The 45,116-nt window shown below is 37.2% G+C and carries 23 protein-coding genes and 1 pseudogene; 14 read left to right on the forward strand and 10 right to left on the reverse strand.

Features of this window, described 5'->3' with window-relative positions:
• Together NEOC65_RS01585 and NEOC65_RS01590 are read right to left on the reverse strand one after the other, a co-directional pair.
• The coding region (locus NEOC65_RS01585; RefSeq protein ID WP_213155497.1) for a tetratricopeptide repeat protein at window positions 1-561 on the reverse strand (561 nt) is incomplete at its 3' end.
• Window positions 524-3,709, reverse strand: a complete 3,186-nt coding sequence (locus tag NEOC65_RS01590; protein ID WP_213155498.1) for a tetratricopeptide repeat protein — start codon at window positions 3,707-3,709, stop codon at window positions 524-526. The genes NEOC65_RS01590 and NEOC65_RS01585, both read right to left, overlap by 38 nt.
• A gap of 320 nt (window positions 3,710-4,029) precedes the next feature.
• On the opposite strand from NEOC65_RS01590, the gene NEOC65_RS01595 reads away from it, so the two are divergent.
• Window positions 4,030-4,149, forward strand: a complete 120-nt coding sequence (locus NEOC65_RS01595; RefSeq protein WP_213155499.1) for a hypothetical protein — start codon at window positions 4,030-4,032, stop codon at window positions 4,147-4,149.
• Here the strand turns inward: NEOC65_RS01595 and NEOC65_RS01600 are convergent.
• Complete coding sequence (locus tag NEOC65_RS01600) at window positions 4,102-10,878, reverse strand: tetratricopeptide repeat protein (RefSeq protein ID WP_213155500.1); 6,777 nt, start codon at window positions 10,876-10,878, stop codon at window positions 4,102-4,104. The two genes, NEOC65_RS01595 and NEOC65_RS01600, sit on opposite strands and share 48 nt — an antisense overlap.
• A 72-nt stretch (window positions 10,879-10,950) precedes the next feature.
• On the opposite strand from NEOC65_RS01600, the pseudogene NEOC65_RS01605 reads away from it, so the two are divergent.
• A pseudogene (locus NEOC65_RS01605) lies at window positions 10,951-11,160 on the forward strand (FtsW/RodA/SpoVE family cell cycle protein); the annotation flags it as partial.
• Here NEOC65_RS01605 and NEOC65_RS01610 read toward each other — a convergent pair.
• The 3 genes from NEOC65_RS01610 to NEOC65_RS01620 form a co-directional block, all read right to left on the reverse strand.
• Window positions 11,113-17,061 carry a tetratricopeptide repeat protein gene (locus NEOC65_RS01610; RefSeq protein WP_213155501.1) on the reverse strand — a complete coding sequence of 1,983 codons (5,949 nt, stop codon included), beginning with the start codon at window positions 17,059-17,061 and terminating at the stop codon, window positions 11,113-11,115. The pseudogene NEOC65_RS01605 and the gene NEOC65_RS01610 sit on opposite strands and share 48 nt — an antisense overlap.
• A gap of 512 nt (window positions 17,062-17,573) precedes the next feature.
• Window positions 17,574-22,787 carry a tetratricopeptide repeat protein gene (locus tag NEOC65_RS01615; protein WP_213155502.1) on the reverse strand — a complete coding sequence of 1,738 codons (5,214 nt, stop codon included), beginning with the start codon at window positions 22,785-22,787 and terminating at the stop codon, window positions 17,574-17,576.
• A gap of 585 nt (window positions 22,788-23,372) precedes the next feature.
• Window positions 23,373-27,026, reverse strand: a complete 3,654-nt coding sequence (locus NEOC65_RS01620; RefSeq protein WP_213155503.1) for a tetratricopeptide repeat protein — start codon at window positions 27,024-27,026, stop codon at window positions 23,373-23,375.
• Window positions 27,027-27,500: 474 nt separating this feature from the next.
• On the opposite strand from NEOC65_RS01620, the gene murG reads away from it, so the two are divergent.
• The 11 genes from murG (at window position 27,501) to NEOC65_RS01675 (ending at window position 40,232) form a co-directional block, all read left to right on the forward strand.
• On the forward strand, window positions 27,501-28,604 hold the full coding sequence (gene murG / locus NEOC65_RS01625; protein WP_213155504.1) for an undecaprenyldiphospho-muramoylpentapeptide beta-N-acetylglucosaminyltransferase: 1,104 nt from the start codon (window positions 27,501-27,503) through the stop codon (window positions 28,602-28,604).
• Window positions 28,601-31,027: a UDP-N-acetylmuramate--L-alanine ligase gene (gene murC, locus NEOC65_RS01630; protein WP_213155505.1), complete on the forward strand. Its 2,427-nt coding sequence runs from the start codon at window positions 28,601-28,603 to the stop codon at window positions 31,025-31,027. Before murG ends, murC begins: the two co-directional genes overlap by 4 nt.
• A gap of 204 nt (window positions 31,028-31,231) precedes the next feature.
• Window positions 31,232-32,134, forward strand: coding sequence for a cell division protein FtsQ/DivIB (locus NEOC65_RS01635; protein WP_213155506.1), 903 nt, complete (start codon window positions 31,232-31,234; stop codon window positions 32,132-32,134).
• Between the two features lie 225 nt (window positions 32,135-32,359).
• Complete coding sequence (locus tag NEOC65_RS01640) at window positions 32,360-32,629, forward strand: KH domain-containing protein (RefSeq protein WP_249298976.1); 270 nt, start codon at window positions 32,360-32,362, stop codon at window positions 32,627-32,629.
• Between the two features lie 905 nt (window positions 32,630-33,534).
• Window positions 33,535-34,566 (forward strand): tRNA (adenosine(37)-N6)-dimethylallyltransferase MiaA, encoded by a 1,032-nt coding sequence (miaA, locus tag NEOC65_RS01645; RefSeq protein ID WP_349305280.1) that lies wholly within the window; start codon window positions 33,535-33,537, stop codon window positions 34,564-34,566.
• Between the two features lie 94 nt (window positions 34,567-34,660).
• Window positions 34,661-36,382, forward strand: coding sequence for a coiled-coil domain-containing protein (locus NEOC65_RS01650; protein WP_213155508.1), 1,722 nt, complete (start codon window positions 34,661-34,663; stop codon window positions 36,380-36,382).
• On the forward strand, window positions 36,357-37,019 hold the full coding sequence (locus tag NEOC65_RS01655) for an HAD family hydrolase (protein ID WP_249298978.1): 663 nt from the start codon (window positions 36,357-36,359) through the stop codon (window positions 37,017-37,019). Before NEOC65_RS01650 ends, NEOC65_RS01655 begins: the two co-directional genes overlap by 26 nt.
• Before the next feature lie 510 nt (window positions 37,020-37,529).
• A complete protein-coding gene (nadD, locus tag NEOC65_RS01660; RefSeq protein ID WP_213155510.1) occupies window positions 37,530-38,165 on the forward strand; it encodes a nicotinate (nicotinamide) nucleotide adenylyltransferase in 636 nt (211 codons plus the stop codon).
• A gap of 14 nt (window positions 38,166-38,179) precedes the next feature.
• Window positions 38,180-38,545, forward strand: a complete 366-nt coding sequence (rsfS, locus tag NEOC65_RS01665; RefSeq protein ID WP_213155511.1) for a ribosome silencing factor — start codon at window positions 38,180-38,182, stop codon at window positions 38,543-38,545.
• Window positions 38,546-38,562: 17 nt separating this feature from the next.
• Window positions 38,563-39,810: a beta-ketoacyl-ACP synthase II gene (gene fabF / locus NEOC65_RS01670; RefSeq protein ID WP_213155512.1), complete on the forward strand. Its 1,248-nt coding sequence runs from the start codon at window positions 38,563-38,565 to the stop codon at window positions 39,808-39,810.
• Window positions 39,810-40,232, forward strand: a complete 423-nt coding sequence (locus NEOC65_RS01675) for a bis(5'-nucleosyl)-tetraphosphatase (RefSeq protein ID WP_213155513.1) — start codon at window positions 39,810-39,812, stop codon at window positions 40,230-40,232. The genes fabF and NEOC65_RS01675 overlap by 1 nt, the downstream gene beginning before the upstream one ends.
• Window positions 40,233-40,364: 132 nt before the next feature.
• Here NEOC65_RS01675 and NEOC65_RS01680 read toward each other — a convergent pair whose 3' ends face one another.
• The 3 genes from NEOC65_RS01680 to NEOC65_RS01690 all read right to left on the reverse strand — a co-directional run bounded on the left by NEOC65_RS01680 (window position 40,365) and on the right by NEOC65_RS01690 (window position 42,425).
• The gene (locus NEOC65_RS01680; RefSeq protein WP_502710344.1) at window positions 40,365-40,847 is read right to left on the reverse strand and encodes an IS1634 family transposase; all 483 of its coding nucleotides are present in this window, start codon (window positions 40,845-40,847) and stop codon (window positions 40,365-40,367) included.
• Between the two features lie 132 nt (window positions 40,848-40,979).
• Window positions 40,980-41,693: a DUF4277 domain-containing protein gene (locus NEOC65_RS01685; protein ID WP_283248266.1), complete on the reverse strand. Its 714-nt coding sequence runs from the start codon at window positions 41,691-41,693 to the stop codon at window positions 40,980-40,982.
• Between the two features lie 474 nt (window positions 41,694-42,167).
• Window positions 42,168-42,425, reverse strand: coding sequence for a type II toxin-antitoxin system Phd/YefM family antitoxin (locus NEOC65_RS01690; RefSeq protein ID WP_213155515.1), 258 nt, complete (start codon window positions 42,423-42,425; stop codon window positions 42,168-42,170).
• 1,705 nt (window positions 42,426-44,130) lie between these two features.
• Between NEOC65_RS01690 and NEOC65_RS01695 the strand changes: the two genes are divergently transcribed.
• Window positions 44,131-44,703 (forward strand): trypsin-like serine peptidase, encoded by a 573-nt coding sequence (locus tag NEOC65_RS01695; protein ID WP_213155516.1) that lies wholly within the window; start codon window positions 44,131-44,133, stop codon window positions 44,701-44,703.
• 15 nt (window positions 44,704-44,718) lie between these two features.
• Here NEOC65_RS01695 and NEOC65_RS01700 read toward each other — a convergent pair.
• The coding region (locus NEOC65_RS01700; RefSeq protein WP_213155517.1) for an integrase core domain-containing protein at window positions 44,719-45,116 on the reverse strand (398 nt) is incomplete at its 5' end.

Raw genomic sequence — 45,116 nt, forward strand, 5'->3', positions numbered from 1 at the left:
TTGGTAGATTGTTCCTAGATTGTTGTAATCTCCTGCCACCTTAGGATGATTTTCACCAAAAAGCCTAAGGTGAATGTCAAGAGCTTTCTTAGTATATTCTACCGCCTGTTCTAAATTACCTTGCCCTTGGTAAATTTGGCCTAAATTATTGTAAGAGGTTGCCACAGTAGGATGGTTATCACCAAAAAGCTTAAAGTTAATAGCGAGGGCTTTGTTAGTATATTCTACCGCCTGTTCTAAATTACCTTGCTCTCGGTAAATTTGGCCTAAATTATTGTAAGAGGTTGCCACAGTAGGATGGTTTTCACCAAAAAGCTTAAAGTTAATAGCGAGGGCTTTATTAGTATATTCTACTGCCTGTTCTGAATTACCTTGCTCTTGGTAAATTTGGCCTAAATTATTGTAAGAGGTTGCCACAGTAAGATGGTTTTCACCAAAAAGCTTAAAGTTAATAGCGAGGGCTTTGTTAGTATATTCTACCGCCTGTTCTGAATTACCTTGCTCTTGGTAAATTTGGCCTAAATTATTGTAAGAGGTTGCTACAGTAGGGGTGGTTTTCACTAAAAAGCTTAAAGTTAATAGCGAGGGCTTTGTTAGTATATTCTACCGTCTGTTCTAAATTACCTTGCTCTTGGTAGAGTGTTCCTAGATTGTTGTAATCTCCTGCCACCTTAGGATGATTTTCACCAAAAAGCCTAAGGTGAATGTCAAGAGCTTTCTTAGTATATTCAACCGCCTGTTTTAAATTACCTTGCTCTTGGTAAATTTGGCCCAAATTATTGTAAGAGGTTGCCACCTTAGGATGACTTTCACCAAAAAGCTTAAGGTCAATAGCAAGCGCTTTGTTAATATATTCTGCCGCTTTGCCTAAATTGCTTTGTTCTTGGTAGATTGTTCCTAGATTGTTGTAATCTCCTGCCACCTTAAGATGATTTTCACCAAAAAGCTTAAGGTCAATAGCAAGCGCTTTGTTAATATATTCTGCCGCCTGTCTTAAATTGCCTTGCTTTTGGTAAATCTGGCTTAAATTATTGTATAAGATTGCCACCTTAGGATGGTTTTCACCAAAAAGCTTAAGGTCAACGGCAAGGGCTTTGTTAATATATTTTGCCGCTTGATCTAAATCGCCTTGCTCTTGGTAAATTTGGCCCAAATTGTTATAACCTGCAGATGCCATGGGATGATTTTCACCAAAAAGCTTAAGATTAATAGCAAGGGCTTTCTTAGTATATTCGAGCGCTTGTTCTAAATTACCTTGCTCTTGGTAAATCTGGCCCAAATTATTGTGATCTCTCGCCACATTGGGATGATTTTCACCAAAAAGCTTAATGTCAATGGCAAGCGCTTTGTTGCTATACTCTGCCGCTTTATTTAAATTCCCTTGGTCTACGTAAATTTGTCCCAAATTATTGTAAGAGGCTGCTACATTGGGATGATTTTCACCAAAAAGCCTAAGGTGAATGTCAAGAGCTTTCTTAGCATATTCGAGCGCCTGTTCTGAATTACCTTGCTCCTTGTAAATGGTGCCCAAATTATTGTAAGAAGTTGCTACATTGGGATGATTTTCACCAAAAAGCTTGTAGTTAATGTCAAGGGCTTTCTTAGTATATTCAGCCGCCTGTACTAGCTTGCCCTGATTTTGGTAAATATGGCCTAAATTATTGTAAGAGGTTGCCACAGTATTATCTGAATTTTGATGGATTGTAAGCACTTGTTGGATGTATTTAGCTGCCTTATTTAGACTTCCTTCTTTAGCATAAATGATCCCCAGAGTATTAAATATTTTAGGGTTTTTTAAATCTGCTTTTTTTGCTAAGCGATACCATTTTTTTGCCTCATCTAGTTGATAAAGTCTTAAAGCTATATCTCCTTGAGTTTGATATGAATCATCATTTAATTCTGAAGATTGAAGTGTCTCTTCATTGCCTGCTAAAAAATCTTGAATGGCTTGATAGAAAGGAATAAAGATACGATAAATTTTTTTTATCTTTTCTAGAGCAGTAAGATCTAAAGCAAACTGCTTTTTAATAAAGCTTGGATCATCGAAGCCAAAGGGTTTGATCAGCGGATTCATCATCTCCTGTTGTGCTCGATAGTGGGAGTAGGTCTCAAGACGCATAAATAAAGCTATGCTTATCCAATCTTTTAACTTTTCACCTGCACCTTTTGTTAGAATACCTTGGTTGTTTAACTTATCAATCCTAGAAAATGTATTAGGGGGTGCCCCTTTTTGAAGAAGAGATAGCCGGTCTAAGGCAAGATGAGGAAATCGATAAAGATCGTTCTTTACTTTAAACAACAGACCTTGTTTGTTTGATTCATGTATTTCTGGATTAAAATTTATCATGTCATCTTGAAATAGATGTCTTTTGGCTAAGTATTGACGAAGGATAAAGTTTTCTTCATAAGGGAAATTAAGTGCTTTTTCAATTTTTTGTTGATATTGGCCAATTAACTCCAAATTGCCTAGCAAAGGAGTAAATGTTAGAAGCTCCATGGGAAGATGTGGCTCCTTTTCATGCCACCATTGCCCTTCTTCATCTTTAGCAATATATTGGGCCATCTTCTCAGGCGTCTGAATAAGCTCAAATGTTTGGCGATTGCCAAAAGGAGTTTTACAGCCTTTTCCTTCCGCTCCTTCACCATCAAAGGCAAAGCCTCTTGACGTAACGCTATCGAAAAATTCAATCTCTTTTATGCAGGGAATATTTAAAGCAGGTAGGATTGTCTCGCCTAAGTTGATCACTTTTAAGTGAAGAAGAGCTGTTAGGCGTCTGAAATAATCTCTATTTCCTAAAGTGTCTTCTTGCATAAGAATGCCAAATTCTAAATCTGAGTAAGGTGTCATCTCTTCTCTCGCTAAAGAACCAAAGCCTATCATTGCATATTCGCAAGGCGCGGGTCCTAAAAACTCTTGAGCTTGATCTACAAGACTTTTAAAGAAAGTTTTTATCCACTGGGCAATCTCGCTGTAAAGCTCTCGAACTTCTTCATGGGAAGGATCTGAGCTGAGAGCTTGGATTTTCTCCTCTATTTCATCCCTAAATTTTTTTAATCCTTCGCGATTCTTCTCAAATTGCTTTTTGATTATAGGAATATCTACATGTTTTCCTCTGCAAGCCTTGCTAAGCAAAATTTCGACTTTTGATAGCTTTTCTTTAATACTTGCTTGCTCGTCTGAAGTTGAATTATGTAGGGCATAATTATAAAGCCCTGCGGCTTGAAGGAGCGTTTGCTGTGTTCCTTTTATTAAATAGATATCACCTATTTTTTCTATACATAATCTTAATCTTATCTGAAGAGAATCTTGTTCTTGGATAGCAAGTTCTAAAGCGTGGGTATAATTCTCTTCTACTCTTTCCACAGATAAAAAATTATGACAACCATCAATCGAAAAAGGATTTTTATTTAAATGGCTTGCAAGTTTGTCAAGATAAGGGTGTAGCTTCTGAGGTTGATAGAGCTGTAAAAATTTGACGTTATTAGGCATGTACTGTTTAAACACTCGAGCACAACTTCTCACATCAAGGATTTTTCTTAATTCATGCTCAGTTAAGTTACTAAAAGAATTAAAAATTTGTTTGAAAATTTTTAAAGGTAGGGTTGGCAAAGGATTTGAAGGGTCAAAAATGTTATCTTTTGCTATAAGGAGCGAATTGTTGTTAGTGGGTAATATAGTAAAGCTGTGCGTATTCTCTAAATTATTCATTCGCTTGTCCTTCTTTTTAGGCTGGCTTACATTTCAAGGGGATAGAGAGTTCTTTATAATCTTATTCCACCCTTTTTTATGCATTTTTAAGAAGGGCAAAAAAATTTATTTTCCATTTTTTTATTTAAAAATAAAATTAAAAAGGCAATTCTTATATCTTTAAAATATAAATTATACGTTTTCAAGCTATTTCTTATGTAATCCCCTAATTTATAAAATTGCTCTCATCAAGTAGAGAGGTAATTTTTAGAGGATTAGGTATTCAGACTTAGTTTTTTTAAAGCGTATTACTAAATAAGAGTCCTTGTACAGGCTTAAATTTGCCTTGGTTTAGCCAAGGGGGCAGCTTATTGGTCGCTAATATTCTAGGCTTAGGGATTATTTTAAATATCTCACAGGATGGGAAGCCCCATTTGAGTGATTTGCCTTTTAAGGCTTAAGGATAATAACGAGCGATTGCTTAGCATGTCCAAGGCCTCTAATTCTGGATTTTTTGGGGATTGGTAGATTGCTTGCAGGGTGCTGTAACCCCTAACCCCGATGGGATCATTTTTGCCCAAAGGCTTTGGGTTAATATCAAGAGCTTTTTTGGTGTGGCCAGCAACTTGTTCTAAGCTACCTTTCTTGTAGGAAACTATTTTCAGAAAATTGTAATTTTTTGCTATATCGCAATATTTTTTTCTAAAAAGCCTAAGGTTAATAGCGAGAGCTTTGTTGGCATACCATGCTGCTTTATCTAAATTGCCTTGTTTTTGGTAGATTTGTCCTAAGGTGCCGTAATTTACTGCCGACAAGGGATGATTTTCTCCAAAAAACTTAAGGTTAATGGCAAGCGCTTTATTGCTATACTCTACGGCCTGTTTTAAATTGCCTTGGGCTTTGCAAATCTGTCCTAAGTTATTGTAATTTATTGCCGGTGCAGGATGATTTTCACCAAAAAGCTGGAGATTAATGGTGAGGGCTTTATTGACATACTCTGCTGCTTTATCAAACATGCCTTGTTTTTGGTAGATTTGCCCTAAGTTGTCATAATTTATCGCCGTTAAGGGATAATTTTCACCAAAAAGTTTAAGATTAATGGTGAGAGCTTTGTTGACATACTCCGCTCCCTTGTCTAACTTACCTTGGTCTTTATAGATTGTTCCAAGGTTGTCGCAGTCAATTGCCACTAAAGGATGATTGTCACCAAAAAGCTTAAGATCAATGGTAAGTGCTTTAATGCTATACTTAACAGCTTTTTCTAACCTGTTTTGGGCTTGATATATTTGTCCTAGCTTATTGTAATTTCGTGCTACTCTGCGATGATTTTCGTTGAAAAGCTTAAGATTAATAGCGAGAGCTTTATTGACATACTTAGCCGCCTGTTCTAAATTACCTTGATCCTTGTAAATGTTTCCCAGATTGTTATAATCAAGTGCTATTGAGAAATGGCTCTCACCAAAAAGCCCTAAGTTGATTGCAAGTGCTTTTTTTGTATACTTAATCGCTTTGCCTAAATTGCCTTGATCTTTACAGATTTGTCCTAAATTAGTGTAATCCCTTGCTAACATAGGATGATCTTCAGTATAGAGGTTACGATCAATTGTGAAGGCTTTGCTAAAATACTCAGTCGCTTGCTTTAAATTACCTTGGTCTTCATATAATACCCCTAGATTGCTATAACAAGTGGATGCCATGGAATGATTTTCTCCATAAAGCTTAAGGGTAATATCCAATGCTTTGGCGCCATACCGTGTCGCTTTGCTCAAATTGCCTAGATCTTGGTAGATTGCTAATAGATTATTATATAGATTAGGTATGCTGGCATGGCTTTCTCCACAAAGCTTAAGCGTAATTGCTAGAGCTTTTTTTGCATGCTTTTCTGCTTTATGTAAATTGCCTTGCGCCTGGCAGTTTAATGCTAGATTATTATATAGAATAGCTGTAGTGGGATGACATTCCACATAAAGTTTAAGGGCAATGGCAAGCGCCTTGGTGATATACTCTATTGCTTTGTCTAAATTGCCTTGGTCTTGGCAGATTGTTCCTAGATTGTTGTAATCACCTAGCACCAAGGGATGCTTTTCACCAAAAAGATTAAGGTTAATGTTAAGCGCTTTTTTGCTATATTCTATTGCCTTGTCTAAATTGCCTTGCTCTTTGTAAATTGATCCTATATTACTGTAATTGATGGCCACTGTACGATGATTGAGACCAAAAAAATTGATATTAATGGCTAGACCTTCGCTGCTGTATTCTAATGCTTTGCTTAAATTGCGTTGATCTTGGTAAATTTGCCCTAGATTGTTGTAAATAATTGCCACTGAGGAATGCTTTTCCTCATAAAGCTTAAGACAAATGGAAAGAGCTTTGTTTGTATAATCTGCCGCTTGTTCTAAATTTCCTTTGTCTTTGTAGATTTGTCCCAAATTATTGTAATCTCTTGCCACTATAGAATGATTATTACCATAGAGCTTAAGAGCAATGGCGAGAGCTTTGTAGGCATACTCTACCGCCTGTTCTAAATTTCCTTTGTCTTTGTAGATTTGTCCTAAATTATTGTAATCTCTTTCTACTACGGGGCAATCGTTACTATAGAGCTTAAGGTCAATAACGAGGGCTTTGGTGGTATACTCCACCGCCTGTTCTAAATTGCCTTGGTCTTTATATAATACCCCTCGGTTTCTATACCCTCTTGCTACACTAGGATGATTTTCACCAAAAAGCTTAAGATTAATTGCAAGGGCTTTAGTGGCATACTCTGCCGCTTTGTCTAAATTGCCTTGGGCTTGGTAAATTTCTACTAGATTGTTATATAGGGTAGCTATGGTAGGATGCTCTTCCAAATAAAGTTTAATGTTAATGGCAAGCGCTTTGCAGCTATACTCTGCCGCTTTGTCTAAATTGCCCTGCTCTTTGTAAATTTGTCCTAAGTTGCTATAACAAACTGCCACTCTGGGATAATTTTCATCGAAAAGTGAAATGTTAATGGTAAGCGCTTTATTGCAATATTCTGCTGCCTTTTCTAAATTGCCTTGCTCAAAATACATCATTCCTAAGCTGCTGTAATGAGTTGCCACAGGAGGACAATTTTTGCCAAATACCTTAAGATTAATGGTAAGTGCTTTGGCACTATATTCTATCGCCCTTTCTAAATTACCTTTGTCTTTGTAGATATGTCCCATGTTGCTGTAACGTGTCGCTACGGTAGAATGATTCTCACCATAAAGTTTAAGATCAATAGTAAGCGCTTTTTCGATATGCCTAGCCGCTTTGTCTAAATCTCCTTGTTCTTTGTATATTGTTCCTAAGTTATTGTATAGAGTAGATATGCTGGAATGATTTTCACCATACATCTTAAGAGAGATAGCAAGAGCTTTGTTGCTACATTCAGCCGCTTTGTCCAAATCGCCTTGGTCTTTGTATAATACTCCTAGATTATTGTAATTTCTCAGTGATAGAGGATGATTTTCACCGAAAAGCTTAAGAGCAATCGCGAGGGCTTTGAGGCTATATTCAGTCGCCTTGCCTAAGTTGCCTTGATCTATGCAAATTTGTCCCAGATTGCTATAAGCCACTGCTACCTTTTGGTGATATTCACCATATATCTTAAGAGAGATTGCAAGAGCTTTGCAGCTATGCTCTATTGCTTTGCCTATATTGCCTTGGGCTTTGTAGACTTGTCCTAAACTACTGTAACAAATTGCCACCGTCGGATAATCTTCTCCAAAAAGCTTAAGATTAATTGTAAGCGCTTTAGTACTATATTCTGCTGCCTTCTCGAACTTATCTTGGTAATAGTAAATTTGTCCTAGATTAATGTAATCTTCTGCTACAGTGGAATGGTTATCACTATAAAGTTTTAGGTTGATAGCAAGCGCTTTGGCGCAACATTCTGCCGCCTTTTCTAAATTGCTCTTGTCTGTGTATATCAATCCTAGAATATTGTAAGTTACTGCTGTCTCGAAATGATTTTCCCCATAAAGCTCACAGTTAATGACAAGCGCTTTGGTACTATATTCAATCGCTTTATCTAAATTACCTTGAGCTTTAAAGATTTGCCCTAGATTCCCGTACCCTATTGCCACTGTGCTATGAATTTCTCCAAAATGTTTAAGGTTAATGATGACCGCTTTTTTGCTATATTTTTCGGCTTTATCTAAATTACCTTGAGCATTAAAGATTTGCCCCAGATTATTGTAATTTCTTCCCACCGTTGGATGATTTTCTCTGTACCGGCCAAGATTAATATCAAGCGCTCTAAGGTTATAATCTGCTGCCTTGTCTAACTTGCCTTGCATGAGATAAATGATTCCCAAGGCATTTAAAACCTCTGCGTTGTGGGGATTATTTTTTTCTGCTAGAAGATACCATTCTTCTGCTTTTTTATATTCGAAAAGCCTGCAGGCTATATGACCTTGGGTCTCAGGTGAGTTGTCTTCTAAATTAGAAGATTTAAGTCTGTCCTCATGACCTGCTAAGAATTCTTGCATAGCTTGATAAAAAGGAATAAAGATACAATAAATCTTCCTTACCTTTTTTAAGGCTTTATAATTTAAAGCAAACTGCTTTTTAATAAGGTCCGGATCGTCAAATCCAAATGGCTTAATCAAAGGATTCATCATATGTTGTTGCGCTTGATAATGAGAGTAGGTTTTAAGGCGCATAAATAACGCAATGCTCATCCAATCTTTTAACTTATTAGCCGCACCATCTGCTATTACTCCCCGCATGTTTAGTTTATCAATCCTAGTAAAAGTGTCAGACGCCCTTACATTTTTAAGAAGGGCTAGCCGATCTAAAGCCAAATGAGGAAAACGGTAAAAATCATTTTTAACTTGGAAGAGCATACCATATCTTCCTACATCACTAATTCCTGGATCAAAGGTTTTCATATCATCTAGTACAAGGTGTTTCTTGGCTAAGTACTGTCGAAGTGAGAAGCCTTCCTGGCAAGAAATAGCAAGCTTTTCTTGAAGTTTTTCAGTATATTGCTGAGTCAATTCAAGATTGCCTAGCAGATGAGTAAAGGTTAGCAATTCCATAGGAAGATGAGGCTCTTTTTCATGCCACCACCGGCCTTTTTCATCTTTGCCAATATATTGGACCATCTTTTCAGGCGTCTGAATAAGCTCAAATGTTTGGCGGTTCCCAAAAGGGGTTTTACAGCCTTTACCTTGTACTCCTTCCCCATCGAAGGCAAAGCCTCGGGGTGTAACGCTATCGAAGAAATTAGCCTTTTTTATACAAGGAATATCTAAAGCAGGCAGGATAGTTTCTCCTAAATTGATGACTTTTAAATGAAGAAGGGTTGTAAAACACTTAAAATATTCTCTATTTTCTCGAGTGTCTTCTTGCATAAGAATACCAAACTCTAAATCGGAGTAGGGGGTCATCTCTTCTCTAGCTAGAGAACCAAACCCTATCATCGCATATTCGCAAGGTGGAGTCCTTAAAGTATCAAAAACTTGTATTGCAAGATGTCTAAAGAAATTTTTTATCCAATTGGCAATCTCACTGTAAAGCTTTTTGACTTCCTCTGAGGAAGGATCTGCGCCGAGAGCTTGGATTTTCTCTTCTATTTCATCCCTAAATTTTTTTAATTCTCCACGATTGTCCTCAAATTGCTTTTTAATTATAGAAAGATCTAAAGGTTTTCCTTCGTAGAGCTTGATGAGCGATCCTTCCACTTTTGATAACTTTCCTTTAATATTTTTTTGTTCGTCTAAAGATGAATCATGTAAGGCATAATTGTAAAGCCCTGCAGCTTGAAGGAGCTTTTGAGGCGTTCCTTTAATTAAATAGATATCACCTAATTTTTCTATGCATAATCTTATCTGGGTTGGATCTTCTTTTTGGATAGCAAGTTTTAAAGCGTGAGTATAATCTTCTTCTAGCCTGTCTACAGATAAAAAATTATTACTGCCATCCCTCGAAAAGAAAGTTTTATCTAAATAATTTGAAAGCTTATCAAGATAGGATTGTAGCTTCTCAGGTTGATAAAGCTGCAAGAATTTGACGTTATTAGGCATGTGTTGTTTAAACACGCGGGCACAACTTCTTGCATGAAGTGTTTTTTTTAATTCACCTTCAGTTAAACTGCTAAAAGAATGAAAAATCTGTTGAAAGATTTCTAACGGTAGAGTAACCAGAGGATTAGATGGGTCAAATGTATCATTTTTATCTCTCTTGTTAAAATTTTGTCTGGTTGTTAAAAATCTTTTATTTTCACCTGTTTTAGCTACCTTGCTAGCTTTATCATGAGGATAAAGATAACGGCTTTCGCTAAAACGGTCAGTAGGGGAAGCTGTTTGATTTAAAAAGAGAAGATTATCTTGCCCTACAAGCTTTTGTGCATAAATGAAATGGCCACCTAGATCGACAATAAGGATATATTCTTCAAGTCTTTCTTCCGGAGAAATAGCTTTCCATTCTTGGGAATTATCTTCCGTAGATGAGCTTGCTTTAGGAAAAATTAGCCTATCATGAATACCGCAAGCCAGCTGCTCTTCGTTAATTGTTATTAATCTTATAGGGATAGATAAAGCGGTAGCTAATAGGTCTCCTTCGCCCAATCCACTTATCCAAGTCCTTTTTCCTTTTATTTTTTCAGCTCTTCCATTGTTCGTGTGTTTAACCATGTCTGAGAGCACTTGCCTTAAATAAAAAACTTTATCAGGGCTCCCATCTAGCAAAGGTATTTTCCTAGAAAGGCAGTTATAGCTTCCTAAAAAAGCGCTGAAAAAGCAGTCACCGTCACTTGGCACACCTTTTAATTTAAAGCCTTCTTTACCCAGATAGTCGGCAGCAGCATTTACTTTGGCTACGATTGAATCATCAATAATAGCAGAGGGGTTATGCCACAAGGATTTGGCTATTTGAGGGGGATCCCATTGACTAGAAGAAGCGCTTAAAACAGATGGTTTATCGCATGTGTTTTGACTTTCATTAAGTACGTTATGTTCAATTTTTCTTGAATAAAGCTCTTTCCACTCTTCAGTTTGTTCAATTAGTTGCTTCCATTCTTTACTAACACCTCGTGCGTTAGATAAATCTTGTTGTCCTAGTTTCTTGAAAATCTTTAAGCTAATTTCTGTATAGGGGCCTAACTTTAGTCCAGGCTTTGCTAATACTAATTCCCTAAATGCTGTAAATATGAAAGGGGTAATGAAAGAGCTTTCTACATTCATTTATTTGGCCTCCTTTTAAGGTTACCTGCATCGCTGCAGGGGATTAGCATTTTTTATAACCTTCATATACATTTGAGTTCGAGTAGCACTTTTTTAATTACCATCCAAGCTTTTTTAAATCTGGGCGTCGTATCTGGCTTATTGCCCAACGCAGCCTTAAATTTGCCTTGGTTTAGCCAAGGGGGCAGCTCTTTGGTAGCTAATATTTTAGGGTTAGGAATTATCCTAAATACTTCACAAAAGATGAAGGCCTATTTGAGTGATTTGCTTTTTCAGGCTTAAGGTTAACATAGCACGTTTATTTAACAATTCCAGAGCTGCTAATCTTAAATCTTCTTGTGATTGGTAAATTTCATGTAAGGTATTATAAGCGTTTATTACATTAGGATGGTCTTCCCCAAAAAGGTTAAGATTAATGGCGAGAGCTTTACTGGCATATTCAGCTGCTAGTTCTAAATTGCCTTGAGCTTTGCAAATTGCTCCTAAGTGGTCGTAACAAATTGCCACTGCGGAATGATTTTTACCAGAAAGTTTAAGGTTAAGGACAAGAGCTTTGTTGCTATATTCTACCGCTTTGTCTAAATTGCCTTGAGCTTGGTAGATTGATCCTAGATTATTGTACCACATTGCCACCATGGGATGATTTTCACCAAAAAATTTAAGGCTAAGGGTGAGAGCTTTGTTGCCATACTCAGCCGTTTGACCTAAATTACCTTGAGCTTGATAGATTTGCCCTAAGTTATTATACAGAGTAGCTAACGTGGGATGGTCTTCTCCATAAAGCTTAATGCTAATGGTAATCGCTTTAGCGCTATATTCTTCCGCTTTATCTAAATTACCTTGGGCGTAGTGAAATTGCCCTAGGTTACTATAGCAGATTGCCACTGAGGGATGATTTTCACCAAAAAGCTTAAGGTTAATAGCGAGAGCTTTGTTGACGTACTCAGTTGCTTTTTCTAAATCCCTTTGTATTTGGTAAATCTGTCCGAGGATATAGTATGAGTTAGCTACTGTAGGATGATTTTTACCAAAAAGCTCAAGGTTAATGACGAGAGCTTTGTTGACATATGCAACTGCAAGTTTTAAATCATCCTGCCCTTGCAAGATTTGTCCCAGGTTGTCGTAACAAATTGCCACTGTAGGATGGTTTTCACCAAAAAGCTTAAGATTAATAGCGAGAGCTTTGTTGATATACTCAACAGCAAGTTCTAAATTATCTTGCTCTTGCAAGATTTGTCCCATGTTATGGTAAAGAATTGCCATTAAGGAGGGGTTTTTACCGTAAAAGTCAAGATTAATGGCGAGGGCAGTGTTAGCATAAACAGTGACCTTGTCTAGGTCACATTCATCTATGTTGGTTGCTCCTAGGTTATTATAATCAATTACCGTCTCGGAGTAATTTTTACCAAACAGCTTAAGGTCAATGGCTAGAGCTTTGTTAACGTAATTAATTGCTGTTTCTAAATTACCTTGATTATAGAAAATCAGTCCTAGAAGTCTGTAATCGTTCACTATATGCGGATGATTTTCTCCAAAAAGTTCAAGATTAATATTAAGAGCTTCCTGAGCATAGTTAGCCGCTTTCTTCAAATTCCCTTGCTTATAGAAAACTATTCCCAGAAGATTGTAGTCTTTAGCTACATGAGAATAATCTTTACCAAAAATTTTAAGATTAATTGCAAGTGCTTTATTGGCGTATTCTGCCCCCTGTACTAAATTGTCTTGCTCTTGGTAAATCATTCCTATGTTGTGGTACAGAATTGCCACCGTGGAATGATTTTCACCAAAAAGCTTAAGGTTAATGGCGAGGGCTTTTTTTGCATACTCAGCTGTTTTGTCTAAATTGCCTTGGACTTGGCAGATTAATCCTAGAAGATTGTAATCAATTGCCAGGGCGGGATGATTCTCACCAAAAAGCTTAAAATTAATAGCGAGAGCTTTTTTGACATACTCAGCCGCCTCTTCTAAATTGCCTTGGGCTTGGCAGATTGCCCCTAAGTTGCTATAGCAGCTTGCTACCTCAGGATGATTTTCACCAAAAAGCTTAAAATTAATAGCAAGAGCTGTGCGGACATGCTCAGCCGCTTTTTCTAAATTGCCTTGTTCTCTGTAAATTGCTCCTAGGCTGTTATAATAGCTTGCTACCTTGGGATCATTATTGCCAAAGAGATTGAGTTGAATGGTGAGAGCTTTGTTGGCATACTTAGCGGCTTTGTTCAAATCGTCTTGGGCTTGGTAGATTGCCGCTAACTTGCTGAAACAGCTTGCCACCATGGAATGATTTTTGCCAAAGAGCCTACGACAAATGCCGAGAGCTTTGTTGGTATGCTCAGTCGCTTTCTCTAAATCACCTTGTTCTTGATAGATTTGCCCTAGGTTGCTATAACGAATTGCCGAAGTGGGATGATTTTCACCATATAGCCTAAGGCTAACATTGAGTGCTTTGGTGGCATACTTTGCTGCTTCATCTAGTTTTCCTTGCTTTCTGTAGATTTGTGCTAGATTGGTATAACTCCTTGCTATGGTAGGATAATTTCCACCAAAAAGCTGAAGGTCGATGGTAAGAGCTTTTTTGCCATACTCTGCTGCCTGTTCTAAATTTCCTGGGGCTAGGTAGATTGTTCCTAAGTTGTTATATAGAGTAGATATGGTAGGGTGGTTCTCACCATAAAGCTCAAGGCTAATGCCAAGAGCTATGGTGCTATAATCTTTCGCTTTATCTAAATTGCCTTGCTCTTTATAGATTTGCCCTAAGTTATTGTATAGGTTAGCGGCTGCAGGATGATTTTTACCAAAAAGTTTAAGGCTAATATAGAGAGCTTTAGTGCTATAGTCCAGGGCTTTGTCTAACTTTCCTTGGTCTTGGTAAATTTGCGCTAGATTATTGTAATCTCTCGCTAAGGAGAAATGATTTTCCCCATAAATTTTAAGGTCAATGGCAAGCGCTTTATTGGTATATTTTTCCGCCATGTTTAAACTACCCAGGTCTTGGTAGATTTTCCCTAAGTTGAAGTAACGAATTGCCACTGTAGGATGATTTTCACCAAAAAGCTTAAGATTAATGTTAAGAGCTTTAGTGCTATATTCTGTTGCTTTTTTTATATTGCCTTGATTTTGGTAAATTTGCCCGAGATTGCTATAACAAATTGCCACTATAGGATGATTTTCACCAAAAAGCTTAAGAGTAATAGCAAGTGCTTTGTTGCTATACTCGGCCGTTCTGTCTAAATTGCCTTGGTGGTGATAAATTGCTCCTAGGTTGTTGCAGCTGATTGCAACCTTAGGATGGTCTTCACCAAAAAGCCTGAGATAGATGCTAATCGCTTTATTACTATATTCTGCTGCCCTGTGCAATTTACCTTGCTCGAGATAAATGATCGCAAGGGCATCCAAAACCTCAGCATTATTTGGGTTATTGTTTTCTGCTAGAAGATACCATTCTTCTGCTTTTTTATGCTGAAAAAGCCTGCGGGCTATATTACCCTGCGTCTCAGGTGAGTTTTCTTCTAAATTAGAAGACTTAAGTCTGTCTTCATGACCGGCTAAGAATACTTGAATAGCTTGATGGAAAGGAATGAAGATACAATAAATCTTTTTTATTTTTTTTAGGACTTCCTGATCTAAGGCAAGCTGCTTCTGGATGAGAGCTGGATTATCAAATCCAAATGGCTTAATCAAAGGATTCATCATATGTTGTTGCGCTTGATAATAAGAGTAGGTTTTAAGGCGCATAAATAACGCCATGCTCATCCAATCTTTTAACTTCTTAGCTAAGCCATCTGTTATAACTTCTAACTCTTTTAGCCTGTCAATCCTAGTAAACGTGTCAGATGTCTCTACATTTTTAAGAAGAGCGAGCCGGTCCAAAGCTAAATGAGGAAAACGGTAAAAATCATTTTTAACTTGAAAAAGCATACCCTGCTTTTCTAGATCACCCATTCCTGGATCAAAAGCTTTCATATCATCGGGCACAAGGTGCTTTTTGGCTAAGTACTGTCGAAGGGAGAAGCTTTCTTGGTAATGAATATCAAGTTTTTTCTGAAGTTTTTCACTATACTGCTTCGTTAATTCAAGATTGCCTAGCAGATGAGTAAAGGTTAGCAATTCCATAGGAAGATGAGGCTCTTTCTCATGCCACCACTGGCCTTTTTCATCTTTGCCAATATATTGAGCCATCTTTTCAGGAGTTTGAATAAGTTCAAATGTTTGGCGATTTCCAAAAGGGGTTTTACAGCCTTTACCTTGTACTCCTTCCCCATCAAAAGCAAAACCTCTGGGTGTAACGCTATCGAAAAAATTAGTTTTTCTTATGCAAGGAATATCTAAAGCAGGCAGGATAGTCTCTCCTAAATTGATGACTTTTAAATGAAGAAGGGTTGTAAAATACTTAAAATACTTTCTATTTACTAGAGTATCTTCTTGCATGAGGATGCCAAATTCTAAATCAGAGTAGGGGGTCATTTCTTCTCTAGCTAGAGAGCCAAACCCTATCATGGCATATTCGCAGGGTGGGAGTCCTAAAACGTCAAAAACTTGTATTGCAAGGTGTCCAAAGAAGTTTTTTATCTGTTGAGCAATCTCACCATACAGCTTTCGGACTTCCTCAGGCAAAGGATCCGAGCCGAGAGTTTGAATTTTCTTTTCTATTTCATCCCTAAATTTTTTTAATCCTTCACGATTATTTTCAAATTGCTTTTTGATTATAAGGATATTTACAAGTTCTCCTTGACAAGACTTGCTAAGTAAAATTTCGACTTTTGATAGCTTTTCTTTAATAATTGCTTGCTTGTCTGAAGTTAAATCATGCAGCGCGTAATTATAAAGTCCTGCAGCTTGAAGGAGGGTTTGCGTCGTTCCTTTGATTGAATAAATATCACCTAATTTTTCTATGCATAGTCTTATCTGGAGAGGATCTTCTTTTTGAATAGCAAGTTTTAAAGCTTGTGTGTAATTCTCTTCTAGCTTATCTGCTGATAAAAATGTATTGTTCTCGCCGATAGAAAAGAGAGTTTTATCTAAATAATTTGAAAGCTTATCAAGATAGGATTGTAGCTTCTCAGGTTGATAGAGCTGCAAAAATTTGACGTTATTAGGCATTTGTTGTGCAAATACTCGAGCACACCTTCTTGCATCAAGAATTTTTCTTAGTTCATGCTCAGTTAAACTATTAAAAGAATGAAAAATCTGTTGGAAGATCTCTAACGGTAGAGTAACCAAAGGATTAGATGGGTCAAATGTATCATTTTTATCCACGTTATATTTTGTTGTTAAAAATCTTTTTCTTTTATTCCTTATATCTGACTTATTATCTTCTTTAAGAGGTTTATCTTGTCCTAAAAGTTTTTGTGCATAAATGAAATGACCACCTAGATCGACAATAAGAACATATTCTTTTAACTTTTCTTCCTCAGGAATGGTTTTCCATTCTTGGGAATTATCCTCCATAGATAAACTTGCTCTAGGAAAAATTAGCCTATCATGAATACCGCAAGCCAGCTGCTCTTCGTTAACTGTTATTAATCTTATAGGGATAAATAAAGCGGTAGCTAATAGGTCTCCTTCGCCCAATCCACTTATCCAAGTCCTTTTTTCTTTTATTTTTTCAGCTCTTTCATTGTTCTTGTATTTAACCATGTCTGAGAGTACTTGCCTCAAATAAAAAACTTTGTCAGAACTCTCATCTAGCAAAGGTATTTTCCTAGCAAGTTGTTCGTAACTTGCTAAAAAAGCGCTAAAAAAGCAGTCGCCGTCACTTGGCACCCCTTTTAATTTAAAGCCTTCTTTACCCAGATAGTCGGCAGCCGCATTTACTTTGGCTACGATTGAGTCATCAATGATAGCGGTAGGGTTGTGCCACAAGGATTTGGCTATTTGATGGGGATCCCATTGACTAGGAGAAGCGCTTAAAATAGATGGTTTATCGCATGTGTTTTGACTTTCATTAAGTACGTTATGTTCAATTTTTCTTGAATAAAGCTCTTTCCACTCCTTAGTTTGTTCAATTAGTTGCTTCCATTCTTTACTAACGCCTCGTGCGTTAGATAAATCTTGTTGTCCTAGTTTCTTGAAAATCTTTAAGCTAATTTCTGTATAGGGGCCTAACATTAGTCCCTGCTTTGCTAATACTAATTCCCTAAATGCTGTAAATATGAAAGGGGTAATGGAAGGGCTTTCTACATTCATTTATTTGGCCTCCTTTTAAGGCTACCAACATCTTTACAGGTGATTAGAAGTGCTTATGGCTTTTCTAACGTTTAAATAATATCTTTTCAAGAAAAAAGTAAAAATAATAACTTTATTTTACTATAAAAATAAGTTGCCAAGTTCTTTTTAAAGTTTTCTAATGTAGGGCTCTAAAAATCTAGAAGTGTTTAGTTTAGTTTATACTAATTTTTTAAAATTAATATCTTTATCATTTGTAGAATTTATAAGATTATAGTACGCATTTAGAATACTCCTTATTCAGTCACATACTTTATAAAATCCCTTTTGTTAAGCAGAGGGACATTTTTCAGAGGATTGGGTATGCAGACAAAATTTTTGTAAAGCGTATAATTTAAACTTCTCCTGAGAAATTTAATTCTAGGTAAAGCGCCAGGTCTTCCAACAACAGACTCAAATTTATCTTACTTTAGCTAGAGGAGGGAAGCTTATTAGTGACTAATAATCTCGGGTTAGAGATTATTTTAAATATTTCACAACATGTGAAGCCCCATTTGATTGATTTGTTTTTTCAAGCATGAGGTTAACATAGCACGTTCATTTAACATATCTAGGGCTGCTACTCTTAAATTTTCTTGGGATTGGTAAATTGCTTGCAGAGTGTTATAACCCTTTATCACATCAGGATGGTCTCTACCATAAAGCTTTAGATTGATATCGATAAATTTGCTGATATACTCAGCCGCTAGTTCTAAACTTCCTTGGCCTTTATAGATCATTCCCAGGTTAATATAATCTCTTGCCACCGCAAGATGATTTTCTCCATAAAGCTTAAGATCAAGGGTAAGCGCTTTGTTGCTATACTCCGCCGCTTTATCTAAATTACCGTGCGCTTGGTAAATCATTCCTAGGTTGCTGTAACCGCTTGCTACTATAGGATGATTTTTGCCAAAAAGTTTACAATTAATGGCGAGAGCTTTATTGAGATTCTCCATCGCCTCTTCTAAATTGCCTTGAGCTTGGTAGATTGTTCCTAACTCTCTATAGCAACTTGCAACTGTAGGATGATTTTCACCCAAAAGCCTACGGCTAATGGTAAGAGCTTTGCTGAAATGCTCAGTTGCCTGCCCTAACTTGCCTTGTTCTTGATAGATTTGTCCTAGGTTGCTGAAACAAATTGCTATCATGGAGTGATTTTCGCCATAATGTTTAAGATTAATGGCTAGTGCTTTATTAGCATACTCAGTCGCTTTAGCTAGTTTTCCTTGCTCTCTATAGATTTGTCCTAAGTTACCGTAATCTCTTGCCACTTTGGGATGACTTTCACCAAAAAGCTGAAGATCAATCACGAGGGCTTTGGCAGCATACTCAGCCCCTTTGTCTAACTTGCCTTGGTCTTTATAGATTTGCCCTAGGTTGTTATATAGAGTAGCTAATGTGGGGTGATTTTCCCCAAAAAATTTAAGATTAATGGCAAGCGCTTTTTTGCTATACTCTATCGCTTTGTCAAATTTGCCTTGGGCGTGGTAGATTTCTCCTAAGTTACTATAATCTTTTGCCACCTCTGGATGGTTTCTACCAAAAAGTTCAAGGTTAATGGCAAGCCCGCTATTAGCATAATCTGTCGCTTTGTCTAAATTACCTTGATCTTTGTAAATCATTCCCAAATTGCTGTAAAGAATTGCTACTGTAGGTTGATTTTCACCAGAAAGCTTAATACTAATGATAAGCGCTTTAGTGCTAAACTCTACCGCTTTGTCTAAATTGCGTTGGTCTTGATAGATTATTCCTAGGTTATTGTAATCTCGTGCAATGGTAGAATGATTTTCACCATACAGCTTAAGGTCTATGCTAAGCGCTTTAGCGCCATACTCTGCGGCTTTATCTAAATTGCCTTGCTCCCTGTAGATTTGCCCTAGATTGTTGTAATCTCGTGCAACGGAAGAATGATTTTCATTATATAGCTTAAGATCTATGCTAAGCGCTTTTTTGCTATATTCTGCCGCTTTACTTAAATTGCCTTGAGCTTGGTAGATTATTCCTAGGGCACTGTAATGTTCTGCTATCTTGGGATGATTTTCACCATACAACTTAAGGTCTATGCTAAGCGCTTTGGCGCTATAGTCTATCGCTTTGTCTAAATTGCCTTGAGCTTGGTAGATTAATCCTAGGTTGTAATAATCTTTCGCCACTATGGGATGATTTTCACCATGCAACTTAAGGTTAATGTAAAGGGCCTTGGTGCTATACTCTATCGCTTTATCTAAATTGCCTTGAGTATGGTAGATCACTCCCAGGTTACCGTAATGTTCTGCTATCTTAGGATGATTTTCACCATGCAACTTAAGGTTAATGTAAAGGGCCTTGGCGCTATACTTTATCGCTTTATCTAAATTGCTCTGTTCTTTGTATATTGCTCCTAGGTTGTTATAATCTCTCGCCACGGCGGGATGATTTTCACCATACAGCTTAAGGTCTATGCTAAGCGCTTTGGTGCTATACTCTGTCGCTTTGTCTAAATTACCTTGGTCTTTGTAAATTAGTCCTAAGTTGTTGTAATTTTTTGCTATGTCGGGATGGTTTTCATGATAAAGCTTAAGACTAAGAGAGAGAGCTTTATGAGTATACCCTCCCGCTTTATCTAAGTTGCCCCGTTCTTGATAGATTTGTCCTAGGTTGCTATAATCCCTCATCACTTTGGGATGATTTTCTCCATAAAGTCTAATGTCAATCGCCAAGGATTTATGGCCGTAATCAACCGCCTGTTCTAAATTGCCCTGTTCTTTATATATTACCCCTAGGTTGTTGTATATAGTAGCCACCATAGGATGATTTTCACCATACAGCTTAAGGTTAACGACAAGCGCCTGGTTACTATACTCTGTCGCTTTAGTTAAAATACCTTGAGCGTGATAGATTTGTCCTATGCTATTGTAATCGTTTGCTATTATGAAGTGATTCTTGCCATACAGCTTAAAATCAATGTTGAGCGCTTTTTTGCTATACTCTGCCGCTTTGTCTAAATTGCCTTGATCGAGGCAAATCATTCCTATGTTGTGATAATCTCTTGCTACGGTGGGGTGATTTTCACCATAAAGCTTAAGATTAAAAATGAGAGCTTTGTTGGCATACTCTATCGCCTTAGCTAAATCGCCTTGCTCGTAGTAAATAATTCCAAGAGCATTTAAAACCCTGGCATTTTGCGGATCTTCTTTTTTTGCTCGAAGATACAGTTTTTTTGCTTCCTCATGTCGAAAAAGCCTCTGATATATGTGCCCTTTCGTCTCTAGTGATTTATCCTCCAATTTAGAAGATTTGAGTTGTTCTTCATTGCCGGCTAAGAATTGGTGAATAGATTGATAGAAAGGAATAAAGATGTAGTAGATTTTTTTTATCTCTTTTAAGGCTTGATGATCTAAAGCAAATTGTTTTTCAATAAGAGCTGGATCCTCAAAGCTAAAAGGTTTAAGCAGAGGATTCATTGTCTCTTTTTGGGCCTGATAATGAGAATAAGTCTTAAGACGCATAAATAATGCTATACTCATCCAATCTTTTAACTTGCCAGCTGCATCCTCTGTTATAACCCCTAGCTCGTTTAGTTTATCAATCCTAGTAAAAGTATCAGATGCCCTTACATTTTTAAGAAGGGCTAGCCGATCTAAAGCCAAATGAGGAAAGCGATAAAAATCATTTTTAACTTGGAAGAGCATACCGCGCTTGCTTAAATCACCCATTCCTGGATTAAAAGCTATCATATCAGCTAGCACAAGATGTTGCCTGGCTAAATACTGGCGCAGATCAAGGCTTCCTTGATAAGAAATCTTAAGTCTTTTTTGAACTTTTTCCTCATATTGCTTGGTTAGATCTAAATTGCCTAACAAATGCGTAAAGTTTAGCAACTCCATAGGAAGATGAGGCTCTTTTTCATGCCACCACCGACCTTTTTCATCTTTACCCACATATTGAGCCATCTGTCCAGGAGTTTGAATAAGTTCGAATGTTTTACCGTTGCCCAAAGGAGTTTTACAGCCTTTTCCTTCTACTCCTGCTCCGTCAAAGGCAAAGCCCCGTGGCGTAATGTCATCGAAAAAGCCTATTGCTTTTAAGCAAGGGATATTCAAAGCAGGAAGAATAGTTTCCCCTAAATTGATAACCTGTAAGTGAAGTAAATTTGTCAGATTTCTAAAGTACTTCCTGTTTACAGGAGTATCTTTTTGTATAAGAATGCCAAATTCTAAGTCAGAATAAGGGGTCATTTCTTCCCTAGTTAGAGAGCCAAAGCCTATCATGGCATACTCACAAGGCTCAGTATCTAATTGATGTATGGCTTGTATTACAAGCTGTCCGAAGAACAACTTTATCTCATGAGCTATCTCATGATAAAGCTCTCTTACCTCTTGGGAAGAAGGGTTCTCTGGCAAAGTTTGAATTTTCTTCTCTATTTTTTCTCTAAATTTTTTTAATTTGTTGCGATTGTGTTCAAAGTGTTTCTTCATTATCGTAAAATTAAAAGCTTTACCTTTACATTCTCTAACGAGTAAGTTTTGAACTTGACAGAGCTTATCCTTAAGAATTTTTTGCCGTTGTGGAGGAGCTAGGCGTAAGGCATAATTATAAAGGCCTGCCGCTTGTAGGAGCGTTTCCGGCGTTTGCTTTCTTAGATAAATGTCACCTAATTCTTCTATGCAAAAGTTTTCTTGAATGGGATCTTTCTCTTGGACAGCAATTTGTAAAGCTAAAGTATAGGTTTGTTCTAATTCTTTTATCTTCTCGCCTGGTAGAAGCTCCTGACTTTCCAATGTTTCTACGGGGCTTTTTAATGCATTCATTGCTAGAGAACTAGAAAAAAGAACATTAGAGGCGGATATCGACTTTGAAAGAAAAGATTTATCTTGCTTTAAAGGCTTTTGAGCATAGGCAAAATGGCCACCTAGATCGACAATAAGGATATATTCTTCTAGCTTTTCTTCTTCAGGAATTATTTTCCATTCTTGGGAATTATCTTCAATAGGTGAGCTTGCTTTAGGAAAAATTAGCCTATCATGAATACCGCAAGCCAGCTGCTCTTCGTTAACTATTATTAATCTTATAGGAATAAATAAAGCGGTAGCTAATAGGTCTCCTTCGCCCAATCCATTTATCCAAGTCCTTTTTTCTTTTATTTTTTCAGCTCTTTCATTGTTCTTGTATTTAACCATGTCTGAGAGTACTTGCCTCAAATAAAAAACTTTGTCAGAACTCTCATCTAGCAAAGGTATTTTCCTAGCAAGTTGTCCGTAACTTGCTAAAAAAGCGCTAAAAAAGCAGTCGCCGTCACTTGGCACCCCTTTTAATTTAAAGCCTTCTTTACCCAAATAGTCGGCAGCAGCATTTACTTTGGCTACGATTGAGTCATCAATGATAGCGGTAGGGTTGTGCCACAAGGATTTGGCTATTTGATGGGGATCCCATTGACTAGGAGAAGCGCTTAAAATAGATGGTTTATCGCATGTGTTTTGACTTTCATTAAGTACGTTATGTTCAATTTTTCTTGAATAAAGCTCTTTCCACTCCTTAGTTTGTTCAATTAGTTGCTTCCATTCTTTACTAACGCCTCGTGCGTTAGATAAATCTTGTTGTCCTAGTTTCTTGAAAATCTTTAAGCTAATTTCTGTATAGGGGCCTAACATTAGCCCCTGCTTTGCTAATACTAATTCCCTAAATGCTGTAAATATGAAAGGGGTAATGGAAGGGCTTTCTAAATTCATTTATTTGGTCTTCTTTTAAGGTTACCTGCATCGCTGCAGGTGATTAGCATTTCTTATAGCTTTCCTAACCATTTGAATAATACTTTTCAAGAGAAAAGTAAAATAATGCGATTTGAAAATACTACGTTTATAGACTCTAAGAGGTTGTTGTCTCTCTGCACGGTCTCTTTTCGATTAAAAATGCAATCTTGTTGAGTAAATGATTGCATAAAAAGCTGTCTAAAACCGTATAATAGCTCTACTTTCCATAAAAAGAGATAAGGAAACAATTTCTAAATTTTTTTGTGTGTATGGCTCTAAAAATTTAGATGGGCTTAGGCAATAGAGTAATAATTATTCATTATGATTGCCTGCTTTGTAATGATAGGTTTACATAAATTCTCATATGATAGCTTGATAATTTTCAATAAACAACTTCTAGGCAATTTTAAATCTAGGCAAGATATTAGGTCTCATTCCCTATAATGGCTTAGATTTGTCGTGCTTTAGTCAAGGTCAAAACTCGTAGGTAGCTAATGTAGTAGAGTTAGAAGTGATTTTAAAATATTTCACCACATGTGAGGCCTCATTTGAGTGATTTTTCCCCTATAGCTTAATCTTAATGACTCGCGCTTTTTTTACATATTCAGCTGCCTTTTTTGAATTTCCTTGTGCTTGGTAGATTTGTGCCAGCTTGCGGTAAAGAAGCAATACAGTGAGATTATCTTCACCTAATAGCTTAATATTGATTTTGAGCGCTTGATTGATGAATATAGCTGCTTCCTCTAAATTTCCTTGTTTTTGGTAAATTGACCCTAGCTCATCATAATACAATGCCACATTGGGATGTTTTATGCCGTAACATCTAATATTGATTTCAAGTGCTTTTTTAATATATTCAGTTGCATTTTCTAGGTTGCCTTGTTTAATGTAAATTTGCCCCAGGCTGCGGTAGGCTATTGCTATATCAGGATGATGTTTGCTAAAAAGCTTAAGATTGATAGTAATGGCTTTTTTTATATATTCGACCGCTTGCCTCAGATTTCCTTGCTCATAGTAAACCCATCCTAAATCATTATAATTTTGTGCAACATCTGGATGATTACCCCCAAAAAGCTTAAGAGCAATTCGTAGAGCCTTTCCAGTGTACTTGGCCGCCTGCTTTAAATTTCTCTGAGCTTTGTAGATTTGTCCTAAGAGATGGTAATTATTTGCAATCTGAGCGTGATTCTCACCATATAGCCCGCGGTTAATCCTTAACGCTTGATTGACATGCTTATGGGCATCTTTTAACTTCTCTTGATGATAATGAATTCTTCCCAAATTGTAATAACGAATTGCCAGAGTAGGATGATTATACCCAAAAAGCTTACTTTCAATTAGTAAAGCACGATTGACATGCTTAAACGCTTCCTCAAACTTACCCTGATCGCAATAGATCATTCCTAGGTTGTTATGACCCCTTGCGGTAGCTGGATTACACTCACCAAAAAGTTCGCGATCGATTTTGAGCGCTTGGCTAACATAATGGGCAGCTTTTCCAAAGTTTCCCTGCTCTTGATAGTAAAGCCCTAAAGCGTTATAAGATTTTGCCACAGTTGGATGGTTATTGCCAAAAAGCGCCAAATTGATTGCATGGGCCTTTTCGAAATACTTAGCTGCTTGCTCAAAACTCTTCTGTTTATAGTAAAACATTCCTAAGCTGTTGCAATAGGTAGATATACTAAGATGATTCTTAGTATAACACTTTTTCGCAATTTCGAGCGCTAGGCTAAAATATTTTTTAGCTTTTGTTAACTTGCACCCTTCTAGATGAAGTAATCCTAAATAATTATAATTTTCTGCTACTATAGGATGATATATGCTATAATATCTTATATTAATATTCAGAGCTTGATCAAGATGCTTAGCAGATAGCAGCAATTTCCCCCAATCTTTATAAATCATCCCTAAATTATTATGATCCATTGCTACCTCAGGATGATTTTTACCAAAAAGCTTAATATCAAGTTCAAGAGCTTTTTTAGTATACTCAGTCGCCAAAGCTAAGTTTCCTTGTTCTTGGTAAATTAACCCTAAATTGCCATAACGTGTAGCTATCATATTAGGGTTTTCTCCAAAAAATTTACGGCCAATTTCAAGCGATTTATTAACATACTCAGCTGCCTTGTCTAAATTGCCTTGATGTTGGTAGAGTATGCCCCGATTGTTATAGTATGAGGATAGATTAGGATAATTTTCACCATAATGCTTAATCACAATTTCGATTGCTTGTGCAAAATATTTAGCAGCTTTTGGTAAATTTCCTTGTTTTTGGTTAATTAGCCCTAGTGCATTGAATATGCTAGCGTTTTGCGGATCTGCTTTTCTGGCTACTCTGTAACATTTTTTTGCCTCCTCAAACTGGAAAAGTCTTAAATTTATATCTCCTTGGGTTTTCGGCGAATTATCTTCTAAATCTAATAATCTAATGTTATTTTCATGGTCTGCTATGAAGTTTCGAATGGCTTGATAAAAAGGAATAAAAATGCAATAAATTTTTTTCACTTTTTCGGAAATTTTATGATCTAAAGCAAATTGTTTCTTGAGAGAGTTTGAATCATTAAAATCAAAGAGCCCTATGAGTGGATTCATCATCTCACGCTGCGCTTGATAATAAAAGTAGGTTTTAAGGCGCATAAATAGCGCTATACTCATCCAATCCCTTAATTTATCTTTCGCGGCCTCCATTATAATCCCTATCTTATTTAATTTATCGATCCTAGTAAAGGTGTCGGAAGCCTCTATTTTTTTAAGCAAGGCTAGTCTATCCAAAGCTAAATGAGGAAAACGATAAAAATCATTTTTAACTTGGAAAAGCATTCCTTGTTTTCTTAAGTTATCGATATCTGGATCAAAATTTTTCATATCCTCTTGAACTAGGTGCTGCTTGGCTAAATACTGGCGCAGATCAAGGCTTCCTTGATAAGGTATATTAAGCATTTCTTGAATTTTTTCATTATAGGCTTTAGTTAATTCAATGTTGCCTAGCAGGTGAGTAAAGGTTAGAAGCTCCATAGGTAGATGACGTTCTTTGACATGCCACCAATGGTCTTCTTCATTTTTAGAGATATATTGAGCCATTTTTTCAGGAGTTTGGATAAGCTCAAATGTTTGGCGATTGCCAAAAGGAGTTTTACAGCCTTTTCCTTCCGCTCCTTCACCATCAAAGGCAAAACCTCTTGGCGTAACACTATCAAAAAAATCTATGCCTTTTAAGCAAGGAATATTTAAAGCAGGTAGAATCGTTTCGCCTAGATTAATCACTTCTAAGTGAAGAAGATTTGTTAGGCGTCTGAAATAATCTCTATTTCCTAAAGTGTCTTCTTGTATAAGAATGCCAAACTCTAAATCTGAGTAAGGTGTCATCTCTTCCCTAGCAAGTGAACCAAACCCTATCATTGCATATTCACAAGGCGAAGGTCCTAAAACCTCTTGAGCTTGATCTACAAGATGTTTAAAGAAAGTTTTTATCCACTGGGCAATCTCGCTGTAAAGCTCTCTGACTTCCTCTGGTGAAGGATCTGAGCCGAAAGCTTGGATTTTCTCTTCTATTTCTTCTCTAAACTTTTTTAATTCTCTGCGATTATTTTCAAATTGCTTTTTGGTTGTAGGAATATCTACAGCTTCTCCTCTGCAAGCCTTAATAAGCAAAATTCTGACTTTTGATAACATTTCTTTAATACTTGCTTGCTCGTCTAAAGAGGCATTATGTAGGGCATAATTATATAGCCCTGCAGCTTGAAGGAGCGTTTGCTGCGTTCCTTTTATTAAATAGATATCGCCTAGTTTTTCTATACATAATCTTATCTGGATAGGATCTTCTTTTTGGATAGCAAGTTTTAAAGCGTGAGTGTAATTTTCTTCTAGCCTATCTGCCGATAAAAGATTATGACTACTATCAATCGAAAAAGGGTTGTGATTTAAATGACTTGAAAGCTTGTCAAAATAAAATTGTAGCTTCTGGGGTTGATAGAGCTGCAAAAATTTGACATTATTAGGCATGTGTTGTTTAAACACACGGGCACAGCTTCTTGCATCAAGGATTTTTCTTAATTCGCCTTCACTTAAATTGCTAAAGAAATGAAAAATCTGTTTGAAAATTTTTAAAGGTAGAGTAACCAAGGGACTAGAAGGGTCAAAAGTGTCTTTCTTTGCTGGAGGAGAGCAGTTGTTTTCGGCGGAAAATATAGTAGACCTGGGTAGTTCCTCTGGAATCATTCGTTTATCCTTCTTTTAGGTTGGCTTGTATTTCAATGCGTAGGAAGAGCTAGTTATGACCTTTTACATCCATTCCATATATTTTCAAGAGGTTGTAAAAAATAATTTTACCTTTCATATAAAAATAAACTTAAAAAAGCAACTATTTTAATTTTTTGGCATAATTTTTAAGCAGGTGCTATTTAGTATGAATGATTTATTTCTTGGCATGAATTTTTGCAATCTTGCTTTTCACTGAATTTTTTTAATTTAAGGGAAGTAGGAGAATGTTTAGCCATTCTTTGTCTTTAAAAAGAAATGTATTTATTATTTTAAATAAGGTGTGTTGCTGAGGGGTCAACATATAGATGAAAACGCCTCTGTTTTTATCTATTTAAAACCATTCCTCTTTTTAGGAGCAGATATTTTATCATTCGCTGGAATTAGAAATCCCACTTTTGTAATAGTAGACACCTTTAATGGCAGGAGCGGAAGATGGGTAAAAAAATTATTATTACTGCAGGGGGTACAGGAGGCCATATTTATCCTGCTATTGCTCTAGGCAAGCAGCTTATGGCAGCAGATGGCTCTCTTGAACTTTTGTATGTAGGCGGAAATCTTGATATTAACCCCTATTTTGATAAAGATCTCTTCCGCTACCAGGCGATCTCTTGCGCTACTTTTACAAATAAATCTCCTTGGGAGACTTTAAAAGCTTCCTACAAGATTTTAAAGGGTATAAAGCAAAGCTGCAAAATTATTAACGAATACCGCCCTGATATGGTAGTAGGATTTGGGAGCTATTATACCTTGCCTATGCTTCTAGCTGCAAAAGCTAAAGAAATTCCTTTTATCCTTCATGAAGCTAATAGTGTTCCCGGAAAAGTTAATCGTTGTTTGGCAAAGTATGCTTCCTTTGTAGGCATCCATTTTCCTGATACGGCAGGTCTTTTAGTGGGAAAAACTTATGAAGTTGGCATGCCATTACGTCCCGAATATTATAAGGAAGATAGTTCTTTCTCTAAAGCACGTGAATTTTTTGGGCTAGAGAAAGAGCGAGATACTATTTTAGCTTTTGGAGGCTCACAAGGAGCTTTAAATCTGAATAATTTGGTTAGCGAAGCTTTGATCAAGCATTTAAAGCATGCTAAAGAGCAATGGCAGATTATTCATTTAACAGGCGATGCTTCTAGTTCCCAATTTTTAGGGGAAGAATATCGAAAAGCAGGCATCAAGGCTTGTGTCAAACCTTTTGAGTCACACATGGAGCTATCATGGCAGGCGGCAGATATCTCCATTACTCGTGCAGGCGCGGGTAGCATTGCTGAGCAGATGGAATTTGAGGTGCCCGGGATATTAATTCCTTATCCTTATGCTACCGATAACCATCAGGAAAAAAATGCGGCTTTTCTAGTAGAAAAAGTAGGGGGAGCTTTAAGGTGCCAAGAAAAGGAATTAAATGCTTTTCATTTAGCGGGTAAAATAGAATCTTTTACCCTAGAAAAACGGAAAAAAATGAGCCAAGCGATGCAAAATTACAAGATCCACCACCGACCTAAAGAGTTTTATACGCTTATTTTGGAGGCGCTCCACGTATGATTTCAGAGGTAAAGCACTTTCATTTTATTGGCATTGGTGGCATCGGCATGAGCGGCTTAGCACGTGTTCTTTTAAAAAAGAAGATGGTTGTAACAGGCAGCGATATGCAAGCCAACTATGTAACGGAAGAATTGTCGAAAAATGGAGCTAAAATATTTATCGGCCATGCGGCTCATCAAGTTCCTGCTCATGCCGCTGTCATTTACAGCTCAGATATTAAAGCTGGTAATCCAGAATATTATGCTGCTTTACAGCAGGGGTGTTTAATGCTTCATCGTTCTGACTTGCTCTTATACTTAATGCAGGAGCAGAAAGCTTTAACGGTGGCAGGAACGCATGGTAAGACTACGACCTCAGCTCTTTTAACCTGGGTAATCATGCAAGCTGGCTTGGATCCTTCCTATGCGGTGGGAGGAATGCTTTCTTCTTTTAATTCAAATGCTGGGCATGGGGAAGGGAAGTATTTTATAGCCGAAGCTGATGAAAGTGATGGCACCTTTCTTAAGTATCATTCTTATGGAGGTATTATCACTAATATTGATGCCGATCATCTTAATTACTTTGGCAAGATAGAGAATTTAATTAAGGCTTTTAGCCAATTTCTAAGCAAAGTGGAAACATCGGAGCATCTTTTTTGGTGCGGGGATGATAAACATCTTTTAGCTTTAAAGCCTAAGGGCGTTTGTTATGGATTTGGAAGCCATTGTGAGCTACAAGTTAGCAACTTTTCTCAAAAAGGATGGAATATCTCTTTTGATGTAGATTTTAAGGGTTGCCATTATTCGTCTATTCAGTTGCCTATGGTAGGACGTCATAATGCTCTTAATGCTGCGGCCGTGCTAGGCCTAGCTCTAAGCTTAGGGATTGCAGAAAATAGAATTCGTGCAGCTTTTCTTTCATTCGGTGGTATTAAGCGTCGCTGCGAAAAAAAGGGGGAGAAGCATCACATTTTAATGCTTGACGATTATGCTCACCATCCGACAGAAATAAAAGCCACTCTAGAAGGTATACGTCAAGCTGCAGGGGGGCGGCGTCTGATTGTTGTTTTCCAACCGCATCGCTACACCCGTACTCAAGATTGCTTGGGGCTATACAAAGATGTTTTCGATGATGCGGATGAGGTATTTATCACGGAGATATATGCTGCCGGCGAAGCACCTATAGAGGGGGTTTCTTCAATAGAAATTATCAAGGAAATAGAAACTAAAGGCATAAAAAAAATTCATGCAGTGCAGCGGCAAGATCTAGACTCTTTACTTTTGGATTTTGTTCATCCACATGATATTGTTGTTTCTATGGGAGCCGGCGATATTACTAAGCTCTCTTACGAGCTGCTCGAGCTATTCAGGCAACGAGCGCCACGCAAGCTCAAAGTGGGGATGGTTTTTGGAGGGCGCTCAGTAGAGCATGAGGTTGCATTCTTATCGGCTAGCCATATTTGCAAATACGTTTCACCCGAGCTTTATGAGATTAAGTATTTTGGTATAACAAAGCAGGGGCAGTGGCTTGCAGAAGATAATAATATGCAGGCGCTTAAAGAGCGCATGCAGGAGCTAGCAGCTGCAAAAACTACCTCCTGTATAGAGGTAAGTGTTTTTAATCAATTGATGGAGTGCGATCTCTTTGTGCCTATTTTGCATGGGCCTTATGGCGAAGATGGAACCATTCAAGGCTTTTTTGAAATTCTCGATAAAGCTTATATAGGCCCTGATCATGTCTATGCGGCTATTGCTATGGACAAAGCTCATACCAAACATCTTATGCAAGCACATCAGATAGCTACCTTGCCTTTTATAGAAATCAGCTATAAAAAGTGGAGAACAGATAGTACATCACTTATTCAATCGATTCAAAACAAATTAAATTTTCCGCTTTTTATAAAGCCTGTGCATTTAGGATCAACGATCGGCGTACAAAAAGTCACGCATGCTGATAGCTTATATTCAGCGATTCAAGAAGCCTTTCATTATGACTTTAAATTAATCGTAGAGGAAGGGCTTACAAATTTTAGGGAAATAGAATTTGCAGTGTTAGGTAACGAAGAGGCTGAAGTATTTCCTCCTGGTGAAGTGTTTTCTCAAGGTAATGTTTATGATTTTGAGGCTAAATATGGGGCAAACAGTATGAAAACCATTCCTCAAGCTTTTTTATCACCCGAGAAAAATAAGGAGGGGATAGAGCTAGCTTCAGCTGCCTATCAAGCAGTTGGGGGGACAGGAATGGCACGCGTAGATTTTTTTCTGGATGCTAATGAAAAATTTTGGCTAAACGAAATTAACCCTATCCCTGGATTTACTTCTCTTAGTCTTTATCCTATGATATGCCAGCTGAATGGAGTGGGCGGAGAGGAGCTATTCAATCGCTTAATTATACTTGCGCTTGAAAGAAAACGAAGAGATGCTATTTTATGTAGGCAGCGTTAAACCTTTTAGGGATGCCTAACTACATCTTTTCATTTAATCCCTGATGCAAGAGCATCTTTTGCAGGAAGTGAGAAAAAATGCTATGATCTGGCGGAGTGAGAAGCTAGCAAAAATAGTCCTGAATTTTATGTTTGTCAAAAGAGGGGAGGTATCTCACCGCCCGAGTGCTTCTACCCTCTTCATCCCTTTAGGTTAAAATTTCTTATGAGAAAAAAACAAGAAAAGCTTTCCATACGTACAGCTTGTTTATGGATTATGCTTTTTACTCTAGCTATCTCCGGATCTGCTACTGGAGGCTTAATTTATTATAAATATATAAAAAGACAGCGTCTATATAATCCGCAGTATAACATTGTAGCTATTGCGCAAACTACTCCTGATAAAGAACCTTTGAAAACGGCGTATCTTGCTGAGCTTCTTAACCTATCGATTGATCAGCCAACCAATATCTTTCGCTTTAATACTCAAGCAGCTCAACAAAAACTTTTAGATTCTCCTTTGATTACTCATGCCTATGTAAAAAAAATCCTCCCAGGAACTATTTATGTGGATTATGAATTAAGAAAGCCTTTTGCTTATTTATTAGATTATCATAACACAGTTATCGATCGTGAGGGTGTTACTTTTCCCTTTAAACCTTTTTTTACTCCTAAAAAACTGCCAGAAATATACTTGGGAATAACAGATTCTTCCCCGTTGATTTGGGGAAAACCTATCCACGAAATTAAATGCAAGCTTGCCCTTTATTTAATTGATCTGCTTTCAACCTGTTGTTGCTCGGAATATTCTTATCTAACTCGTGTTGATGTCTCCCAGGCTTTTGCAGATAGCAAAGGTAAAAGGCAAATTGTAGCTATCCTTGATGAGCAGGTGGAAAGAACAGATCAAGCAGGAAAGCTTGTCAAAGGGATAGCCTCTCATATATTGCGGTTGAGTGTAGACAATTATCGGCAAGAATTAGCCAATTATCTGCAATTACGCCCCTTATTAAATTATCATGCCGAAGGTGCGGAAGGAGGGGAGGCAGAAAAATTATTAAAGTTGGAACCTCTAATTGTAGATTTACGTATTCCTGCGCTCGCCTACATCAAAAGCTCTCCTCTTTAGAGGTCTTAGCAGTTGAGAAAGTAGTTGAGAGCTCAAAAAGCAGTTTATTTTATCATGCCGTTCGATAAAATTCTGATAAAATAGGGAGAAATTAAAAAATTGTTTAATTGCTTTTTAATTAGGTGAGAAATAAGGCTCCAGATTCATCTTATCGTACGTTTCAGATAAGCAGGCAAAGAGCTTTAATGGGATACTTCTTGAGTTAAATTCTTCCTGATGCTAAAAATGCTAGCTTGTAAAACTATAATAAACATTTGTAGAGCTATGAAAGAATTTGTTGAATATATCGTAAAAAATTTAGTAGACGCCCCTAATGATGTAAATGTTAATTGCTATGAAGGGGAACGAGGAATGATCGTTGAAGTACGGGTTAATCCTCATGATATTGGGAAAGTTGTAGGAAGGAAAGGAAATACTATCAAAGCCTTACGAACAATATCCATGATGATTTGTGCTCGGCTTGGACGACGCGTTAGAGTGGAAATTATTGAGTAATCCTGTTAAGCATTAAATATTGAGAATAGCTTGCTTTTTTTACTTAATCTTTTTTTAGATAACTTCATTGCCAGCAAGTGTGCTTAAATAAATGCTTAAAGCCTAGACATATAAGCAGCAAATAAAGTGATTTATCTTTAATCTTTTTGGGATTTTAGCCTTACTTTAAGTTTCATCAAATACCAGCTATCAGGCTTTTAACAGATTTTTTTACTGCTTTATAACTTGAATCTTTGATGCTGGTAAGGAAGTAACAGCAAAGAGCCTGCGGTTAAGGGCTGGGCCCTAAAGGAACCGAAAAGAAAGTTATATAGAAGCAGCAGACTTTTCAGCTTTTGCTTTTATGAAAGACCATCTGCAAATGCAAGATATAGATTGTTAAAACAAAGAATTAAAAGTGCTAATAAAGCATACCTGCAGAAAAAAGCTTAGCTTTGAGAAAGGGGGCATAAAAGGGAGAGCGTTTAAGAAGACGAGCGCTTGCAGCTTTTAATCATTACTTTCTATAAAAAAAGCAAAATATGATCCTCTTAAAAGGCTAATAATCACATTTCAGAAAGTTTTTTTGATGTTCTTTGAAGTGAATAGATGATTGAATTTAAGAGGGAGAATAACTTTAAGCAGGTAGGTATAAAATTGAAAAGAGCTGTAAGTGCTACTTGCGGGGAAAATAAAAAAAATAATTAAATAACTAACAAGATGAGAGGATTTTGAAAGGAGCTAGCTATCTTTTTCAAATATCATGAGAGCTTTTCTTAGCTTTTACAATCAGAGCAAAGAATTATCTAACAGGTCTCTTTATGCTTGATCTTACCATTTGAAAGATATGTTAAAAATTAAGGCCTTGAATAATAAATGGTTAAATTTAAATAAACAATGCTTTGACCAAGTTTAGGTAGTTGACAGTGGCCAGTGGAACATTAGAAAAAGAAGAAATAGAACAAATTTTTATAAATTTTGCTATCGAAGCTCAAAAGCAGCTCCCTACTGCCCTTCCTCAAAATAAAAAGCGCGTGATCATCATTGCCGGTCCTACTGGCTGCGGCAAGTCTCATTTTGCTCTCCAGCTGGCAAGAAAGATCCATGGAGAAATCGTTTCAGCTGACTCCATGCAAGTCTACAAAGGAATGGATATTGGTACAGCTAAGCCTACACTTGAAGAAAGACAACAGATTTCTCATCACCTCATCGATATTTGCCATTTAGCAGATTCTTTCAATGTTGTAGATTTTTGCTATGAAGCGCGTCAAGCCTTCCAGCGTATACACAATAGAGACAAGGTGCCTATTGTAGTAGGAGGGGCAGGCTTTTATATTCATTCTTTACTCTATGGACCTCCTCTAGGGCCTCCCTCTATTCCTGAAATTAGAAAAGCTTTAGAAGAAGAATATGATAGGCTAGGCCCCGAGGTCTTATATGCTCGTCTTCAGCAGCTAGATCCCCATTACGCCAGTGGGATTACAAAGAATGATAAGCAAAAAATTGTGCGTGCTTTGGAAATCATTACTTTAACTGGAGAAAAAGTTAGTAAGCTTTCGTGGAAGGGGCGCCATAAGGCTCAAAATTATGACTTTCGGTGCTGGTTTTTATTTCGACCTAGGCCTCATTTATATCATCGCATTGAAAACCGTTGTGATCAAATGATTGAAGAAGGTTTGCTAGAAGAGGTCCAAGGTTTGTTAAAAAAAGGTCTCTTAGCTAACTCCTCTGCAGCCCAAGCGATAGGCTATAAGCAAGCGATTGCTTATTTAGCAACCGACAGAAGGCCCGAGGATTATCTTCAGTTTGTCGAGACATTTAAACGAGCTTCTAGAAACTATGCCAAACGTCAGCATACCTGGTTTGGCAAAGAACCTTTGTTTAACTGGATTGATATGGACCTTTATGACACGGAAATGATTGCCGACCTTATTTCTAAAGATATCGACAGCTGCTAATTATTATTGTTTTTTAAAGAGCTTTACCGAAAAGGGTAAATCAGCTATGATTTTGCTCTAAAATTCCATTAAACATATATCTTTAAGAATTTCCATGAGCGACTTAGAAAGTAAAAATCAAAATATACAAGAAACGACACCTCATCAAGATGAGAAATTCCTATCCTCGATTAATTCAGAAGGCGAAGAGCTAAGCTTAACAACCCCTTCTTTAGAAGGAGCAGAGCAAGAAATTAGTGAAGAGCCTGTAGTCGAAAAAAAGCATAATCCTCATCTCGATGAGTTTATGCAAGAGATGGAAAATTTACTTCAAGTAGACGCTAAGGTTAAATATGCTTTAGATTTTATGGAAAGCTCTTTAGCACAAAGTGGAGCTCCACATTTTAAAGCCTTTTGGGAAGTGCGCAATATTTGCTTGCAACTCTTTAAAGAAAACCTCCCTCCCCTTGTGCGTACTCAATTATGGACAAAATATAGCGAGCTTTCCAAAGAGGCCCGCCGTCTAAAAGAAATGTTGGATGAACAAAGCTCTTTTGCAGCCGAACAAATTGAAATAGCCATCGTAGCTTTAGAAAACGATATAAAGCTGTTTGAAGAGCAAGTAGCTAAAATTGCCAATCCTGACTTAGGTCCTATCCCCACAAGGCTTTCTGCCAAAGCCCTATTTTATCAAGACACTCAAAAAAGACTTAATTTGCTTAATGTTCAAGCTTCCCGTGTGAATGCTTTACGCAAAGAACTTATTAAAACGGACATGCGTGTAAGACAAAAAAATAAGTTTTTCCAAAGGCTCTCTGAAATAGGCGATCAAGTTTTTCCTTTAAGGAAAGAGCTTATCAAAGAGGTGAGTCAAACATTTAGCGATGATGTGGAAGCATTTATTGGAGGTAGCTTTAAAGGTAACTTTGATGACTCTTTGTTTGCGTTAAGAGAAGAAATTAAAGACTTACAAGGCATTGCTAAGGTTTTAACTCTTAACACGCATGCCTTTACCCACACGAGAATGCGTCTTAGCGAATGCTGGGATAAAATCAAATTAGCCGAAAAAGAGCGCAAAAAAGAACGTGCCCAGCTAAAAGCTACTTTTAAGCAAAATTTTTATACCGTTCAAGCCAAAATACATGAGCTTAAAAAGCAATATGAATCTTCAGAATTATCGGATGATCAAGCGAATAAGCATTTAGATGAGATTTCTAAATTCATGAGAAATGTTGAACTGGGAAGAGATGAAATCAAAGTTCTAAGAAGCGAAATGTTTGCCGTAAAGGATCAGATTTTAGAAAAACAGAAAGCACAAGAGCAAGTGCGCCTTCAACATGAGCAAGAAAAAGAAAAGCAACGTAAAGCTAAAATAGAAGAAGTAAAAAATGAAATCGAGCAGCTTGGCAATAATGCTCGCTCTTTAGAAGCTCAAGAGTTAGCTGCAGCTAGAGATGAGCTTGCTCAGAAAATACAAAGCTCTTCCTTTAATAAATTTGAAAAGCAAGAGATAGAGCGCCTTTATAAATCCTTACGTAGCTTAATCACCGATGTTCTTTCAGATAAAGAGGAACAAGCTTTACTTTCCTTGTCCGAGGATGATCGTCAATCTATTGAGCAACTTCGCGAGGTTTTAAAACAAAGAAAAGAACGTAGACAAGCGATAAAAGTCCAGCTAGAGTCTTTGCGCAAAGCGGGAGGAGTTTCAGGTTTAGATTTTGAGAAAGCCATGAATAATAACGAGTTGATAAAGTCTGAAAAAGAGCGCTTAGAAAAAATCAACCAAGGCATTCAAGAAATTGAAAACAAAATTGTACAATTCCAAAAGAAAAAATAGCTTAGTTGTTTTTGATCTCGACCATACACTTCTTCGCAAAAATTGTAGTCTCTCTTTTGGCATCTATCTTTTTCGGAAAAAAATCCTTCCTTTTTACCGAATGATGCGCCTATCTTTCCTCTATTTAAGGTTCAAGCTTGGACTGATTAGCCTAAAAAACTTGCATGAATCTACTTTTCAATGCTTTTTTTGTGGCCTTTCCGTGGCCCTTGTTAATGAGCATGCTACCAAATTTTTATCCCAGCAACTGGATAAGCTTATCTATCATCCCGTCTTTTCAAAACTATTAGAAGCTAAAAATGAAGGATCGTATACTGCCATATTTTCTAGTTCGCCAAACTTTTTAGTGGAAAAAGTGGCGCTGAGACTAGGCGTTGATAGATGGAGCTCTACGATTTATCAAAAAAACGACCAAGAAGATTTCACTCATATTACCCAGGTGATGGAAGGTCCTCAAAAAGCTCAAGCTCTAGAGCTGCTCTTAAATGAATTACAAATCGTTAAAGATAATGTGACAGCTTATACCGATAGCTATTTAGATTTGCCCCTTCTTTACGCCGTAGGAAATGCCGTGGGTGTTAACCCGGATCGACGCTTGAAAGCTATTTGTCGTCAAAATCAATGGCCAATTATTTAAATTAACTTTTATTCACCTTACCCTCATGTTTTTAAGTAAAAATATAGCGATTGACTTAATGAGGGTGAGTAAAAAAGTAAAAAGCCCAAAGTGAAGCATTTTGGGTAAGTAGGTAGACTCTCTAATAGCAATAAAGAGTGTTTAGCAGCTACGCTAATATGCTTACAGCACAGCTAAAGGACCTTTATGACTTTTAATAACATCAAAATGATTTAGTGCTTTAGTGCTCCCCCAAGAGGGTAAGATAACATGTTTTTTATTATGAAAAATAAAATAATTTTAAAATTTGTTATCGTATGTTAATAGTTATATTAAAAAAGTTTGATGGGAAAAGGCATGCTTTTATACTTTTCTAGAGCGTGAGTACACTTGTCTATGTAAAACTAGGCAGGGAGATCAAATTTATTTCTCTACGAAGCTCATAAGCATACTATAAGAACCAAAACGCTAGTAAAGGGAAACCTTTAGCTCTTTTAATATTGAAAAATTATACATTGGATGTAAGCTTTAATGCGTATTCATAAGCATGTAGGAATATATGGTGGTACTTTTGATCCTATCCATTTTGGGCATTTAAATACTGCTATAGAAATTATGGAAGCCCATCAACTCGATGAAATATGGTTTTGCCCAGCGTTAGTCAATCCTGATAAGCTAGGCGCGGAACCTACTTTGGCTTATCACCGTCTTAAAATGCTAGAAATTGCTCTGCAGGAACTTCCCTGTTTTGGCATCATTCCTTATGAGTTGGAGCGTCCCGGGCCCTCTTATACTATTGATACTTTACATGAAATTATCAAGGAGGAGAAAAAAGAGGCATATCCAAGTAAATTTTACTTAATTATGGGTGAAGACACGGCCTTCAGCTTTGTTCATTGGAAGGAGGCTAAAGAGATCCTTACGCTAGCTACACCTCTTATCTGCCGTCGTTATGCTTCAGAACAACCTATTATTTGGGAAGGAGATCCAGAGATTTGCGCAGCTCTTCAAAAAGGAATGACTTCTACCTACGTGATGGAAATCAGCGCGAGCCGCATACGTGAAAGGGTTTTGCAAGGGTTGTATATTGGCCATTTGGTCCCTGCGAAAGTGATAGACTACATATATCAAAATCATTTATATTCTTCTAGGCCAGGACAAAAATAAAAATTTAAAAGAATATGTCGAAAACTGTCTTAAAAAACTTAGATTTAATCGCTCAAACTATTTATGATAAAAAGGGTTTTAACATAATCGCTTTAGATGTTCGCGATCTTTCTACGATGACCGATTTCTATGTGATCGCTGAAGGGAATATTGATCGTCATGTTAAATCCATAGCAAAAACAATTGAAGAGGTGATGATCCAAGAAGGAGATGAACTCCTCCATATAGAGGGGAGTAAAGCTCCTGATTGGTTAGTAATGGATTATGGGGAAATCATCATTCATCTTTTTATTCCAGAATTTCGAGAAAAATATGCACTGGAGCAGCTGTGGCAACAGGCAAAAATTGTAGATCTTCACATTGATGTGAAGGAAAATTAGAAGGTTTAAGTTATTTCATGAAGAAAAAACGCATTGTTATCACCGGTATGGGCATCGTTTCTTGTTTTGGTAACGAGGTAGATGATTATTACAAATCTTTATTGGACGGCAAAAGTGGAGCCTCCTTGATTACAAGTTTTCCTTGTGAAGATTATCCTACTCGCATAGCTGCTTCAATTAAAAATTTTGACTCCGGTGATTATATTGATAAAAAGCAAGCGCGCCGCATTGATAAAAATATTGCTTATGCCATGGTAGCAGGAAAAAAAGCTTTAGAAGCAAGCCAGCTTAATCCTGAGGCTATAGCAAAGCTTAATAAAGAGCGTTGTGGTGTGGTTATTGGCTCTGGCATGGGGGGAATGGATGTCTATTGTCAAGGCGTTCAGACGCTCATGCAAAAAGGCCAGCGATGGGTTAGCCCTTTCTTTGTGCCCTACATTCTTACCAACATGGGTGGAGCAATGCTTGCCATGGATATAGGCTTTATGGGACCTAATTATTCTGTCTCAACAGCCTGTGCTACGGGAAATAATGCGATCATTGCAGCAGCTAACCATATTCGCAAAGGTGAGGCAGATTTAATGATCTGCGGTGGTTCTGAAGCTCCTATTATCCCTATGGGTTTATCAGGTTTTTGCTCATGCAAGGCCTTATCCCAGCGTAATGATGAACCAGAAAAAGCTTCTCGCCCGTGGGATCGAGGCCGTGATGGTTTCTTAATGGGAGAAGGCGCAGGAATTTTTATTATTGAAAGTTTGGAGCATGCTTTAGCCCGAGGAGCTCCAATCTTAGCGGAGTACTTAGGAGGGGGCATGTCATGTGATGCCTATCATATTACCGAGCCTCGCGCCGATAGTGAAGGTGTAGCTTTATGTGTACGCAATGCTTTATTGGATGCAGGCATAAAAGCTGAGGAAGTGAATTATATTAATGCTCATGGTACTTCGACTCCTGCAGGCGATATGGCAGAAGTGCGCGCTTTAAAAAAAGTTTTCAAAGAACCTAGCTCAATCACCATGAATTCGACTAAGTCGATGATTGGACATTGTTTAGGTGCTGCAGGAGCGATGGAAGCTGTTGTTACAGCAAAAGCGATTGAATCAGGATGGGTTCATCCGAGTATAAACTTGGAAGATCCTGAACCCGATTTAGAATTTCATATTCCGACCGTAGCGGAAAAAAAGGATATTAACATTGCTATCTCCAATACATTTGGCTTCGGTGGCCATAACGCTACTATCGTGCTAGGAGCTTACCATCCCTAATGGCTACGAAGAAAGAGTATTCCTATGGCATTGTTCCTTTAGCTCAGTTTGAAGATGGCTGGCATGTCCTTCTTGTCCAAGCACATGCAGGACATTGGGGCTTTCCTAAAGGTCATCCTGACCCTCACGAAACTGCCTTGGACGCAGCTCAAAGAGAGTTGTTTGAAGAAACAGGTTTAAAGGTTTGCAAGCTTCTATCTGATCAAACTTTTGAAGAAAGCTTTTACTTCAAATTTGAAGGTGTACTCATTCATAAGACTGTTATCTACTATGTTGCCCAGGTAGAAGGGGAAGTAAAGAGAATGGAAGAAGAGATTAAAGCTGTACAATGGGTGCCGCTAAGCCAAGCTGCCGATTATATTACCTTTGACCAAGGAAAAAATATTTGTCGCCAGGCTTTGCAAATTGTCTCGGAAATTTAGATGCATTCATCCAAGGGGCAATTATCCCTTGAATGTTAGCTAGTAAGAAAGCAATTCTACAAGCATTAAAACATCAAAGCAGATTAGAGAGATTTAAAATTTTTTATAAATATCTTTTCTATTCGTGATTTCTCACCACATTTCAGAATAATAGAATTTTTGGTAAGGAGGCCCTAAACATCTAAGGATAATTCTATGGCGTTCTTTCAAATTGGTAATTTGCAATTTTTTATGGTCAATAAAGACCATATATAGGCCTAGGAAACAGAAAAACACCCAGAGTGTTGTTGGCTTTTGCGTAGGTTTCTTAAGTTGATTTAAGAAGTTCTCACTATTTTCTCGTAATTTTTCTCGAATCTTATATTCAAGCGCAGAATAGACTAAAAGGCATAGAGTCATTACCATTAAAAGCGCTTCAATTCTTTCTGGCTTTTTTAGAAAGAAAGAAGAGACTAGGAAATCGGGACTTTTCAAGAATCTAAATCCTCTTTCCACACTTTGCTGTGCTTTATATGTTTTCAACAGCTCTTGTGCAGGAAAAGCGGTTACATCCATGTCATTAGTCGCTAAGATGAAAAACCCTTTACTCCTCTCTAACTCTGCTTTGTTAAGCAAAGAGCAGGCTACTGTACCTTCTAGGCGATAGCTAAGTATAGAAGGTGCTTGCCCAGCTTTGGGTCGACCAGATGTAGCATGCTTTTGAGCTGCTATAACTTGAGGTTCTACAATTTGTATATATTTAAGCTTTTATGCAAACTTATCTAATTGGCGCTTAGCATCGTTTGGGTATGAAAACTCTTGCTTTATAAACTTAAAAAAAGCTTTAGATTCTTTTTCACTGCCCTTAAGATAATGCTTGGCTAACGTACGGCATTCTCTTTGATAGGCCGCTTGGCTAAAAATGACTACCCATCTTTGTTCAACACTGGCATAGCAAGAGGTACTTTCAAAAGCTCGATAGCCTTCTGCTATTTCTACCGTCTTGTTGTAAGGCACTTCAAATATGAGTTCTTTAGCCTCTTTAATTTGCATGGGAACACGCGTGACAAGCAAGCTTTGTTCTTCTTTAAAAACTTGTTTAGAAGTGATGAGTTGCAAGACGGCTTGATTTAAATCAGGCCTATGGTCTCTGCTGTAGCCTTGCACTAGGCGAATGCAGGCTTCTCCTTGTTCTAATAGGCTCTCATAGTTTCCATCTACGTGAAAGCTTGTGGCATCCGAATGTAAACTTTTCACTTGGATACCCATACCCAGCACTTTGATCGTATGCAAAGCTATTTTAGTAAAAAGCTCAGTCACGCCCAATTCAAATAGCTTGTCCAGCGCTCTGCCTAAAACATTATCATCAATTTGCTCGGGAATGACTGACGTACCTAGCAAATGATCGATGGATTTATCTTCAAAGTACTCAGAATACATGTAAAGCGTCCGGCTTACAAATCCCAATCCATTCAAGATCATACATTTAACAGCTTACCCATAGGTTAAATGCTTATTCTTCGCCCGGTTACCTACTGCTTGGTCAATAAGGTCAACTAGCCCTATCTCATCACACATTCCAGCTATCAATCCTTAATGATCGACGTTTTGCGTATCTATTTGCATAACTTTTAGTTGTTTAGCTTAACCCCTTAAAGAAAACATCTTACTTGATTAGTCCTCAAAATTCCTAATTATTTTTTTTGCTGGCGAATGTAAGTTCTATGGTCTCTATCTACTATTAAAACGTAAAGCTTGTTATCGAATATGCTGTAGGGAATTCGATAATTTCCGCAACAACTTCTACATAAATTATCGTTGCCTCGAATCTTTTTTAGATCTTCTGGAGGGGATGTAATGAGAGAGCTTCAAGCCTACTCTGAATACGATTAAGCTCTTTTTTGGGGATTTTAGCCATGCTTTTAAGCGCAATACGACTTAATTCAATTTCATAGATCACAGCCCGAGATCTCTTTTAGCATCTTTCCATTTGACTGTGCCATGCTTTTTAATATCTTCGCCTACACGTTGTGCTACCTCGATATCACGCTCATCTTCTATTGCCTCCAGTATTTCTAGATCCTCAATAGGCACTATAGCGGCCAAATCTTTACCGTTACGAGTTAAAATATATCGATCATGGCAAAAAGCTATATGATTGGCGATTTTGGTTAGTTCTCTCTGTGCTTGATAGAAATCTTTTCTAATACTCATATTTTTACCCCTTCATACCCATTTACAACGTTAATATTTGTAGATTTATTAATCAGTGGGAAACTTAAACATGCAAGAAGCTATATTGGCATATTTTGCAGGGTAAAGAGAAGAAAAAATTAAAGACGTACAATGGGCACTGATAAGTCGAGCTATCACTTGTGACAAAAGAGAAAATATTTGCCGCCAAGCTTGGCAAATTGTCTCATGAGTTTATTAGGACTCTGCCTTTCCTGTGAATATTCGTGCCTATAAGGTAGCTACCCATCTTTTCAACTCTCTCTGCAAGCTTCTTGGTTGAAAAAGTTAAATAGACCTCTTTTAACAAGGTCTATACTATTTTTCAAGGCTGGAGAGCCGTGGCTAAAAGTACCCCTTTTAGTATTCTGCGCACTTGAAAAGAAAGATAGTACTTTATAAATCACGTTTGGAGTGCTTATAAGGTCATTTTTTCTTTATCAATCAAACGCTGGAAAAAATAGGTGCTCTTTATTTTCATTCCTTGTCGATTAAGCCATTAGGATTAGTTAGGCATTGCAGCCTTTCTTCTTTTAAACTTGATCTCCGCGCGTCTAAAGCTATTGTAGGATTAATTGACAGAGAGATCTAAAGGGAGAGATAACATGACGGTATAGCTGCTTGATACGAGAACTACATGTATAGTCTCTGCAGAAAACCATAGAATAGATTTGTCTGGGCAATCAAGAGTTTTGGTAGATATGCAGTACTTCCGTCCATCTTTTGCCATAGGCAGACTAGCTATCTAAACATTATCTACGTACGATAATTAGATTCCTTAAGGTTTCTTCTGCACTATTATTAATCTAAATTTAGGTTTTTTAGATAGCAAATCAAGGTGCTCGTTTCATGGCCAGCAAATTTCAGAGAAGGCCTTTTGGGTTTGTGCCAGTAGGCAGCTATTTCATCCAGCATATTGGCTAGAAAATTTCCTCCCCTTCTATGTCTGAGTATATTCAATTTGAGAGATATCCTTTATTGAATGCTTACAGGGGTATTGATAAAATTGCTCTACGCAAAGGGCATAAGGATTTTGCTGTCGTGATTACCGACTTATAGTACTTCCAAGAAGAGAAAGAAGGTTTAAGCTAAAAGACGGACAAGCTGCGGATGAAGTAGAGAAATGATGCGTTAAAAGTCATTCAAGGTTTTGGAGGAGACGATGAGGTCAGTAGTTTTGGAAGAAGCTTTGCGGCTATCATAGAAGATCGCTTGTCGAAACGGCGATGTACTGCTTTAAAAGAAGTTCTGGAGGAAATTTCTGCTCTAAGAAACTAGCCTATCAGCGAGTAGAACTATATGCTAAGCCTTTGGCAATGAATAAGATGACAAAGCGTAGAATGCCTAAGGGGCACTGAGTGCTGACCTAGGTGACAAGCTAGTATAAGACTGCGTCTTAAAAGATGAGTTATTAGATCATTTAAGCAATAAAATTCCAAATAAACCTCCGAAGAACCCTTTTTAGAAGCTTTTAACACATATGCAGTTAATAATATGTTTAAAGGTTAATTTTAATTATGAAAAAATTTTAATATAACGACATTTATGTATTAAAAAATAGTTGTTTTTTATGTGTTAACTATTGATAATTAATTTTCTTGCAATAGTTTGGGGTTGAGTTTTTACCTTAAGAACTATATTTGATTTTTAAATTGATTGAAAAATTAGAATAACAAGGAATGTAACTATGCACTTAGAAAATAGAATGAGATTTAGTAGCAATGAAAAAATTTTGTATAAAAATTATGACGATCGTATTAATATCCACCATCTTGATATTGAATTATCTGAAAGATATGATGATTTGAAAGCTATTGTTCCTGAGCAAACAAAAAGCGTTGCATGCATGATTGGAATAGATCAGTTTGAAGTCGACCCCATAAGTAGGGTTTATCGGTTAAATGCTCCGACTCTTAATAATCTTATAAAATGGCAACATGGCTATCCTTTAGCAGCCGATGAAAAATTTGGGGGTGAACTTGCTCCTGGGTTTGGTACAGCTTTTGCAGTTAGTAAAAATGTAGTCTATACAGCAGCTCATTGTATTTGCAAGCTAAACTCTCCTAGATTGGATGAAGCTCGTATAGAAAAAATTAGGTTCATTTTTAACTTTAGAATACATGATGATGGCCAAATTAAAACTGAATATGAAGAAAAAGATATTTATAAAATAAAAAAGATATCTTCTTATAAATGGGCAAAAGGAGAAGATGGTAGTGACTGGGCCTGCATTAAATTAGATGTCCTAGACAGTACTTGACCTGACAAACATGAGTTACCTGGCAGGTACTATTTCTGTCAGTTGTAACTTATCTAACATCTTTTCTTGTGCAAGATGTTTGGCATCTAAGAATGTTTGTAAAGGCGTCTTGCCAAAACAATACTTTCCTGTATGTGTTCTCTCATTATTATACTCATTCATCCATTTATCCACATCCCCTTGTAATTCTTCAACATTTTTAAACACTTTCTTCCTAAAAGCTGTGGCATAAAATTCGTTTTGGATGGTCTGATGAAACCTTTCGCAGATTCCATTGGTTTGAGGATGCCTGGCTTTAGTGCGAGAATGGTCAATGTCTTCAATGGCCAGATAAAGTTCATACTCATGATGCTCTCTTGCTCCGCAGTACTCTGTACCACGATCGGTCAATATTCTTAAGATACGAATATCTT

Source organism: Neochlamydia sp. AcF65 (assembly GCF_018342435.1).
Taxonomy (GTDB): domain Bacteria; phylum Chlamydiota; class Chlamydiia; order Chlamydiales; family Parachlamydiaceae; genus Neochlamydia.

Excerpts from the sequence above, each read along its gene's own strand:
- NEOC65_RS01590 (WP_213155498.1), bottom strand. The coding sequence starts at position 3,709 with ATGAATAATTTAGAGAATACGCACAGCTTTACTATATTACCCACTAAC.
- NEOC65_RS01600 (WP_213155500.1), bottom strand. The coding sequence starts at position 10,878 with ATGAATGTAGAAAGCTCTTTCATTACCCCTTTCATATTTACAGCATTT.
- NEOC65_RS01610 (WP_213155501.1), bottom strand. The coding sequence starts at position 17,061 with ATGAATGTAGAAAGCCCTTCCATTACCCCTTTCATATTTACAGCATTT.
- NEOC65_RS01615 (WP_213155502.1), bottom strand. The coding sequence starts at position 22,787 with ATGAATTTAGAAAGCCCTTCCATTACCCCTTTCATATTTACAGCATTT.
- NEOC65_RS01620 (WP_213155503.1), bottom strand. The coding sequence starts at position 27,026 with ATGATTCCAGAGGAACTACCCAGGTCTACTATATTTTCCGCCGAAAAC.
- murG (WP_213155504.1), top strand. The coding sequence starts at position 27,501 with ATGGGTAAAAAAATTATTATTACTGCAGGGGGTACAGGAGGCCATATT.
- murC (WP_213155505.1), top strand. The coding sequence starts at position 28,601 with ATGATTTCAGAGGTAAAGCACTTTCATTTTATTGGCATTGGTGGCATC.
- NEOC65_RS01635 (WP_213155506.1), top strand. The coding sequence starts at position 31,232 with ATGAGAAAAAAACAAGAAAAGCTTTCCATACGTACAGCTTGTTTATGG.
- NEOC65_RS01640 (WP_249298976.1), top strand. The coding sequence starts at position 32,360 with ATGCTAGCTTGTAAAACTATAATAAACATTTGTAGAGCTATGAAAGAA.
- NEOC65_RS01650 (WP_213155508.1), top strand. The coding sequence starts at position 34,661 with ATGAGCGACTTAGAAAGTAAAAATCAAAATATACAAGAAACGACACCT.
- nadD (WP_213155510.1), top strand. The coding sequence starts at position 37,530 with ATGCGTATTCATAAGCATGTAGGAATATATGGTGGTACTTTTGATCCT.
- rsfS (WP_213155511.1), top strand. The coding sequence starts at position 38,180 with ATGTCGAAAACTGTCTTAAAAAACTTAGATTTAATCGCTCAAACTATT.
- fabF (WP_213155512.1), top strand. The coding sequence starts at position 38,563 with ATGAAGAAAAAACGCATTGTTATCACCGGTATGGGCATCGTTTCTTGT.
- NEOC65_RS01675 (WP_213155513.1), top strand. The coding sequence starts at position 39,810 with ATGGCTACGAAGAAAGAGTATTCCTATGGCATTGTTCCTTTAGCTCAG.
- NEOC65_RS01685 (WP_283248266.1), bottom strand. The coding sequence starts at position 41,693 with ATGATCTTGAATGGATTGGGATTTGTAAGCCGGACGCTTTACATGTAT.
- NEOC65_RS01690 (WP_213155515.1), bottom strand. The coding sequence starts at position 42,425 with ATGAGTATTAGAAAAGATTTCTATCAAGCACAGAGAGAACTAACCAAA.
- NEOC65_RS01695 (WP_213155516.1), top strand. The coding sequence starts at position 44,131 with ATGCACTTAGAAAATAGAATGAGATTTAGTAGCAATGAAAAAATTTTG.